Annotated in this window: 57 protein-coding genes and 1 other annotated feature (2 of these 58 cut by a window edge); of the genes, 10 read left to right on the forward strand and 47 right to left on the reverse strand. The window is 51.3% G+C overall.

Annotated features, from left to right (window positions below):
* The 38 genes from KJB30_RS09060 to dapF form a co-directional block, all read right to left on the reverse strand.
* On the reverse strand, positions 1–531 hold the 5' portion of the coding sequence (locus tag KJB30_RS09060) for a FliA/WhiG family RNA polymerase sigma factor (protein WP_214298265.1). 210 nt of this gene lie to the left of the window's left edge; only the first 531 of its 741 coding nucleotides appear in the window; it begins with the start codon at positions 529–531; the stop codon falls past the left edge of the window.
* 2 nt (positions 532–533) lie between these two features.
* Entirely contained in the window at positions 534–1,451 is a 918-nt protein-coding gene (locus tag KJB30_RS09065; protein ID WP_214298267.1) for a MinD/ParA family protein, read from the reverse strand.
* A complete protein-coding gene (gene flhF, locus KJB30_RS09070) occupies positions 1,444–2,793 on the reverse strand; it encodes a flagellar biosynthesis GTPase FlhF (protein WP_214298276.1) in 1,350 nt (449 codons plus the stop codon). The genes KJB30_RS09065 and flhF overlap by 8 nt, the downstream gene beginning before the upstream one ends.
* Positions 2,783–4,867 carry a flagellar biosynthesis protein FlhA gene (gene flhA, locus KJB30_RS09075; protein ID WP_214298278.1) on the reverse strand — a complete coding sequence of 695 codons (2,085 nt, stop codon included), beginning with the start codon at positions 4,865–4,867 and terminating at the stop codon, positions 2,783–2,785. The genes flhF and flhA overlap by 11 nt, the downstream gene beginning before the upstream one ends.
* A gap of 262 nt (positions 4,868–5,129) precedes the next feature.
* Positions 5,130–6,200, reverse strand: a complete 1,071-nt coding sequence (flhB, locus tag KJB30_RS09080; RefSeq protein WP_214298280.1) for a flagellar biosynthesis protein FlhB — start codon at positions 6,198–6,200, stop codon at positions 5,130–5,132.
* Between the two features lie 4 nt (positions 6,201–6,204).
* Positions 6,205–6,999 carry a flagellar biosynthetic protein FliR gene (gene fliR / locus KJB30_RS09085; protein ID WP_214298282.1) on the reverse strand — a complete coding sequence of 265 codons (795 nt, stop codon included), beginning with the start codon at positions 6,997–6,999 and terminating at the stop codon, positions 6,205–6,207.
* Between the two features lie 4 nt (positions 7,000–7,003).
* The gene (gene fliQ, locus KJB30_RS09090; RefSeq protein ID WP_214298285.1) at positions 7,004–7,273 is read right to left on the reverse strand and encodes a flagellar biosynthesis protein FliQ; all 270 of its coding nucleotides are present in this window, start codon (positions 7,271–7,273) and stop codon (positions 7,004–7,006) included.
* Between the two features lie 14 nt (positions 7,274–7,287).
* A complete protein-coding gene (fliP, locus tag KJB30_RS09095; RefSeq protein WP_214298287.1) occupies positions 7,288–8,052 on the reverse strand; it encodes a flagellar type III secretion system pore protein FliP in 765 nt (254 codons plus the stop codon).
* A gap of 1 nt (position 8,053) precedes the next feature.
* Positions 8,054–8,479 carry a FliO/MopB family protein gene (locus tag KJB30_RS18015; protein WP_214298289.1) on the reverse strand — a complete coding sequence of 142 codons (426 nt, stop codon included), beginning with the start codon at positions 8,477–8,479 and terminating at the stop codon, positions 8,054–8,056.
* Complete coding sequence (fliN, locus tag KJB30_RS09105; RefSeq protein ID WP_214298472.1) at positions 8,476–8,748, reverse strand: flagellar motor switch protein FliN; 273 nt, start codon at positions 8,746–8,748, stop codon at positions 8,476–8,478. The genes KJB30_RS18015 and fliN overlap by 4 nt, the downstream gene beginning before the upstream one ends.
* A 23-nt stretch (positions 8,749–8,771) precedes the next feature.
* Positions 8,772–9,758, reverse strand: a complete 987-nt coding sequence (gene fliM / locus KJB30_RS09110; RefSeq protein ID WP_214298291.1) for a flagellar motor switch protein FliM — start codon at positions 9,756–9,758, stop codon at positions 8,772–8,774.
* A 15-nt stretch (positions 9,759–9,773) separates the two neighbouring features.
* The gene (locus KJB30_RS09115; protein ID WP_214298293.1) at positions 9,774–10,328 is read right to left on the reverse strand and encodes a flagellar basal body-associated FliL family protein; all 555 of its coding nucleotides are present in this window, start codon (positions 10,326–10,328) and stop codon (positions 9,774–9,776) included.
* A gap of 149 nt (positions 10,329–10,477) precedes the next feature.
* Entirely contained in the window at positions 10,478–11,365 is an 888-nt protein-coding gene (locus tag KJB30_RS09120; RefSeq protein WP_214298295.1) for a flagellar hook-basal body protein, read from the reverse strand.
* Between the two features lie 100 nt (positions 11,366–11,465).
* A complete protein-coding gene (locus KJB30_RS09125; RefSeq protein WP_214298297.1) occupies positions 11,466–11,855 on the reverse strand; it encodes a TIGR02530 family flagellar biosynthesis protein in 390 nt (129 codons plus the stop codon).
* A 1-nt stretch (position 11,856) separates the two neighbouring features.
* Complete coding sequence (locus tag KJB30_RS09130; RefSeq protein WP_246545600.1) at positions 11,857–12,525, reverse strand: flagellar hook assembly protein FlgD; 669 nt, start codon at positions 12,523–12,525, stop codon at positions 11,857–11,859.
* 7 nt (positions 12,526–12,532) lie between these two features.
* Positions 12,533–14,392: a flagellar hook-length control protein FliK gene (locus tag KJB30_RS09135; protein ID WP_214298300.1), complete on the reverse strand. Its 1,860-nt coding sequence runs from the start codon at positions 14,390–14,392 to the stop codon at positions 12,533–12,535.
* A 72-nt stretch (positions 14,393–14,464) separates the two neighbouring features.
* On the reverse strand, positions 14,465–15,007 hold the full coding sequence (locus tag KJB30_RS09140; RefSeq protein WP_214298301.1) for a MotE family protein: 543 nt from the start codon (positions 15,005–15,007) through the stop codon (positions 14,465–14,467).
* The gene (fliJ, locus tag KJB30_RS09145; RefSeq protein WP_367618959.1) at positions 15,007–15,444 is read right to left on the reverse strand and encodes a flagellar export protein FliJ; all 438 of its coding nucleotides are present in this window, start codon (positions 15,442–15,444) and stop codon (positions 15,007–15,009) included. The genes KJB30_RS09140 and fliJ overlap by 1 nt, the downstream gene beginning before the upstream one ends.
* 33 nt (positions 15,445–15,477) lie before the next feature.
* A complete protein-coding gene (gene fliI / locus KJB30_RS09150) occupies positions 15,478–16,800 on the reverse strand; it encodes a flagellar protein export ATPase FliI (protein ID WP_214298303.1) in 1,323 nt (440 codons plus the stop codon).
* 12 nt (positions 16,801–16,812) lie between these two features.
* Positions 16,813–17,556, reverse strand: coding sequence for a FliH/SctL family protein (locus KJB30_RS09155; RefSeq protein ID WP_214298305.1), 744 nt, complete (start codon positions 17,554–17,556; stop codon positions 16,813–16,815).
* Entirely contained in the window at positions 17,549–18,541 is a 993-nt protein-coding gene (gene fliG, locus KJB30_RS09160; protein WP_214298307.1) for a flagellar motor switch protein FliG, read from the reverse strand. The genes KJB30_RS09155 and fliG overlap by 8 nt, the downstream gene beginning before the upstream one ends.
* Before the next feature lie 51 nt (positions 18,542–18,592).
* Positions 18,593–20,179, reverse strand: a complete 1,587-nt coding sequence (gene fliF / locus KJB30_RS09165; protein WP_214298309.1) for a flagellar basal-body MS-ring/collar protein FliF — start codon at positions 20,177–20,179, stop codon at positions 18,593–18,595.
* A gap of 82 nt (positions 20,180–20,261) precedes the next feature.
* Positions 20,262–20,564: a flagellar hook-basal body complex protein FliE gene (fliE, locus tag KJB30_RS09170; protein ID WP_214298311.1), complete on the reverse strand. Its 303-nt coding sequence runs from the start codon at positions 20,562–20,564 to the stop codon at positions 20,262–20,264.
* A 48-nt stretch (positions 20,565–20,612) separates the two neighbouring features.
* The gene (gene flgC / locus KJB30_RS09175) at positions 20,613–21,050 is read right to left on the reverse strand and encodes a flagellar basal body rod protein FlgC (RefSeq protein ID WP_214298314.1); all 438 of its coding nucleotides are present in this window, start codon (positions 21,048–21,050) and stop codon (positions 20,613–20,615) included.
* Positions 21,050–21,472: a flagellar basal body rod protein FlgB gene (gene flgB / locus KJB30_RS09180; protein ID WP_214298316.1), complete on the reverse strand. Its 423-nt coding sequence runs from the start codon at positions 21,470–21,472 to the stop codon at positions 21,050–21,052. Before flgB ends, flgC begins: the two co-directional genes overlap by 1 nt.
* A gap of 169 nt (positions 21,473–21,641) precedes the next feature.
* Positions 21,642–23,840 carry a tol-pal system YbgF family protein gene (locus KJB30_RS09185; protein ID WP_214298318.1) on the reverse strand — a complete coding sequence of 733 codons (2,199 nt, stop codon included), beginning with the start codon at positions 23,838–23,840 and terminating at the stop codon, positions 21,642–21,644.
* Complete coding sequence (locus KJB30_RS09190; protein ID WP_214298320.1) at positions 23,780–24,853, reverse strand: response regulator; 1,074 nt, start codon at positions 24,851–24,853, stop codon at positions 23,780–23,782. The genes KJB30_RS09185 and KJB30_RS09190 overlap by 61 nt, the downstream gene beginning before the upstream one ends.
* A 63-nt stretch (positions 24,854–24,916) precedes the next feature.
* Positions 24,917–25,423, reverse strand: coding sequence for a chemotaxis protein CheX (locus tag KJB30_RS09195; protein WP_214298322.1), 507 nt, complete (start codon positions 25,421–25,423; stop codon positions 24,917–24,919).
* The gene (locus tag KJB30_RS09200; RefSeq protein ID WP_214298323.1) at positions 25,420–25,785 is read right to left on the reverse strand and encodes a response regulator; all 366 of its coding nucleotides are present in this window, start codon (positions 25,783–25,785) and stop codon (positions 25,420–25,422) included. The genes KJB30_RS09195 and KJB30_RS09200 overlap by 4 nt, the downstream gene beginning before the upstream one ends.
* Before the next feature lie 95 nt (positions 25,786–25,880).
* Positions 25,881–27,290 carry a phosphoglucomutase/phosphomannomutase family protein gene (locus tag KJB30_RS09205; protein ID WP_214298325.1) on the reverse strand — a complete coding sequence of 470 codons (1,410 nt, stop codon included), beginning with the start codon at positions 27,288–27,290 and terminating at the stop codon, positions 25,881–25,883.
* A gap of 26 nt (positions 27,291–27,316) precedes the next feature.
* Complete coding sequence (locus tag KJB30_RS09210; RefSeq protein ID WP_214298334.1) at positions 27,317–27,607, reverse strand: EscU/YscU/HrcU family type III secretion system export apparatus switch protein; 291 nt, start codon at positions 27,605–27,607, stop codon at positions 27,317–27,319.
* A complete protein-coding gene (gene fliK / locus KJB30_RS09215; RefSeq protein ID WP_214298337.1) occupies positions 27,594–29,807 on the reverse strand; it encodes a flagellar hook-length control protein FliK in 2,214 nt (737 codons plus the stop codon). Before fliK ends, KJB30_RS09210 begins: the two co-directional genes overlap by 14 nt.
* Positions 29,808–29,924: 117 nt before the next feature.
* A complete protein-coding gene (locus tag KJB30_RS09220) occupies positions 29,925–32,489 on the reverse strand; it encodes a glycosyltransferase family 1 protein (RefSeq protein ID WP_214298339.1) in 2,565 nt (854 codons plus the stop codon).
* 81 nt (positions 32,490–32,570) lie between these two features.
* Positions 32,571–33,782, reverse strand: a complete 1,212-nt coding sequence (gspF, locus tag KJB30_RS09225; protein WP_214298341.1) for a type II secretion system inner membrane protein GspF — start codon at positions 33,780–33,782, stop codon at positions 32,571–32,573.
* Positions 33,763–35,331, reverse strand: coding sequence for a type II secretion system ATPase GspE (gene gspE, locus KJB30_RS09230; RefSeq protein ID WP_214298343.1), 1,569 nt, complete (start codon positions 35,329–35,331; stop codon positions 33,763–33,765). Before gspE ends, gspF begins: the two co-directional genes overlap by 20 nt.
* Positions 35,328–37,229: a type II secretion system secretin GspD gene (gene gspD, locus KJB30_RS09235; protein WP_214298345.1), complete on the reverse strand. Its 1,902-nt coding sequence runs from the start codon at positions 37,227–37,229 to the stop codon at positions 35,328–35,330. The genes gspE and gspD overlap by 4 nt, the downstream gene beginning before the upstream one ends.
* A gap of 70 nt (positions 37,230–37,299) precedes the next feature.
* A complete protein-coding gene (gspC, locus tag KJB30_RS09240) occupies positions 37,300–38,187 on the reverse strand; it encodes a type II secretion system protein GspC (RefSeq protein ID WP_214298347.1) in 888 nt (295 codons plus the stop codon).
* Positions 38,188–38,284: 97 nt separating this feature from the next.
* On the reverse strand, positions 38,285–39,121 hold the full coding sequence (dapF, locus tag KJB30_RS09245) for a diaminopimelate epimerase (protein WP_214298349.1): 837 nt from the start codon (positions 39,119–39,121) through the stop codon (positions 38,285–38,287).
* A 197-nt stretch (positions 39,122–39,318) separates the two neighbouring features.
* Here dapF and KJB30_RS09250 point away from each other — a divergent pair, with 197 nt between their 5' ends.
* The 8 genes from KJB30_RS09250 (at position 39,319) to KJB30_RS09285 (ending at position 47,171) form a co-directional block, all read left to right on the forward strand.
* Entirely contained in the window at positions 39,319–39,852 is a 534-nt protein-coding gene (locus KJB30_RS09250) for a gamma carbonic anhydrase family protein (RefSeq protein ID WP_214298351.1), read from the forward strand.
* Positions 39,852–40,739, forward strand: a complete 888-nt coding sequence (locus KJB30_RS09255) for a DMT family transporter (protein WP_214298352.1) — start codon at positions 39,852–39,854, stop codon at positions 40,737–40,739. The genes KJB30_RS09250 and KJB30_RS09255 overlap by 1 nt, the downstream gene beginning before the upstream one ends.
* Positions 40,740–40,760: 21 nt before the next feature.
* Entirely contained in the window at positions 40,761–41,240 is a 480-nt protein-coding gene (locus tag KJB30_RS09260; protein ID WP_214298354.1) for a YbaK/EbsC family protein, read from the forward strand.
* A gap of 11 nt (positions 41,241–41,251) precedes the next feature.
* Positions 41,252–42,157, forward strand: a complete 906-nt coding sequence (gene rarD / locus KJB30_RS09265) for an EamA family transporter RarD (RefSeq protein ID WP_214298356.1) — start codon at positions 41,252–41,254, stop codon at positions 42,155–42,157.
* Between the two features lie 125 nt (positions 42,158–42,282).
* Entirely contained in the window at positions 42,283–43,539 is a 1,257-nt protein-coding gene (locus KJB30_RS09270) for an Nramp family divalent metal transporter (protein WP_214298358.1), read from the forward strand.
* Positions 43,540–43,613: 74 nt separating this feature from the next.
* Complete coding sequence (locus tag KJB30_RS09275) at positions 43,614–44,369, forward strand: GPMC system MBL fold metallohydrolase (protein ID WP_214298360.1); 756 nt, start codon at positions 43,614–43,616, stop codon at positions 44,367–44,369.
* A 1-nt stretch (position 44,370) separates the two neighbouring features.
* Positions 44,371–46,299 carry a TIGR04442 family protein gene (locus KJB30_RS09280; RefSeq protein WP_214298362.1) on the forward strand — a complete coding sequence of 643 codons (1,929 nt, stop codon included), beginning with the start codon at positions 44,371–44,373 and terminating at the stop codon, positions 46,297–46,299.
* Between the two features lie 5 nt (positions 46,300–46,304).
* Positions 46,305–47,171, forward strand: a complete 867-nt coding sequence (locus KJB30_RS09285) for a carotenoid biosynthesis protein (RefSeq protein WP_214298364.1) — start codon at positions 46,305–46,307, stop codon at positions 47,169–47,171.
* A 120-nt stretch (positions 47,172–47,291) separates the two neighbouring features.
* Here the strand turns inward: KJB30_RS09285 and KJB30_RS09290 are convergent, their stop codons facing one another.
* The 6 genes from KJB30_RS09290 to KJB30_RS09315 form a co-directional block, all read right to left on the reverse strand.
* Positions 47,292–48,626 carry an amidohydrolase family protein gene (locus KJB30_RS09290; RefSeq protein ID WP_214298366.1) on the reverse strand — a complete coding sequence of 445 codons (1,335 nt, stop codon included), beginning with the start codon at positions 48,624–48,626 and terminating at the stop codon, positions 47,292–47,294.
* Between the two features lie 106 nt (positions 48,627–48,732).
* Entirely contained in the window at positions 48,733–50,289 is a 1,557-nt protein-coding gene (locus tag KJB30_RS09295) for a 2-isopropylmalate synthase (RefSeq protein ID WP_214298368.1), read from the reverse strand.
* Positions 50,290–50,355: 66 nt separating this feature from the next.
* Positions 50,356–50,585 (reverse strand) — a binding site (T-box leader).
* Positions 50,586–50,674: 89 nt separating this feature from the next.
* Positions 50,675–51,379 (reverse strand): ABC transporter ATP-binding protein, encoded by a 705-nt coding sequence (locus KJB30_RS09300; RefSeq protein ID WP_214298370.1) that lies wholly within the window; start codon positions 51,377–51,379, stop codon positions 50,675–50,677.
* Positions 51,379–52,146 (reverse strand): ABC transporter ATP-binding protein, encoded by a 768-nt coding sequence (locus tag KJB30_RS09305; protein ID WP_214298372.1) that lies wholly within the window; start codon positions 52,144–52,146, stop codon positions 51,379–51,381. The genes KJB30_RS09300 and KJB30_RS09305 overlap by 1 nt, the downstream gene beginning before the upstream one ends.
* A complete protein-coding gene (locus KJB30_RS09310; protein WP_214298374.1) occupies positions 52,146–53,057 on the reverse strand; it encodes a branched-chain amino acid ABC transporter permease in 912 nt (303 codons plus the stop codon). Before KJB30_RS09310 ends, KJB30_RS09305 begins: the two co-directional genes overlap by 1 nt.
* 15 nt (positions 53,058–53,072) lie before the next feature.
* Positions 53,073–53,948 carry a branched-chain amino acid ABC transporter permease gene (locus KJB30_RS09315; protein WP_214298376.1) on the reverse strand — a complete coding sequence of 292 codons (876 nt, stop codon included), beginning with the start codon at positions 53,946–53,948 and terminating at the stop codon, positions 53,073–53,075.
* A 297-nt stretch (positions 53,949–54,245) separates the two neighbouring features.
* On the opposite strand from KJB30_RS09315, the gene KJB30_RS09320 reads away from it, so the two are divergent.
* Complete coding sequence (locus tag KJB30_RS09320; RefSeq protein WP_214298378.1) at positions 54,246–54,860, forward strand: OmpH/Skp family outer membrane protein; 615 nt, start codon at positions 54,246–54,248, stop codon at positions 54,858–54,860.
* A gap of 45 nt (positions 54,861–54,905) precedes the next feature.
* A complete protein-coding gene (locus tag KJB30_RS09325) occupies positions 54,906–55,343 on the forward strand; it encodes an FKBP-type peptidyl-prolyl cis-trans isomerase (protein WP_214298380.1) in 438 nt (145 codons plus the stop codon).
* 48 nt (positions 55,344–55,391) lie between these two features.
* On the opposite strand, the gene KJB30_RS09330 is transcribed toward KJB30_RS09325, so the two are convergent.
* The 3 genes from KJB30_RS09330 to KJB30_RS09340 form a co-directional block, all read right to left on the reverse strand.
* Entirely contained in the window at positions 55,392–57,281 is a 1,890-nt protein-coding gene (locus KJB30_RS09330; protein ID WP_214298382.1) for an ATP-binding cassette domain-containing protein, read from the reverse strand.
* Positions 57,282–57,346: 65 nt separating this feature from the next.
* Positions 57,347–57,505, reverse strand: a complete 159-nt coding sequence (locus KJB30_RS09335) for a hypothetical protein (RefSeq protein ID WP_214298480.1) — start codon at positions 57,503–57,505, stop codon at positions 57,347–57,349.
* Between the two features lie 21 nt (positions 57,506–57,526).
* Positions 57,527–57,671, reverse strand: the 3' portion of a protein-coding gene (locus KJB30_RS09340; RefSeq protein ID WP_214298384.1) for a threonine aldolase family protein. It continues 932 nt past the right edge of the window; 145 of the gene's 1,077 nt are visible here — the last part of the coding sequence; the start codon falls outside the window, past its right edge — the gene reads right to left on this strand; it ends in the stop codon at positions 57,527–57,529.

The raw sequence follows: 57,671 nt of genomic DNA on the forward strand, positions 1-57,671 counted from the left end.
CTGCTGCTGGGGACTTTTTGCCTCGCTTTCACTCAGCACGTCAGCCAGACTGAGAGCATTGCCTTCTTCGTCATCCCAGCTGTCGTCCAGGCTGATGAATGAAATTACATGCACGTCATCCAGTAGACCATAATATTCCTGCAACCCGAGGCCCAAGGCTTGGGCCACTTCTTCGCTGGTTGGATTACGCCCCAGCTGATGTTCGAGCACAGTCACCTGCCGCTCCAGCCGCTTGTATTTATCGCGAGTGGAACGACTTAAAACGTCATAGGACCGTAACTCATCCAGTATGGTCCCTCTGATATGCTGCTCTGCGAACGTTTTAAAAAGAACTCCGCGCAAAGGGTCAAACCTGTCCGCAGCATTAATCAGGCCAATCATGGCAGCACTCATCAAATCCTGCTGATCCAGATGCGACGGCAGTTGCGGGACGATTCTGGCGACGAGGTATCGTACCAGGGGCATGTGCTGAAGGATCAGAGTGTCTCTGTCTTCTTCACACGCAACAGCCATGGCCTTTGAAGTGTTCATACTCAGGCACCGGTACCATTTTCAAGCATTCTGCGGAAAAAGAACTGGACGTTACCTTTGACGCGTGTCTGTCGGTTGTTTTCTATAACCCGCTTGGCCAAAGTTGTAAAACAGCCGGCCGCTTCGGAATCCGGAAACAGATCGGAAACCGCCCGTTGCCGCTTGACCGCCTCGATCACTTTTTCATCCTTGACCACGCATCCCAGGTAGTCGAGGGATATGTCCAGGAAACGACCGGCAACATTGGCCAGTTTACGGAAGACTTCAAGAGCATCTTCACTATCTTTGGCCATATTGACCAGCACCTTGAAATGATGTTCTGAATAACGGGTGGCAAGCAGTTTGATCAGGGCATATACGTCGGTAATCGAAGTTGGTTCGGGTGTGACGACTACGATTATCTCCTGAGCAGCCACCGTAAAATAGGTCACATTTTCTGAAATGCCCGCTTCCGTGTCGACTATCATGAAATCGAAATGTTCATCCAGCATATCGAGTTCGTCGAGCAGTTTGAGTTTTTCATGCTGTCCCAGGCTGGTCAGTTCCTGAATACCTGAACCCGCTGGAATAATTTTAATGCCGGCAGGCCCGTCGATCAAAATATCGACAAGCCCTTTTTCGCCATTAAGTACATGATTCAGGTTGTAAATTGGCGAAAGTCCCAACAGGACATCCAGGTTGCCCAGTCCCAGGTCGGCATCCAGAATCAGCACCTTCTTGCCTTGCATTGCAAGTGCTATGGCAAGATTGGAAACAACGTTGCTCTTGCCGACTCCCCCTTTGCCGCTGGAGACCGACAAAACCCGAACGCCCTTCTGTCCGGCTTCCCCTGAAAAAGGTTCCTGCTGATTTTTACGGGCAGTGCGTGCCATTTCCCGAAGAGTATCGGCCTGATCTCCTGTCCCGGTTATCTCATTCATTTGATTCACTCCGTAAAATAAGCTCTGCAAGCTTAGCCGAGGTTGCCACTTCGATATCCTCGGGCACCCTTTGTCCAGTGGTAAAATAAGCGACCTGCAGATTGTCTTTCATCAACAGATTAATCATGTTGCCCAGGCTTTCGCTTTCGTCAATTTTTGTAAAAACCACTTTGCTAAGCTGAAAGATACTGAACCTCTTAAGGATTTCTTCCAGCTCACGATCTTTAGTCGTAGCCGACAGACAAAGATACACCTCGATGGGAATCTTGTTCTCGAGAAAATTCTTCATCTCATCCAACTTTTCTTTATCTTTGTGGCTACGACCGGCAGTGTCGATAAAAATAAGATCACAGGCAGCATGCTTCTCGACAGCCTTCTCCAGCTCTTTTGGAGTAGAGGCAACTTCAAGTGGAATTCCCATGATGCGCGAGTAGGTTTTAAGCTGCTCAACGGCCCCGACCCTGAAGATGTCCATGGTAATCAAGGCAACTTTGTTTCCGCGGTTGAGAGCGTACATTGCCGCCAATTTTGCAGTGGTGGTTGTCTTGCCGACACCGGTAGGTCCGACCAGCGCTACTATGCGGGGAGAATTCTTACGCAGCTTGAGTGTTCCGGCAAACTTGATCAGACGACCAAACGTGTCTCCCAAACGTCCCTTGACAGTCTGATTGCCCCCCTCCACCGGCAGGGCTGCGAGCGTATCAAGAATTTTTCTGATCAGGTCGGTGGAAATGCCGCTGCGTCCCAGTTCCTGCACCAACGGAGAATCTTCGGGCAAAATATCCTTACCGGTCTGCCCCTCCCCGGCAGGTTGCGAAGCTTGCGGCCACTGCACATTTTTGACATTACCTTCCTGGCTTTTAGCCAGGGTGGTGAGCAGGAGCTTTTTAATATCTTCCAGATCGCCACGCGGAATATTCTTGAGGTTCAAACTTGAATCCTGGGATTCCGGCTGCCGTTCCGCTTTCTCTCGTTGCACCTCTGTCTGACTTTCCTCCTTGCGCGATTCCTCCCGCCGCGCAAGTGCATCAACCTTGTCTCGCAATTCCCTGAGCTCGCGAGCCAAAGGAGCCATCATCGAGTTTTCGAGATCCTCCTTGGCAGTTCTCTCCCGCTCCGGCTTTTCACGATACTGGGTTGGTGGTGCCGCTACCGGTGGTGCCGCTTTACGGCCCGGGTCAATGGCTGCTGTTACACGGTAGACAGGTTTGCCGAAAAAACCGAAAAGACCTCCAGCTTTTTCTTTTTTTGTCGAAAGGATCATCGCATCAGGCCCGAGCTCGGCCTTGACCATGCGCAATGCTTCAGCCATGCTTGGCGATTGAAAGGTTTTAACCAACATTTAGGCTTACCACCCCGAGTGACTGTATTTTTACATTTTGCGGAATTTCATTGTGCGACAGCACGGCCATGTGCGGCACAAACCGTTCTATCAATTTCCTGACATGTCTCCGGATAGAAGGGGAAGCCAGCAGTACCGGCTGAGCACCAGACATGCCGAAACGATCGGACATGGTACGTATCGCGGTTATTATCACCTGAGCCGTATTGGGCTCAATTGCAAGATAGCTGCCCTGATCGGAAGGCTGGATTGCTTCTGCAATAATATCCTCCACATCGCGATTCAGGGTAATCAGAAAAAGAGTCTCATCCTCAAGCTTGTATTGATCCACAATAAAACGGCCCAGCCCCTGACGAACAAATTCGGTCAACACATCCGGATCCTTGGTAAGAGAAGCGTAATCGGCCAGAGTTTCCAGAATAGTGCGCATATCCCGTATGGAAACCCCTTCCTTGAGTAATCCTTTAACCACTCGCAGCACGGTTCCCAGATTAAGCTGGTTGGGGACAAGCTCTTCAACAACCTTGGGAGCCGTCAGGGCAACGTTATCCAGTAACTGTTGCATCTCCTGCCGGCCAACCAGTTCATGGGCATGTCGTTTGATGATTTCACTGATATGAGTTGCCACCACGGTGGTGCTGTCAACGACGGTGTATCCCTTGACCTGGGCGTCATCACGCCTGTCAGCACTTATCCAGACCGATGGCAGACCAAAAACAGGCTCTTTGGTGGTGACACCTTCAACCCCGCCCGTGACCGCTCCGGAGTCCATCGCCAGGTACTGGCCGGTTAACTCGCTTCCCCCAACCCTGGCACCGCGGATAAGCAAATTGTATTCATAAGGCTTGAGCTGAAGATTGTCATGAATATGAATAGGGGGAACGACAAATCCCAGCTTCTGGGCATACTGACGGCGGATGGAGCGGATACGCTCCAGCAGTTCTCCATCCTGGGAGGCATCGACCATCGGTACAAGACCGTAACCAACTTCGAGTTCAAGAACATCCAGAGGCCGGATATCGGAGGCTTGGTCAATAGAGTCGCTGGCAGCGGCCTCTTCCGGAAGTGCCATTTCCTCAACTACCTGGGCTTTTTCACGTGCCATCTTGCCAGCCATGAAAGATGTTCCGGCCAGTAGTAGAAAAGCGAAATGTGGCAAACCGGGAATCAGGGCAAAAAGGAACATGACTCCGGAAGTCACGTAAAACGCCTTGGGGTAGTTCAGGAACTGTCCCGTGATTTCATTGCCAAAGTTGTCTTCATCAGCCGAACGGGTAACGATCACGCCGGCAGCAGTTGAGATGATCAGGGCAGGAATCTGTGCAACCAGCCCTTCCCCGATTGTAAGCAGGGTGTAATTGGTAAGGGCGGTTTGTATCGGCATCCCCTGCTGAAAAACACCGATGATCAGGCCACCGAAAATATTGATCAGCACGATCATGATGCCGGCAACGGCATCCCCTCGAACGAATTTGCTGGCACCGTCCATGGAACCGTAAAAATCTGCCTCCCGCGCGATCTTCAAACGACGGGCGCGGGCATCTTTTTCCGTAATCAACCCGGAGGACAAATCGGCATCTATGGCCATCTGCTTGCCAGGCATGGCATCCAGGGTAAAACGTGCCGTCACCTCGGCAACCCTTCCGGCACCTTTGGTAATAACTACAAAATTGATCACAACAAGAATCAAAAAGATAACAGCGCCGACGACGTAGTTTCCACCAACCACGAATTGCCCAAAAGCTTTTATGACAGCGCCGGCTGCCTCAACACCTTCACTGCCATGCATCAGGATCAAGCGAGTGGAGGCGATGTTGAGTGCCAACCGGAACAGGGTGGTTACCAGCAAAACAGAGGGAAATATTGAAAAATCAAGAGGATGCTGGGTATAGAGACACACCAGCAGGATCAGAAGTGCAGTGGTTATATTTGCAGCCAGGAAAACATCCAGCAGAAATGCAGGCAGCGGAATAATCATGAGCGACAGCACTCCGATCAGAGCGATCGCAACGTAGATATCGGAGTTCTTGCGAAGTCCTTTTAATTCAATTGCCTGAACAGTTCCGTTTGCCATTATTTTCCTGAAGAAGTGATCGACATTAAAATCCAAGCGTTACATGCACATTTGATGCCCTTGCTTTGCCAAACAACAACGCTAACAGCAATATGGGATCTTGGGCCGAAAGTACTTTCGCTGATGCCAACCAAGCGGCGTCATCAAACAGAATATGAAGCTGCAGACAAAGTTTTGATTCTTATAATTTCCAAAGTCTCAAGCAGTTTAAGCTCACGCTGCACGTCAAACAGTTGAACGAGTCACCATTTTGACTTTAACTTCATACCTTGCCTTTGAGGCGATACACATAGGCCAGGATTTCTGCGACAGCTGAATAGAGTGATTCCGGAATAGCCTCATTCTCCTCAACCTGCTCATACAATTCGCGGGCAAGGAAACGGTTTTCAACCAGAGTGACCTGGTGTTCCTTCGCAATTTTTTTAATGGCCTGGGCCATGACATCCATGCCTTTTGCAATTACGACTGGCGCAACCATCCGCTCCCGATCGTATTTAAGGGCAATCGCAAAATGGGTCGGGTTAGTAATAACCACATCAGCAGTAGGGATAATCTTGGTCATGCGCCTACGAGCCATCTGAAACTGCATCTTCTTGATCTGACCTTTTATTTCCGGATTCTCCTGTTCCTTGTTTTCATCCTTTACCTCCTGCTTGGTCATCTTCAATTTCTCGATGTAGCTCCACTTGACATACATCAGGTCCAAGACTGCAATGATCAACATTACACCACAAGTGTGCATCACGATCTTAAAAGCAACATGTCCCATGTAATCGACAATGGCAACAATGCTGGCTTCCGCAATAAAAGTTATGTTCTGAACTTCATCACGCAACACCCGGTAAGAAATAAAACCGATCACCAGCAGTTTGAGACAAGATTTGAACATCTCAACAAGTGAATCCTTGTTGAACATGCGCCTAAACCCGTTGAGCGGGTTCAGTTTGCTGAACTTGAAAGAAAGTCGCTGCCAGCGAAAATCGAAGCGCCCCCCATCCTGAACCGCGTTGGAAGTGATTGAAGTGGCAATGATGGTAACAACCAGGGGTGCCAGCACCATTACGATGACCTGAAATGTTTTTAGCAGCAGGTTGTAGACCTTCTGCTCGGTCAAATCAGGACTGCCGGCAGAAGAGAGAATCTCTGTGCTGTGCCTGGAGATGGTGGTCACCATGTAGCTGCCGAACAGATACAGACATATCATGCCGCTCAGCAGAGTAACGGTGGAAGTCATCAGCATGCTGGTGGGGGGGGCTCCGTCTTCACGAGCCTTTTCCAGACGTTTTCCGGTGGGCTGTTCGGTCTTGGAATGTTTATCTTCATCTCCTGCCAAAGGTCTATCCCCCCTTTGCCATCAGATGGAACATGGTCTCAATCTGCCCTTTCACTGATCCGAATGAGACCTCCAGAACGTGAAAGAACATTGTCAGTGTCAGCCCGAGCACAATAAAGCCGATGCCAATGTTTAGCGGCATGCTCACCATGAAGATGTTCATTTGCGGAAAGGCGCGGGCCATGATTCCAAGAGTAATGCTGGTCAGAAGCAGGGCGACCATGACCGGAGCGGCCAACCTGACGCCAAGAATCATGATGTCGGCGGTTTTCATAGTGAGGAAGTTTATGATCTCCCCATTGAGATGCCATGCCCCCAGTGGAATGATACGAAAGCTGTCCACAATAGTGCGGATGAAGAGATGATGGATGTTCATGGAGAGGAAAAGCAGGGTGGCCAGCAGAGTCTGCATGACGGACATGATCTGGGTCTGGCTGCCCAGAGAGGGATCAATGATCGATGACATGGTAAAACCCATCTGCACACCGATGATCTGACCACTGAATTCAACTGCCGAAAAGATAATTTTAGTGATAAATGAAAGCGTCAGGCCGATCATGATTTCTCGTCCCGCCAGCAGGCCGAGAGTAAAACCATCAGTCGGCATTTCTGGCGGAGTAATATTCAGGGCCGGATAGCAGGTGAGAGTGATCATGACCGTTACGACCACTTTGATGCGCATGGGAAGGGTTCGGCCGCCGAAAACCGGCAAAGCGGCGAAGATGCCGGCAACTCTACTAAGAACAAGGGCAAAAAGAATAACTTCCCGCGGGGTGGGGAAAGGGAGCAGCGGGAACATTGCTTCAGCGTCTCATGGTTTCAATGAAGGAATAAATTTCACGCGTGAAGTCGCTCATATAGGTCATCATCCACGGGAAAAAAATAATCATTGCCACCATAACGGCAATGATTTTGGGGGCAAAAGCCAGGGTTGCTTCATTAATTGAGGTAACCGCCTGAAAGATGCTGATCAGCAATCCAATAACCAGACTGAAAATCAACAATGGTGCAGACAACAGCAGAGTTGCTTCAAAACTGCGACGTGCCAATTGTACAACGAGTTCGGGAGTCATTTTTTCTCCGTGCCTTATCCAAAGCTCTTGACGAGCGATGAAATTATCAGTCCCCACCCATCGACCAGAACAAACAACAAAATTTTAAATGGCAATGAAATCATTACTGGTGGAAGCATCATCATGCCCATGGACATGAGTACCGATGCCACCACCATATCAACTACGATAAAGGGAATATAGACAAGAAAACCGATCTGAAAAGCGGTGCGCAGTTCCGATATCATAAAGGCCGGAATGACCGTGAGTGTTGGAATATCATTGGCATTTTTAGGGCGTGGCAACTTGGATAATGTGACAAACAGCGCCAGATCTTTTTCCCGCGTCTGGGAAAGCATGAATTTTCTGACCGGTTGAACAGCGCGATCCATTGCCTGCTGCTGAGATATCTGCTGCGCCTTCCAAGGTTGATAGGCTTCGCGGTCGATCTGCTGCCATACCGGACTCATGATGAAAAAGGTCAGAAACATTGACAAGGCCAGAATGACCTGATTGGAAGGGGCCTGCTGTGTGCCCATGGCGGTGCGCAAAAACGAGAGCACCACCACAATTCGAGTAAAGGAAGTGGTCATGATCAGCAGGCCGGGCGCCAGAGTCAGGATGGTGAGCAGGAAAAATATCTGAATGGTTGTGGCGACCTCGCCCGGCTTTGTGGCGGTACCAACTCCGATATTTACTGAAGGTAGCGGCAGCGGCTCGGCCAAAACTCCCGTCGCGGTCAAAACAACCAGGGTCAGTGCACTGAAAAATAACCACTTGTATTGAGATACCAGCCGCATATCAGCTTCTCCACTTCTTACCAGCTCCGCGCAACAGGCCGGAGAGGCCAAACCGCGCGTTACCGGGTTCTTCGATAACTTCAATGTCTTCAATGACATTTACTTGTTTTAACAGAGAAATCCCCTCCTCCGAACTTGCCAGCAGGAGGTACTCGCCTCCAACCTCTACCAATAACAATGCCTTTTTGGGAGCAATATGTCGGGTTTCGACCAGACGAATGTGACGCGAGGTCATCCCCGTCACTGCACCTCCACTTACCAGCTTGCCGGAGAAATATTTGGCAAGCAAAATAAGCCCGATAACTATTGAAAGTGCGGCGACCATCTGTATGAAGCTGGATATAAAACTGAATTCCTGTCGGGGAGGTACTTCGGCACAGGCTAATGTTGGCAGGATAAGTAGTAGTGCGAGGACCGCACCTTTCACAAAATCTTCTCCACCCGCTCATTTGGTGTGACGATATCGACAAGGCGAACCCCGAACTTCTCGTTCACCACCACCGCTTCACCCCGGGCAACCAGTTTTGAATTCACAAAAATATCAAGTGGTTCGCCAGCCAGCTTTGTTAGCTCCACCACCGCACCCTGATTTAACTGCAGTACATCCTTGACCAGCATCTTTGTTCTTCCCAGTTCCACGGTAACCTGGAGTGGGATATCAAGGATGAAGTCGAGGTTCTTCTTATCAAGGTCCATATCCTTTGTTTCGGGTTTGTCGCTCAATTCTGCCCCCTGTTACCGGTGTTTATTGCGCTGATTTGTACAGCTTTGTTTCCATGTCGTATCCCGGGAACCCCTGAATATTTCAGCACCCCTCCAACCTTGACCTGCAGTTCGCTGCTGCATGGTTTGTCGAGCATGACCGTATCTCCAGGGGATAAATCAAGCAGTTCCTTCAGGGTGATACTCGCGTTACCCATTTCGACCGACAGTTCCATCGGCGTTTCCAATAAACCGGAGGATAGCCGCGAGGACCACTGGGGATCTATCGCCATCAGATCAAACTGCATTCCTGCCTTCAGTTTTTCCCTGATGGGATCGATAGTCATATAAGGAACGGCAAAGACAATGTTGCCGGTGATGTCCTCTATCTGAATTTTCAGCGACATGGTCACGATCTGATATTCAGGAGGAACAATGTTGACCAGACGGGGGTTCATCTCCATACGCAACAGATTCATATGCGTCGAGTATAGAGGCGCCCACGCCTTCTCAAGGTCAAGCAGTATGTCCCTGGCTATCCGCTCAACAAGCCGCAGCTCAATTGATGTAAACATCCGGTTGGCCATGGAGACCTTGCTGGTTCCGGTGCCCCCCAGGAGAGTGTCAACAAGACAGAGAACCAGGGAACTGTCAAAAGAGAGCAGCGCAGCTCCTTTTAGCGGCTCGATCTTGAAAATTGCCATACACACTGGCGATGGAAGCGTCTGGAGAAAATCGTCAAACTTGTAGGACCGTGCCCCCACTTTTTTAATGTCAACCACCTTGCGCAGGCGGTTGGAGAGGTTGACCCGGCTGTAGCGTATAAAGCTGTCATAGATAATGTCGAGGTTGGGGACAAAACCTTTGTGAGACTCGGTGTTGAAGAGGTCGTATGTAACGGCGCTTCCCTCGGTCTTGGCAAGTTCCTTTTCAGGTTCTATACGACCATCGAAAACGGCATTGAGTAGCGCCTCAATCTCAGCTTTTGAAAGAATTTTTTCCATGGTACCCCGGATTTATTACTGGACCACGAAATCGGTAAAATATACCTTGGCTATTTTGCCAGGGGGGATGATCTTATTGATTGATGCCAGGATCTCATCCTTAAGTTGATTCTTGCCCTGAACATCCTGGATGTCCTGCAAGGTCTTGGTGCTCAGCAGAACAAGAATGGTGTCCCTGATGGGCGCCAGACGTGCATCAAGATCGGCCTTCACCGCCGGTGAAGCCATTTCAATTTCAACCTTTACCTTCAGGTATCGAAGTTCCTGTCCATCATAAATATTGACAATGAATGGTTCAAGCGCGAACATGTTTGCTGCAGCGTTAGCCGCACCCTCTTTACCACCACCATGGCCACCATCTTTAGGAGCTTCGGCTGCCCCATGCCCCTCAGCCTTGGCCTCGGTTTTGGTACCCTCACCTTCCTTCTCTTTTTTGTCACCTTTTCCCATCATCATGAATACCACGAGTCCAAGAATGACAGCCACGGCCACACCAGCACCGATGATAATGAACATCTTCTTTTTGCCGCCTTCTCCTTCAACTTCAGGAGCCTGATCTTCCTTGGCCATAGTGTCCTCCGTACAATGAAATGAAGAGATGATATTTAAAAAGGTACTCGAAAAATGTAAAACTAAAGCGAGGTATTTGCAACTAATTAAAAAACTGCGGAGGCCGCCACGCTGGTAACAGACCTCCGCCGACTACCTGCTATAAGCTGTTACCGCTTGAGGTTCAAAACTTCCTGGGTCATTTCATCCGCTGTGGTAATGGTCTTGGAGTTGGCGGAATAAGCCCGCTGGGTCAGGATCATCTTGACGAATTGAGCCGCCATGTCCACATTGCTCTGCTCAAGGGAGTTGGTGTAAATCTTTTCGCTGCTGCCATTGGCCGAATTGCCCGCCAAAGTGAATGCCGCTGCCGGAATGCCGGAGGCAGTCGTAGGCCTGAAGAGCGTTCCACCAGCCTTGTCCAATCCACCGGGATTGGTAACCGTAACCACTGCCAGACGTTGTACTGTTGCAGCATTGGCGGCGTTAGCAGCAACTCCAACAGCTCCTGTAGTATTATAATAATTGGTGGTAATACCATCTTTGGCCAGATAGGTAATCAACCCGCTGGAATCTATGTTGGTGATTTTGGAAAAGTTGGTAGCATTATTCGCGGGATTCCCATCGTCAAGAAACTTGATTGGATTTCCAGCGGTATCCAGGACTTGGAAACCATCAGGATTGACAAGATTCAAATTGCTGTCCAGACGAAAGGCACCGGCCCTGGTCAACATCGCGCCATTCTGATTGACCGGCGCTGCGGCATTGGGATCCTTGACGGCAAAAAAACTATTGCCCTGAATAGCCAAGTCCGTCACGATTTCAGTTGTTTCAAACGAACTTTGGCTGAAAAGGTTGTCCACCTTCTGAATCTGAGTGCCGCGGCCAATCTGCGAACCATTGCCAATATTGGCAGAAAGCATATCGGAAAAAAGCATACGGCCTGATTTGAAGCCGATTGTATTGACGTTGGAAAGGTTGTTACCGATCACGTTAATGCCTTCAGCATTGGCCAAAAGGCCTGATACGCCGGTGAACATTGCAGATGTAATACTCATTGTGTTGCCTCCTTATTAAGTGTGAGAGTTTAATGTGAAACGCGTCAGTCGGTCGGCGTTTCGTGGGCTTCCTCTCGGAGGACCAGCCCCTGCTTGGTTGTTAAATGACTACAGCTGAATCAATGTTGGTAAAGATATTGCCCTTCATCTGGGACTTGTCCATGGCAGTCACCACTGTACGATTCTTGATGCTGACCACCAACGCCGCATCCCCCATCATCACAAGCGACTCTTTGCCACCCTTCTGGGCCACACTGTTGACAGCCCCTTCCAGATTGGCAATATCGCTGGCGGAAAGGCTGATATTGCGTGCCTTAAGCCGATCCTGAGCATGCTGTGAAAATTTGATACCCTGGGAAGGCAGTTTTTGATCCAGAACTGTAGCGAATGACGGCCCGGAGACATTGCCCGCCTTTGCCGGCTGCTGTGGCTGAGGGGGGTTGGTTCCGACCGGTTTTACCGGGTTTGGAAAAAAGATCTGATCAACCATATTAAGCCCCCATGACGCTGATCACGTCAGCAAACGATATGGTTGTGGCCCCGACTGTCAGCACCGGAGTGCCACCGGCTAGATTAACCCCATCAATACGACCTGTTGTAAAAGTTGTTGCTGCAACACTAGCTCCGCTGGCTGAGGTTGCATTCACGGAAAAAGTGTAGGCTCCTGCCGGAAGCAGAACACCATCCTTGTCTCGGCCATCCCATGCGATCAGAGTATCACCCGCTGAGAGCGCTCCCAGTGTGGAGCTTTTGACGACCTGGCCGGCGTTGTTTGAAATTGTTACCGTTGCCGACGACACTGGGACAGACAGATTGAACTGCATTGACGCTGGATTGGTACCATCAAAAGTAATGGCGTTGCCATTCGCTTTGACATCCTTGCCAATGAAACCAACTGATGTCATGGCCATGGAGTTGTTTTGGGCAGTCAGAAGATTCTTCAGTGCTGTGTTGTTATTGTAAGCCTGTTCTACCAGGGACAGCTGGGAAAGCTGGTCCAGCATAGCTGACGGATCCTGGGGTTTCAGTGGATCCTGATATTGCAGCTGGGCAATAAAAAGTTTCATGAAATCATCCTTGTCCATACCCAAAGACTTTTTCATGGCGGCTGATGCCGCGGTTGTATCGGTTGTTGAAGTTACGCTGTTTACCACGTTCATCACCTCCTTAGAAATGTACGTCCAGCATGGCGTGCTCTGTTCGGCCCTGATAAACCTGGCGCGTCGGAAGCACTTCTTCTGACGGCAGGCGATACCCGCCAGAATTGAGCCATTGCTGGGACTGCCTGTTTTTGACCAGCTCACGCCATTCACCCTGGGCATTGTTGCCACCCTGGCTGTTGGCCTGGCTTTCGCCGGATGTAACTGAAAACTTGTCCATGCTGATATTCTGGCGCGACAACGACTCTTTCAGCGAATCTACATGCTGAAGCAGCCCTTCACGTGCCATCCGGTTTTCCGCAACGATTTCAACCCTCAGACGCTGATCTTCAAGCCTGAGATGCACTTTGATCTCTCCCATATTTTCAGGAGAAAGCCGAAAAACGATCTGATCGTTGCCTGCTTTGAGAGCATGAGCACCAAGTCGTTCGCGCACCTGGTTTGCAATATTCTCATGAGCCTCCAGACGGCTTGTTTCAGTTGGAACCGACTGAAGCATTGTCGGATTTACCGTTTCAACAACAAACGGCTGATGAACGGCCGCGATGTGCTGCGCCACAGGACGTGGCACTGCCGGCATTTCCTGTGTATAACCGTTCAGGTGTTGTTCACTGGAGGTGAAGTTTGATTCGGTTGAAGCTGAAGAATCAATCTCCAGTTGGCTGGAAGCAGCAGCCATCAACTTTTCGATGGAGACGCTTTCAGATTTCTTCAGATTTCGGTCACTTACCTGCTGGGCATTGCCAAGCTCCACATCAACTGCCACTGAGCCGGCAAATCGGAATTCTCCCATACCGGCAGGTATATTCTTATCTGCTGATACTGCCGAGACTTCAGGTACTTTGCTGCCATACATCTCGATTCCCTGAGAAACATATTGGACAGCACCATGTACAGCGTTGCTCTTTGATGCCGGTTTTTGTGGCATCACGTTTTCCTGCCCGACTGGGGCGGTCTTCAACCCGGGCACTTCCGCCAAGGCATCCATCTTCGGTGCTCCTTCTTGAGCACCATCTTGCGCTTTAACGGCTGGAACAGGCTGTCCTTGAGGTTTAACCATAAACGAAGCGATCTGCTCGTTGTCCGGCATTAAGCTCTTTTCCATTTGTTTTTTGCCTGAAATTGCAGACGATTCCACATTCTGTGCCATCTTGATTTCCGGCGACTGAGATGCTGTTGCTTCTTTTGATATCTCTTCTTTAAGACCCATTTGCGAAGCCGAAACATCCTGTTCATTAACCACAATTGGTTCTACATTCTGCAAAATTTCCGCTTCGGGCGACTGTACTGATGCCTGGACAAAAGCGGTTTCTAACTGCTGGCCCTGATACATCCGCTGCGTTTGCTGCGGGACAATAACCGGAGCATCTTGCACCTGATCACTTGCCTGTGGATCCACCGTGTATTCCGATGCCGGCATTCTGCCGTTACCCTGCAACGCCTGAATTATCTGCATTCCAGCCGTATTCAGTTCCACGTTCTGTGGCATCTTCTCTTCAACAGACTGCTGTTCATCGGTCAAAACATCCGATGTGCCGATACCCGCATTGGTTGTCACAGGCTGTGCCGCTGCCGTATCAACGACAGCAAACAGTGAAGCCATCATTACTGGTATTTTTTGCTCTTCCTGGTCCGCATCTTTACCTGCGACAGCCTTTTTCAGCTCCGATACTGCCGAGAACTCCGGTTTCTTTGATTCAGCCGCAAGTTGCGCCACGGCTTGGCCTTCTTGAGCAAAGGTCCGGCTAAGGACCCCTGCAAAAAAGCCGTCCTGTTCACTCACCGGCACTGAAGCCGTTGGGGAAATCATCGACATGACACCGTTGGTGCCAGACGATCTCTGTACTATTATCTGTCCTGCATTCATTGTTTTTTCACCTCCTTTCTCCTGTATTTCCATGGGTATGGACAGAACAGCTCCCATGGATGGAACTACACTTTATACACCCTTAAGATTATCGGTCATCCACTTGAAAACGCGTGGCTGATTGAGATATGGCATAAGCTTCAGGACTGTCTTTGGGTCCATCTGGTCTAACATGGAAATGACCATCGTCTCATCCATTTTGTCCATATATTTGCCTGCCTGTTCCGGCCGCATTTTCTTAATCAACGTCATCATTTTCTTGCGCTTGTCATCTTGTACTTTTTTCTGGGACTTAAGCGATTCATCAAGCCGTTTCTTGGAATCCTCCAGAGCCTTTACTTGAGCTTCCAACTTGGCTGCCAGCTTTTTAAGCTCCTGTTCTTTTGCAGCCAGGGCGGCCTCTTTCTCTGCGAGTTGTTGCCTGCGTGCATCCTGGATTGCTTTTTCTTCGCGAGCAGCTCGTGAAGCACTCAACGGCTGGTGATCAGGAGATGCGCTCTCTTTTGCCTGCTCAACTGAAGGTTTTGGCGATTGAACCCCTTCTGCAGGTACGGTTTCATGTGGACCAAGGCAGACACATATCAAGACTATGACAACAAACATTCTACGACGCATCAGATGCCCTGTTCATTTTTCTGAATGGAAATTTCATCAAGGAAATCCTGCTCTTTAAGCCTCATGGCCAGCTTGAATTCTTCGGCCTTTCTATCTTTGAGGGATTCCAGAACTTTCTTGTCCTTAGTTGCATCAAGCAGAACATCCCGGCGTTGATTCATGATGCTGCCGAGCATATCCACCCGTTCTTTCTGATTCCTTATATCCTCACGCTTGCGGGCGAAGAAATTAATGTAATGACACAGTTCATCAATACTTTGCAGTTCTCCCTGGCGGTGACTGAACTCGTGTGAGAGATCTCGCACCTGAGCCTCTTCCTGCATCAACTGGTCATGGGCATGCTCCAGATTTTGTTTTGCCGAGGCAAACTCGTGCTTGCACATGCGTTCCATTTCCTGTCGATATTTGAGGACCTGTTCCAAATGAAATTTTTTCACTGCCAAGCGATTACCTCCTCTCTGAACTCATGATCAGGCGTCAAAGATTTGCTTCAGGTCCTGATTTGCTTCCTGGATAGTAACTGGGTCATGAACGGCTTGCTTAAGGTAAGAGGTCATTCCGTCTATGCGTGCCACAGCATAATCTATACCGGGATTGCTGCCAGCCTTGTAAGCGCCAATATTTATCAGGTCTTCAGATTGGTTGAAAGTGGCCATTGTTTCCTTGAATTTACCGGCCAATTGCTGCTGTTCTTTTGAGGTGACATCATTCATGACCCTGCTTGCGCTGGCGAGGACGTCGATTGGGGGGTATATATTCCGGCTGGCCAAGCTTCGAGACAAGACAATATGGCCGTCCAGGATGCTGCGCATGGCATCGGAAATCGGCTCATTAAAATCGTCACCTTCCACCAACACCGTGTACAGGCCAGTGATGCTCCCGTCGGCAAAATTTCCAGCACGTTCAAGTAGTTTGGGCAGAGCGGCAAAAACTGACGGGGTGTAACCTTTGGTGGTAGGAGGTTCACCGATTGCTAGACCCACTTCACGCATGGCCATTGCAAAACGAGTTGCTGAATCCATCATCAGCAGGACTTTTTTACCTTTTTTCTGGAAATATTCGGCTATTGTAGTGGCGATATACGCGCCACGCATACGGACAAGCGGCGGTTGATCGGAAGTAGCGACTACTACTACCGATTTTTTCAGCCCCTCATCCTGCAAATCCTTTTCGATAAATTCACGCAGCTCACGGCCCCGCTCCCCTATCAATGCAATCACGTTAACATCGGCTTCCGTATAGCGGGCAATCATACCAAGCAGTGTCGACTTTCCGACACCTGAACCTGCCATAATTCCGACACGCTGCCCCTGACCACAGGTCAAAAGTCCATTAATACTTCGGATACCGAGATCCAGTGGTTTGCGAATGGGGGGACGCGTCATGGGATTAACAGGCGCGGCATATATCGGGTATTCCTCCTCAACGATAAGAGGCCCTTTGCCATCGATTGGGTTGCCCAATCCATCGATCACCCTACCCAACATACCGGGCCCAATTCCCATAGAGGCCTTGTCCCGACGGACGGTGATCAGACTGTCCAGCCCAACGCCCCTAATCTCACCAAGCGGCATCAGCAGCGTCTTGTTGTTGCGGAAACCAACAACTTCTGCAGGAATGGATTCCCCCCCCTGCTGCCTGATTTCACACATGGCACCGACAGAAGTGTCCGGGCAATATCCTTCTATAACCAGGCCCACCACTTGGGTAACTTTACCCTGCATTCTGACGGGTTTTGCCGACTCCACGGCGGCACGATATTTAGCAAAATTGAGTGCAGATTCTGCAGCCATGTTATGTGCCTATCATGAATCGGTCGAAAGCGATGAGGCCCGCTCTTCCAGCAGACGGCGGTAAATCTCATCCAGCTGGGCATCAATGCTCGCGTCCAAAGTTCCCATTTCCGAATCAATCAGACAGAATCCCGGCTGTATTGTCGGATCCGACTTAAGCTGCATCCTGTCCGAAAGGAGATCTTTGCGCAGATGTTGTTCGTGACCTGTTGTAACAAGGATATAATCGTCGGGATTGAGTCGGATGGTGATTTCGTCGCGTTCGGGAATTGCAGAAATACCTGCTTCAACGACATTAGAAAGGATACTGCGATCTTGAACCACTTCCCGCAAAATAACTTTTCGAGCCACCAGCATCACCAGGCGAAGAAGTTCATCCTCGGATTCCCGCATAACCTTTAACCGCAGGCTTCTTACTTCTTCTGCTGCTATTCTCAGCGAGCGGAAAACATTCAGAAGTCCTCGTTCGGCAAGATTTTTACCTTCGACAAGCCCCTTTTCAAAAGATTCATTCAACTGCTGATTCATCTCTTCTTCGGTCAAACTTAATCGTGGTGTTTCGAGCAGTTCCGACTCCTCAATCTGCGGAACCGCTTCCTGATGGCGTAGTTCTGAGCCATCGAAAAGCGTCATGGGAATGAAACTGGTCTCCAGTTGACCACTGCCACCCTGAGGAGCGACATGCGAAATGGGTTTGAACAGAAATTCGCTGACACTGGATTCGTCCATATGCGGAGATTTAATAATCCTAGACAAGGACGTCATCTCCACCACGACCAGCAAGTACAACTTTACCTTCTTCTTCCATTTTGCGGACGATCTTGATGATTTCCCCCTGAGCTTTCTCGACGTCAGAAAGTCGCACCGGGCCCATAACCTCCAAATCTTCTTTGATCATTTCTGCAGCACGACTCGAAATGTTTCTGAAAATTTTGTCTTTCACATCATCTGTGGAAGTTTTCATGGCCAAGGTGAGGGTGTCATTACTTACTTCACGCATGATGGACTGAATACTGCGATCATCCAGTTGGAATACATCGTCAAAGGTGAAGAGATGTTTGCGGATAATTTCCGAAAGTGGAGGACTCAGAACATCAAGCTTATCCAGAATCTGTTTTTCTTTACTGCGATCAAAGTGATTAAACATGTCCACGACTTTTTCGATACCACCAACTTTATAGCGCTGGGTTCCGCCCATGGACTTGAGTTCCTTCTTCATTACCTCATCAATTTCTTGAAGAATTTCGGGGGATACCTGTTCTACATCGGCGATACGCAGCACGACTTCGGCCTGGAGTTCGTGGGGAAGCAGACTGATAATTTCGCTGGTCTGTTTTGACTTTAGTTTTGCCAGAATGACGGCAATGGTCTGAGGGTGCTCCTGAGAGAGGAAATTGGCGATACTTTTGGAGTCCATATTCGAGAGGATGTCAACCAGATCCCCGTAGCTGGAGGCAGCCAATTCTTCCATGAGCATTTCAGCTTTGACCGGACCAAGAGCCTTCTCAAGAATTTTGCGAACAAATTCGTCACCCTGGGAAAAAATACCAGACTCAGGATTTGTTATGGCTGAGAAACTTTCTACAACCTCCATTATGGTGGTACGCGTAACATGTCCAAGCTTGGCCATGCTTTTGCTGATTTTCTTTATTTCGTCGTCATCCATATGCTCAAACACCTTGGCAGTAACTTCATTGCCAAGGTAGAGCAGCAGGATGGCAGCTTTATCGGCGCCTGTCATAAAATTCCTGTCATGTATATATTTGGACATTCACGAAAAACGCGAATGTTTTTATTTGTCTTCTTCCATCCAGTTTTGCAAAACTTGTGCAACTTGATAAGGATCTTTCTTGGCTGTTTCAATCAGGTCCTGCTGCTCTGCCATCTGCATGGCAATCTGAGCCTTTTCCGCTGAGGTGAGTTTGTCAGTGACTTCATGTATTGATTCAAAGGACTCAAATACAGCGGGCTTTATAATCCGCAATGAAGCAAGTAAGGGGCGGATTACAAACAGAATGAGTGCGAGGAATCCCAAGGCTATTACCAGATTTTTAACCAAGGACATGAAAAATGGTGAGTTCCACCATTTCTGAGTTTCAGTAACGCCGGAATCTCCGGTATCCTGGAAAGGAATATTCTGAACAGTGAGTTGGTCACCACGCTCTGCATTATAACCAACAGCGCTCTTTACCAATGCCTCGATCTTCTGCAGTTCATCCGGAGAGCGTGGAATGTATTTGGGAGTAGCGGTTTGACCTTCCTTAACCGCAGCAGGTAATTCATACTTGCCGTCAACCAGGACAGCTACAGATATTTTACTGAGTGCTCCAACTGGTTCTATGATTTTGGCTGTTGAACGACTGACTTCATAATTGAGGGTCTCATCGTTTTTGGAACCACCGCCGACAGGTGTTGCTGCCCCCCCCTGCCCAGCTTTGCCCAGATTCGTCTGCACACCGGGCACTCCTGCACTGCTTGTGCCTGAGGCACCTTTCTCTTCAGTACGCTGTTCACTTCTGACAGCAATTGTTTCAGGATCAAACTTTTCTTCCACTCGCTCGACCTGTTTGAAATCAAAAGCAGCTGATACCCTTGCTACGGATTTGCCGGAACCGACGATGCGATCGAGCAGCGACTGAAGACGCTCCTCCACATTCTTTTCGTAACCCCGCTGGGTCTCCTGCATTGCCGATGTCACCTTGGCAGCAGGATCGGAGGAACCATTACCTTTGCTAAGGATTTTGCCGCGGCTGTCAAGAATGGTGACGTGATCCGGATCCATTCCCTCAATGGACGAGGAAACAAGGTGAACAACCCCCTGCACCTCATTTTCCCGGAGAGATCGATTCGACTTCATCTTCAGAACGACTGAGGCTGTTGCAGGTTTTTCGCTTTCTTTGAAGAGCGATTTTTCAGGAATGACCAGATGAATACGAGCTTGTTCAACTCCGTTTATCTGAGAAATAGTTCGAGATAGTTCACCTTGGAGGGCACGTTGATAATTCAACTTTTGAACGAACTCCGTCATACCGAAATTCTTGCGGTCAAAAATCTCGAAACCGACACCACCTCCCTGCGGGAGACCTTCGGAAGCGAGCGAAAGGCGTAATTCGTGGACTTTGTCAGCCGGGACAAGAATACCCTTGCCGTCAGCAGTTACCTGATAGGGAGTTTTAGCCTCTTTCAACTTTTTGACAATCTCACCGGCATCTTCTGCCGCAAGATTTGTAAAAAGAGGACGGTAATCGGTCCGGTTGGCAATGAGGATAAGTGCCGCAAAAGCGGCTATCGACAGGAAAGCCACACCTGCTATAAGCATGCGTTTTCCAGATGAAAGTGCCGAAAACGGCTCTATGAGTCTTTGTAATACTTCGGGCATGCTGGCGAATTCAAACCTTTCTACGGTGGAGTTGGAGTTGCCGTTTCTGTTAAACGGCCATCATACATCCTGCCGCGCAGAATCAAACCTGCATGCGCATTACTTCTTGATAAGCTTCTATAGCCTTATTGCGGACCTGAGACATAAAAAGGAATGAAATGCTGGCTTTTTCCATTGAGATCATCACTTCATGCAGGTTCTTATTCTCACCGCTGGCCAGTCCCTGGATAGCACTGTCAGATTTTGACTGAAGATCATTGACCTTGTCGACCAACTCGCTGAAAAATTTGCCCGCCCCTTCGGCAGGAGATGCTGACTTCACACCGCCTGTGGCTGGAAATGCCTTGCCAATACCAAACCCGCTTTCAATGCCTTGTATATCCATTTATGGATCCTCCAGAATTACTTGTTAGCCCTACTTCATTCTGCAAAATTACTTACTGATTTCGAGAGTCTTCATTGCCATACTTTTAGCAGCTTGGACCGCAGCCACATTTGCTTCGTACGAACGAGTTGCGTTAATCATATCAGCCATCTCCTCAACTACATTCACGTTGGGCATGGCCACATAACCTTGGGGATCTGCATCGGGATGGCTGGGGTCATACTGTAGGCGTGGAGGGTTCTGGTCCTCAATGATCTGCGTGACTTCAACCTTGCGAACCTCTCTACCAGTTGCGCCGTCCAAAGCCCTGCTGAAGCTGTTTTCAGCCGGAGTCGCAGAAAAAACAGCATCTTTTCTTTTGTAAGGGCCCCCTTCCGGTGTCCTGGTAGCACTTGCGTTGGCAAGGTTTCCGGAAATGAGGTTCATACGTGTGCGCTCTGCTGATAATGCAGAAGAACTGACGTTCATTGAACTGAAAAAATCCATTATTTACCCTCTCTGAGTGCCATGCGTAGACCTTCAAATTTCTTTGCGAGAATCTGCACGGAGGCATTATACATGATCTGATTTTCCGTCATTCTGCTCATTTCAGCCTCTATTTCCACGGAATTACCATCTTTTCCAGGGGTCTTTGCAGGCGTTTCAATAACTTTGCCGGCTACACTCTGAATGCGGCTGGAGGCACCTTTCAAAGGGAAATGACGTGCATTGACAGGAGCTTGGACATTTTTGCCGTCCCCCTTCAAGGCACCCTGAAGTTCATGCTCAAAAGAAAGAGCTTTGGGAGTGTAATTGGGAGTTTCTGCATTAGCTACGTTGGATGCGATCAAAGCCTGATTCCTGGCACGCAGGTCGATGCTTTTTCCAAGCACTGCTACTGTTGTACTGAAAAGTCCTTCTACAGGCATGTTCTTTCCTCCTATACGATCGCCTTGCAAAACTTGTACCTTTTTCAGCATGCCCACAATTAGCCAGGTAAAGCTCGCAGAAGCGATCTATATAAACTTTTATATGGACTAAAGGGATCAAGGTTTGTCATTTTTATGACAGGGTCATATTTATGACTGGAATAAACCTTTATTTGGGCTTTTCGTATCTGGCATCCAAAGACACCAGAGCCTTCCGGGCAAGATTTTGCCAGTCCAGATCTTTACCACCTTTAGCGAGCTGTTCGAAATACGTACGAGCGACCTTCTGCCTACCTTCATTCAGATTCAATTCGCCGGCACGATATAAAAGCTCTTCACTACGAGGATTTGGCGGCAACTTCAGACCTTTTTCCAGTAGGTGCAGAGCCCCTTTGCGGTCACCTGAAGCCTCGCGGGCAGAGATCGCTGCAAGATAGGCGTCCGGCAGCAATTGATCATCCGTTTTTGCCTGGTTAATAAAAGATTCCATGGCTTTTGCAGCTTGAGAGGGCAGCTTCAACTGGAACAATGCCTTCCCAAGATAATAGTAACTTTCCGGCCGATGGGCGCGCTCGCCTTTATTGAGCAGCCAGAACATACTGTCTTTGGACGCCTGATATTTTTGTTGATCAAAATAAAGTCGGCCCAAATGCTCCAACGCCTGCCTTGAATGTGGGTGTGCTGGATATTTTTTTAAAAACAGCTTCAATGTCTTTTCCGTCATGACCATATCGCCTAAAAGCTCGGCATTTGTGGCGATAGTTTCATACATGAAAGGGCCGCCAGCCGAAGCCCACTGACGCTCAAGCAGACTATTGAACAGTTTGACCAGCTCAATCGGACGACCGGCTTCCTCGTAGGCTTGTGCAACCTTTACCAGAAAATCCTCATGACTAACGCAGACAACGAGATAATCTTGATGTTCCTCAACAAAGCGGATGAGGCCGGAAGAATCTTTGCTCCAGTCGCTTTGCAGATACACTTGCTCTACAAGCACCTCGCGAATTGTCCTGCAAACAGCCGCGTATATGCCGCGCGGAAATTTTTTCTGAAAATATACCACCTGCCGCAGTGCTTCTGGCGCCTCACCGTGAATGGCTTCCAGCAGCACATACTTAAAAAATGATTCCTCTCGAAGATCCATATCTCCACTTTTTCGGGAGATATCCAGGTAAGCCTCCCCGAGCCGGCGATAATCCAAGGGAGTTGCTTTCAGGAAATCACGATCATAAAGCCTCATCTGCGCAATCAGATTAGCTTTATTGTCGGTGAAATTATTGGCCAATGTCTGGTACAGAGCAAGTGCTTCAGGTTCATGTCCCTGTCGAACAAGAATATCCGCAAGGCGTACAAGCAGGACTGGGGCGAATTTTTTATCGGCGAGACGTGCTATCAGGCTGGCAAGCATTGCTCGGGCAGCGGCAAGGTCACCGGCCCTGGCGATGCTGTCGCCATAGTAGAAAGTTACTCCAGGATTGAGGTTAAGAAATGCCGGCCACAGTGCTTCTCCTTCACGGAAAGCTTTTAGTGCTTGGGGATATTTCTGCAGCTTGTAATAGGTCTCACCAAGCCTGTACAAAGAGATTGCTTTTATGGCTCCTTGATGCCCCACAAAAGCAGTAAAACCCTCTTCCGCCTCCGAAAGCCTTCCCTTGTACAAAGCTCCCTCTGCAGCTAAAAATGCCTGAATGTCCTGTTCAGCCAACAGACTTTTAAGCACCTGACGGTCCGTTGGAAGAAAGGGGATTTCCGGCTTGAGTGGAGGATCGAAATCACGCACCAGCTTCTCTACTCCGTTCCAGATTCTTTCTCTTCCAGCCATTGATGGACGTGATGGGGGGACTTTAAACCGGGTTCCTATATCAAGGGTAATGGCGCTGACTCCATTAACGGTCAGATCCCGCCATCCCCTGCCAGCTCCAACCTGAAATGTTATCATCAGATTCTTGCCGCGTTCCCGGAAAGAGAGTCCACCGATATTGGTGTCAGCATATCTGCGATACTTTTTAAAGAGTGTTCCACGGGTATCCGGCAGAATCAGCCGCAATCGGTTACCAGGCAGATGTGAAAGAGTATAGGCAGGGGGATTTGCCAGCTTGAGGATAATACGAGTGTATTCTTTTTGTGGACGGATATCGAGCCGGTAAAGTTGATTGATACTGGAGGCAGACGCCAGCGTGGGCATCAAAAGAAAGGAGCCGATCAGGACCAGGTACAGCGCAACCTGCGTTAGAAGATCAAGCCGCAGGAATTTTCCTCTAGCTGGTGTAGCGCGCATTTGATAACTACCCGATGGAACCAAAGGCACTATTGCTCCGCTTGTTTGCAATACCGTTTCACCTTGGCCGCCACTTCCTCCGGCGCGCATGGTGTCATCATTATGTCTCGGGCACCATACTTAAGTGCTTTTAATACAGCGGTCCTTGTCCAGCGCTGCGCGCTCATAATGACAGGAGGAGGCGAATCCTGCCGCATTGCATTGACTTTGATACAGACTGCCAACTCACGATCGTCGGCATCTAACGATCCTATAATTACCAGTTTTACCTTCCAGTCTGCAAAAAGAGCCTTGATGTCGTCATCAAGCGTGCCCTCAACAACATGGTACCCGGTGAAGGTCAGAGACTCAACCAATTGTCGTCGTTCATCAGGATTATCTTCCAAAACGATAATACTTTCGATCCCGTTTGCATCAGAAAAAGTGGAGGTACCAAGTGTCTCTTTTACACCGGCCGTGTCCTGCGATTCAGCTGTAGTCGATGATTCATCTGTTTCATCCACATCGGACAGTACTGGTGAAACTGCAGGGGGATCAAAGAGGTTACCGAGAGCCACAGGTATGAGCACATCGAGATGATTTAGTTCCTGCCCCGCCATTTCAAGCTTGGAGCGAAACATGAGGTACTCTCCCTCAGCAAGAGGCTCATCTTCTGTCAGTGGATCGATATCAGGAACGAACTTTTTGGGAGGAAGCAGTTTCAGATGAACTTTGTTCGGCAGGGTGCCCTGAAAAACGGTATTGAAAGAGCCGTTAATCATGTTTGCTATTTCGGAAAAGGCGTCTATGTCATCATTTTCGATGATCGCCAGACGCTTTTTTTCCTGAATACGTGCTGGTGGTATGCCCAAGAGGATACTGCTCAGAACGATCGCATCACGAAGGGAGAAAAGCAGGTAGAATTGGCCACTGTAGGCTTCACGGGAATCGACTCCCATGACAAAGCAGGAATCGTCGAGGTCACCAAAATAAGAGGTTTTGGTAGTTGTAATTGTGTCGGAAAGAGAGATGGAAAGATCCTGGCCAAGAAGCATGCCGCTCTCTTCACCTGCCTGTTTCAGCGCAGATTCCAACATGTTATGTAAGGTATTATAACCATCCATCGGAATTGTCGTCTCGAAGCTTCTATGCCGTCAGAGACGGAAGAACGGTATGCAGCGCCAGCATCACTCTTCTTTTTTAAGAGTAAGCCCGACCAGGAATTTTTCGTTTTCAAGAGAAAAAGGAATGACGACACAATCCATTTCGGAAAGTGAATTTACAGTGTAGTCTTCTCCGGATATTACCGTTGGAATGGAAAGTTTAATATCCATTCCTCCTTTTGACAGCACCTGTTTAACGCCGCCTCCCAACATGTTGGCAATTTCTCCGATTGCATCATTCAGGTCATCATCAACCTTGTCACATTCCATTCCAAGCATGCTCGAAGTGATTTTAAGCGCCAGCACCACCGGGCAATGAATTGAGATAACACCTGAATAAATACCGGCAAAACCGACCATGCCAGTTATGCTGCACTTGAAGCGGTTTACAGGTTCGGCCAGAGGATACTCATCCAGAGGATCCATCATAACCATGGTAGCGAACACTTCCTGGGTAGCATCTATGACATATTTGGCCAACTGATCTTCAGTAAACTTCGTCGATTCACTGATAACCGGGTTCAGACTCATATGATTTTTCCCAGCTTCTCCTGCAGTTGATCGGGTGTAAATGGCTTTTTAATACTGTCACTGGCACCGCTTGCCAAGGCTTCCTTGATTATTTCCTCACCACCTTCAGTGGTAATCATCACAACCGGAACAGTATTGCCATTTCCTCTCAAAGCTTTGACGAACTCCAGACCATCCATATTAGGCATATTGATATCGGAAAGCACAAGATCAACAGCTTTCCCGGAAGCGAGCACGCTGAGCCCTTCAATTCCGTCTCCGGCTTCATAAATTTCGTCTACCGGCAATCCGGCCTGCCTTAGCGAGCGGGAAATGATTTTCCGCATTGTTGATGAATCATCTACGATAAGGATGTTTGCCATTTAAAAACACCTCCCTTTCAAATGAACACGTATTTTCAGAAATCGACGATAATTAATATCATAAAAAAAGTAAATTTCATCTTTTTTTTATTAAATTAGGACTTTGCAAGAATTGCAGCTGCCTGCAGCAGGCGGTCCACTTCGTCCGATGAGCCGGCCTCACTGTAAAGGCGCAGAACAGGCTCGGTTCCCGAAGGACGAATGAGCAACCAGTCGCCGTTCTCAAAAGTGAACTTGAATCCGTCACTGGAGTTAAGTGTCGCTACCTGACGGTTGTTTATCATGCGAGGAGGTTGCGAACGCAGTCGTGCTATCAACTGCTCTTTGGCATTATCTTCTATACGTTGATCAACCCGCCTGTAATGGAAACGACCTATCTCGTCCATAGTCTCTTCCAATAGTCTCCGGAGCCCCTTACCACTGACCGCCATCGCTTCCAGCAGAAGCAGGCCGAGCAGGATACCGTCACGCTCCGGAATATGCCCTTTGACGCCAAGACCTCCAGACTCCTCCCCTCCCATAAGGATATCCTCTGACAGCATCAACTCGCAAATGTGTTTGAATCCGATCGGCGTCTCAAATAAAGAAAGTCCATACTTTTCAGTCAATAAGTCGATCATTCGCGTTGTTGAAACCGTCTTGACTACACCCCCTTGCAGGCGCTTGTGCTCAATCAAATGTTTCAGAATGACGGTAAAAATACAGTGAGAAGAGAAAAAAACACCGTTTTCGTCTACAGCGCCAATGCGATCAGCGTCGCCATCCAGAGCAAGACCTACTTGATACTTCCCGCCAGCCACCAGCGCAGACAGCTCTTTGAGATGTTCCGCAATCGGCTCGGGAGGCTGCCCTCCAAATAGAGGATTCTCCACATTGTGTATTTCATCAACGCCCGTCAGCAAGCGCGGGATAAAGCCGGATCCAGCTCCAAACATAGGATCAACCACTGCTTTGATACCTGACTTTGCAATCAGCTCCAGGTCGACATATCTACCTATTTGACGGAAATATCCAACACAGGGGTCGAACAGCTCAATCAGCCCGTTGGCTCTGGCCTCTTCGTACGGACATTCAATCACCCGGCGGCCATTGGCTAAATTATACGCTACAATCTCTTCCAGTAGCTTTGTCGTTACCGGACGGGCAGACCCGCCAAAAGCTTCCTTTATTTTGAAACCGTTATACTCAGGAGGATTATGACTCGCTGTAATCATGACCCCGGCCCCGGCCCCTCTTTCCCGCACAGCCCAAGATATTGCCGGTGTAGGAGCATAGTCATCAGTTAAAAGGACCCGTATGCCATTACCAACAGCAATTTCCGCCACTCTCCGGGCAAAATCCCGGGAAAGAAATCTACGGTCGTAACCTATGATCAGTCCCTTCTCTCCCAGACCATCCCTATTGAGATAGTCCATCGTAGCCTGTGCCACTACTGAAAGATTTTCAAAGGTAAATTCACGGGCGATCACACCTCGCCAACCATCAGTACCGAATTTTATCTGCATGCTACCCCCAGAGATGAATTCTATCATTAAGCTGATTGGGAATGCTGTACACCTTCATGATCCATCCTATAAAGCCACACCAACAGCTCCGCCACCGCTCGATACAGCTCTGGCGGAATATATTGATCGGTATCGACTTGCATCAGCAGCTTTACCAGATCAGGCGAATGATGGATGAATACACCAGATTCACGAGCACAGGCAATGATTGCTTCAGCAATTACACCGGTGCCGCGTGCCACTACAACAGGCGCATAATAGCCCTGTTTATAGGAAAGAGCCGCTGCCCTTCGCTCTTCGCTGTCAGCATGCCTCATGACGGACTCCGATTTTTCCAGGGATCAAACCTGCTGCCTGGAACTGTTCCACCAATCCTGACCGACCCGTCGAGAGAATTTCTGCGCCGGCCGCATCCCCAACCTGTAAATCGATGGCAATTTTGCCTCCATCCAGTGTCAGCTTGGCCACAATGGCGCCCAGATGCGGGAGATCCAGACTGATCGTGGTATCCCAGCTCCTTTCTTGATCCCCCTGGGAAGTGCGCCGGGCCTCACGTTCCCTGACAGACCATTCCAGCGGCTGTCCCGGAAACAGTTCCCCACGAAAGAGTATCTGGCCCGACTGCAATGCCTCCAGCTGCTCTCGCACGATCGGCAGAGCGCGCTGATCTGCTATTCCTTCAGGACCGGGATTGGAACCCGCCTTTTTAAAGGCAGCCTCCATAATTTCAAACGAGCCTGGCTTTTGAACAGTAGAAACATGATCTTGTTCCGGAAGGGAAACTGAGGCCAATTGCTTGTGATCAGAGAGACGCCCCTGAGGCTCCCGCAAAACGTCTGATAATTTATAATCGCCACCGAACCAGCGTGCCAGATGTGATTCATAGAACAAACCGCTTTCCCCCAATCCTTGCCGAAGCATGTTGCTCACTTTACCGGCATCAACAGGAGGCTCTTGAAGCAGCGTTTGCAAGAGAGTACCTGTTCGGGGCGCAATCACCTGTTCTGCCGCTGCTCCCGTATAATTACTCAACCATCGGCCGGTATCGCTGACACGCGAATCGCCCGGGCGACCAAACCGTGTGGCCAGAAAAGTAGGGCTCGGATCAGCGGTTATGAAAAAAAGGCTGACGATGTCTCCCCGCTGAGTCGCTTTGGGCATATTAAACTCAAGCATCTGACCGGCCACCAGCACCATGAAACGCCCCCCTCCAAGCACTGACAACACCTCTGCTTTCAGTTGCTGCCCGGGAAAAATTCCAGGCGGCACGGCCTGTTGATTCAGTGATTCCAGAAGTGCAAGACGATCACCCTTGATCAGTGCCTGAAGCAACTTTTCCATATCATTACTGAGAATGATGCCGCTTCCCGGCTGTAGTGTCGCCTGCTGCGAAGCAACAAGCGTTGGACCAATCTGGGCGCCATGCTTTTCACCGGCAGGCTCACTGCTCTGCACAAGTGACTGGTACGTGATGGCTTCATCCATAATGGCCGTAAAAGCGGGTGAATCGGGAGGAAGATTTTTCAGGATTGTGTTGAGTCGCTCCAGCACATACATCTGTTGGCTGGAAGCCCCCCCGGCACTATGTTCGAGTACGCTCAACCATCGCCCCGCTTCACTGAGAGCACCTGTTTCCATACCCTGTGAACTTTTGGCAAGCGCAAAAAGAAGTTTAGGCTGGGATGAAATATATGTCAGACGGAGGATATCTCCTTCGGAAACAGATCTTGAAAGCTGTAGCTCAAGCGTGGCCCCTGCCAGTCGGACAAATGTCTTTCCCCCGGGAAGAGTGCCAAGAACTGCTGCATCAACCTCATCGCCCGGCAGAAGTGGGAGGGGCGTCAACGGCTGATTTACAGCCTCTGTCAAAATAAATCGCGAGCTACGGGCGATATGTTGCAAAATCTGGGAAGCACTGGTCTCAAAGGAGGCCAGTCGAGTCCGCTCCGGCGTTGCGCCACCTGACTGCGCAATCTGCTCATCCGATAAATCAGCCTCAGTTCCTGCAATCAGAGGAAGGACCGTTTTGGGTTCCCGCCCTCCACCGTACGTCAGAGCCTCATCCATCAAGTTGGCCAAAACTCCAGCCTCACCAGAAGTACGCCTCAACAGATCCCCAATGCCGTGCAATGACGAACGGATCTGCGGATCATCCAACTGCTCATTGCCGATCAACAGGCCAAGTAGACGCGAAGCATCGGACAGGGAAACAGGCGGTGCAGATCCCCCCGGACGGGCGATGGCAAAGGTTACTCGCGGAGACTCCGAGACAAAGGTCAACTCCAGAGATTGCCCACCGCGCGCTGCCATCGGTAGCTTCAGGTTGAACTGTTCATTACCCACACGAACCTGGGTAAGCTGATTTGGAAGCAGACTCAAGACCTCTGCCGTCACCCGCTGCCCCGGTGTAAAGCCAAGTTGGCCGGTGGCTTCCCCATCAGCGCTGACAAAAGAAAGCGTGGAGGTCCGCGAAAGCAGGTCAAAGACCTGCTGCTGGATATCAGTATTTACAGGCATGGATTATAGTCATTGGGCTTTGCAGCGGTCTCATATGAGGTTCGAAGAAGATTGTTATGGATGAACTTGCCGGCGTGGAATCTTTCCTTAGAAGTAGTGTTTATCTCACTTGTATTCTCATCCCCAGATCAGATACCCCGGTTCATATATGTTTCCCAAAACCGGATGGCGCGGCATGAGCCGCAACATGAATCCATGCCGACCGCAGAAGCGGCATTCAATTTCTGATCCAAATCTATGGACACTGTTTCCAAGATCTTCCTGGTGATCCAGAGTGACAATCTCTCCCCCCTGAATATTTCCGGTCGAATCAAGTACCCCGAAATACCCTTCGACAGCAATATCACCTTTCGGAATATCACCAAGCATGATGTGTGCCGAAACAGGGATAGAGCTACCTACAGCCACCGCATCAGAAGCCTCGGCATCAACCTGCTCAATTCGCACCATTGGCCAAGCCTTGAAAATCCGCTCTTTCCAGCCGGCAACCTCAATTGCCAGGGCGCAATCATCCGCTACAAATTTTCCCCATTGCGCAAAAGCCGGCTGATAAGAACGCTCAGTATATTCCTGCACCATGCGGTCTGTTGAAAAAACCGGGCAAAGACTCAACAGAGAGGCTTTCATTGTGGCTACCCACGCACGAGGAACACCATCGCTGCCACGATCATAATAGTGAGGTACAACCTCTTTTTCCAACAGGTCATAGGTTGCGCGGCTTTCAACCTGATTCTGGTATTCCGTATCTTCGTAAACTTCGCCTTTGCCGATGGCCCAACCGTTATTGGCCTGATATCCTTCACACCACCATCCATCCAGCACACTCATGTTAAGGCCACCGTTAAAAGCCACCTTCATGCCGCTGGTACCACTGGCCTCCATGGGGCGCAACGGGGTGTTCAACCATACGTCGACACCCTGCACCAGATGCCGGGCCACTTCGATGTCATAATCCTCTATGAACACTATACGGTGACGGAAACGTTCCTGGTGTGACACCTGTACAATCTGACGGATCAGCTCCTTTCCCTCGTGATCCTGGGGGTGGGCTTTACCGGCAAAAATAATCTGCACCGGCATCTCCGTATTGTTGAGGATGCGGGCAAGGCGATCCAAGTCGCGCATCAACAATGTCCCGCGTTTGTATGTGGCGAAGCGCCGGGCAAAACCGATCGTCAAAACTTCGGGATCGAGTACCTCTTCGGCAGTGGAAATCTCCTTGATGGTGGCGCCGACCTTGATTAGTTGTTCCTTCAGCCTGCGCCGGGCAAAATCGACCAGTTTCTCACGACAGCTCTGTTGGGTGCGCCACAGTTCTGCATCAGGAATCCGTGCGATACGGCGCCAGACGCTATGGTCTGTAGGGTCATCGAGCCAACGGGTTCCCAGGTAGCGCACCAGCAGGCTGGCCATGTGATTGGACATCCAGGTGCGTGTATGAACACCATTGGTGATTGAAGTGAGTGGAAGCTGCTCTTCCGGCAGTTCCGGCCAGGTATTTTTCCACATCTTGCGGGAGACTTCGCCATGCAGCTGACTTACACCATTGGTGTGACCCGCCAGTTTCAAAGCCAGAACTGCCATGCAGAAGCTTTCCTGGACATTACGCGGATTCTGGCGCCCCAAGCCGATGAACTCTTCACTGGACAGTCCCAGGCCGCGATAATATCGACCGAAATACTTTTCCAGCAACTCTGCCGGGAAATGATCGATACCGGCTTCCACTGGAGTATGGGTAGTGAAGACATTGCCGGCACGGACAATTTCGCTGGCTTCTTTATAGTCAAGCCCGCGTGCCTCCATCAACAGACGAATGCGTTCCAATGCCAGAAAAGCGGCATGTCCCTCATTCATGTGACAAACATTGGGCACGATTCCCAAGGCGCGAAGCGCACGGATACCGCCAATCCCCAGAACAATTTCCTGCAGGATGCGCATCTCCTGGTCCCCGCCGTAGAGCTGAGCCGTTATCAACCGATCCTCGCGACTATTCTCTTCGAGATTGGTATCCAGCAGATAGAATGGCACGCGGCCAACCTGAACTCGCCAAATTCGTACATGAAATTTTCTGGATCCGAATTCAAGCAAGAAACTGAGCGGGGCTCCCGAATCATCGCGCTCCATGACCAATGGAAGATTGTAAAAATCATTTTCCGGATAAATTTCCTGCTGCCATCCCTCGTTATTGAGATACTGACGGAAATAGCCCTGTCGGTAGAGCAGCCCCACACCCACAAGAGGGATTCCCAGATCGCTTGCAGATTTAAGATGATCCCCTGCCAGAATACCCAACCCGCCGGAATAGATCGGCAGCGATTCATGCAACCCGAACTCCATTGAGAAGTAGGCAACCTTCATCTTGGAGCCACCATTGCAATTTCTATCAAACCAGGTCCTTGATTGAAGGTACTCGGTCAACTTTTCGTTCACCATTCGCAGGTGAGCCATAAAACCTTCATCACTCTTAAGCACCTCAAGAGTTGTCTGTTGAAGGATTCCCAGCATCTCAACCGGATTATGACGTGTTGCCTGCCACAGTTCCGCATCAATACGGCGGAAAAGGTTAATGGCATCCGGCTCCCAGCACCACCACATGTTGTAGGCAATCCTCTGGAGTGCAGCCAATTCGCCGGTCAGGGAAGGAACAACGGTAAATTTATGCAGCATTTTTGAAAAGTCCATAGGCATAGGCCTCATCACAGACAGGGTTTTGGAATAACGGGGAAATCCATTTCACCAATTATCTTGCATTGGGGATCGTTTTTATCTGATCAACTGGTTCATCTCGAATATTGGCAGCAAAACCGCCAGCACAACAATGCCCACCGCCAACCCCATGCCCAATACCAGCAACGGTTCCATCAGTCCCATCAAACGGGTAAGGCGGGTATTGAACTCCCGCTCATAAGCAGTTCCGGCCTTGAGCAGCATCTCCTCAAGCGTACCGCTTTTCTCTCCAACCCCTGCCAGATGCACAAGCAACGATGGAAACAGCGGGCTTTTGCGCAGACTTCCCGACAGGCTCCCCCCTTGTGCAACCTCCTCCATGACTTCTCGTAAAAAGCGCTGATATACCCGATTAACAAGGACTTCTGAGGTTATTTCCAAAGCACGTATGATCGGGACACCGCTGGAAAGGAGAAGGCTGAGAACACGGGCAAACCTGGACAAGATGAGACGTTGCTGCATGCCCCCTGCCAGCGGCAGTCTCAGCAGCAGGGCATCGCGGCGCAGGCGGAGATCATTTCGTTGCATTGCTTTGCGGTAGATCAGTACTGCAGCGATAATCAATCCGACGGGAATCCACCACCAACCGCGCAGGAAGTGGCTGATTTTGATCAACATGACCGTAATCAGTGGCAAAGCCGCCTTGCTGTCCTCGAATATCACCACGATCTTCGGGATCACCACTGTCAGCAGGAACAGCATCACCCCTCCACCCACAAACAGCATCAGGATCGGATAGGCCAAGGCCGAAGTGACGCGACTTGTCACCTGGTCCTGTTCCTCCAGAAAGTCGGCCAGCCGCTCCAGCACCGTTTCCAGGGCACCGCCTGCCTCACCGGCTGCAACCATGCTCACATAACTTTCGCCGAAAACTTTTGGCTCAGCGGCAAAAGCCCGCGACAGTGCAGCACCTTCTGCAATTCTGGAGCTGACACGGGACAAAACCCGTTTTAGATGACCATTTTCCTCCTGCTCGTAAAGCGATCTCATCGCCTCAAACAGCGGCACCGAGGAAGCAACCAGGGTTGCCAGACGTCGCGTGAAAAGAGACAGATCAGCAGATGAAATACCCCTTTGAAACGAAAAGGAAGTTGCGACATCTTCTGCCGCACCTTCCTCACGTATTTCCCGAGGCAGCAGCCCCTTGCCCTTCAGCTGGGTGAGAGCCTGGCGCTCTGAATCAGCCTCTATGGTTCCGGAGACCGCTGTCCCGACAGCGCTGTATGCCTTATACCGGAACGTCGACATAATCATCCTGTGTTACACGCAAAACCTCGTCAATAGTAGTGATACCGGCAGCAGCTCTTGCCATGCCATCATCCCTGAGTGTTCGCATTCCTCGGGACACTGCATAATCCTTGATTTGCCCGGCATGAGCACGGCGAATGATCATGGAGCAGATTTCCTGGTCCACCGGCATGATTTCGTAAATGGCGGTTCGCCCCATGGTACCCAGGCCGAAACATTTATCACAGCCGCGCCCACGATACAGGGTTTCAGGCAGGCTGATGCCCGGATACTGTTCCACCGGCCGATACGCTTCACGGCAATGAGGACAGATGACCCGCACCAGGCGCTGGGCCAGCACTGCAGTCAGGGATGAAGCGATCATAAAGGGCTCGATGCCCATATCAACCAGACGGGTAACTGCCGTAGCAGCGTCATTGGTATGCAGGGTTGAGAGCACGAGGTGTCCGGTCATACTGGCCTGGATGGCTATTTCGGCTGTTTCCGCATCACGAATCTCCCCCACCATGATGATATCCGGGTCCTGGCGTAGAATCGAACGCAAGCCCCCTGCAAAGGTCAGTTCAATTTTCGGATTGACCTGGATCTGGCCGATACCCTTGATCTGGTACTCGATCGGATCCTCAATGGTGATAATGTTTTTCTCGCTGGAATTGAGCCGGTTCAATGCGGCATAGAGGGTGGTGGATTTGCCGCTGCCAGTGGGCCCGGTTACAAGGATGATCCCGTTGCTCCGGGCCAGCATCCGCTCCATGACATGCACGCCATCAGCCTCAAGCCCGATGTCAGCAAGAGAGAGGATGCCTTTCTTCTTGTCCAGAAGACGTAGCACAGCACGCTCGCCGTAGAAGGTCGGAATGATGGAAACACGGATATCGACATCACGTCCGGCAACGATGATGCGAATGCGGCCGTCCTGGGGCAGGCGTTTTTCTGCGATATTGAGTCCAGCCATGATTTTGATACGGGAGATCAGGGCATCCTGAATTATCTTGGGAGGAGCGAGTTTTTCGTAAAGAATGCCGTCGATGCGGAAGCGAACGATCAAATCGCGCTCATAGGGTTCTACGTGAACATCGCTGACCCGCTCTTTGACCGCCTCGGAAAGGATCGAGTTCAGGAGGCGGATAACCGGTGCTTCATCAGCCAGGTCCAACAGGTCCTGAGGATTATTGAACTCCGTGGCAACTGTCGAGAGGTCTTCCCCCTCCAATTCCAGCAGTACCTCGCGTGCTGTACCGGAAACGCCGGCATAGGCATGGTTGATGGTATCGGTCAGAACGGCTGACGGCACAAGGACGGCCTCAAGCGGCTTCCCGAATATAAGACGAAGCTCATCCAGAACCAGAAGAGAGGCAGGGCTGCCAACCGCCACCCTGATGCGCCCCTCTTCTTCCTGCAGCGGCAGAATGGAGTTGGTGCGGGCAAAAGCCAGCGGCACCCTGGCCAGCAGTCCCGTGTCCACATCCCCCATGCTGATCTCTGCCTGGCTGGGGATGCCCAGACGTCCGGCAAGCACTGTCAGTTCTTCCGGAGAGATTTCAATCATTGCTTCCTGATCTCCTTGGGAACATCGATCGGCTTGGTGCTTCGGGCTGCCTCACCGAATATGGCACGCTGTTCTGCAGACACTGCGGCCATATCAACGGCATCTTTGACAATATGCGGAGTAAGCAGAATCATCAGGTTGGTTTTTGACCGAACTTTTGTCTTGGTTTTGAACAGCCATCCCAATCCCGGAATATCGCCCAGAAAAGGAACCTTCTGAACGGTCTCGTTCTCGCTATCCTGGATCAAGCCGCCGATCACGACCGTTTCCTGGTCTTTGACCACAATACTGGTTTTGGCTGCACGCTTGGTGGTAACCAGGTCTATGGCCTGGCCCCGATCATTTTTAACCGCAGAAATCTCCTGGCTGATGTCCATGCGGATGTAGTTACCTTCGCTGATCTGCGGCTTGATCTTGAGGTTGATACCCACATCCTTGCGCTCAACAGAGGTCGTGGTGCTGATGGTGCTTTGGGTGGTTGCTCCCTGGAAGGGAACGTTTTCACCAACGTTTATCTCAGCTTCCTTATTATCGGTTGTCAGAATATTGGGGGTAGAGAGGATATTCAAGAGCCCTTCTTTGTCCAGTGCCTTCAGCACCGCTGCAACGTTTGCGGGCCGACCTTCAAATTGACTTAAAAGTGATGAAGTACTTGATCCGCTCAAAGTTCCGAGCACTGAACCGAAAGTTCCGAGCGGATCGTATAAACCAGCCACGGCAAGATATTGATTCAGGGCTGCACCGCCGATCACACCACTTTGCAAACCCAGTTCCCTTGACTTGTCCAACGAGACCTCGGCAATCAGCACCCGCACAAAAACCTGCTTGCTGCGACGATCCAGCTTCTGGATTACCTGTGACAGGTTGTTGTAGTCAGTGGGAGAAGCCATTACCACCAACGAATTGGTACCTTTGTCAGGTGTAATGGTAATCTTGCCGCTCTCGAACGGGGAGGCCGAAGCAGCGGCGCCACCCTGTCCCGGCTGGCCCGGCTGCCCCTGCACAGAAAGCCCCTTAACCACACCATCCAGCACTTTGGCCATATCCGTGGCATCTGTGTGCTCAAGATAATAGACATTTACCTTGCTGCTTGCTTCAGGCGGGGCCACATCAAGCTTGGCGATCATTTCGCGTACCGCCTGCTTGATACTCTCATTGCCAAACACCAGCAAGGCATTCAAGCGCGGGTCAGCCATAACACTGCCTGCACCGATTCCACCGGCTGGACCAGGCTGCCCTGCCGGCCTGGTATCGGAGCCGGTCAGCCACTGGCGGATAGTGGTGGCAGCGTTTTCTGCCGAGGCATGCTTCAGATAGATAATTTCAAGACCTTCCCGGGTCCGTTCGCTGTCGATGCTTTGCAGAATGCTCTGCAACTTGCGGATGTTGAGTGCAGAATCGACCATCAGAACGAGATTGCCGGGACCAAAAGCTGAAATGTGGCCGTCTTTGGATACCAGCGGCTGGAGGAAGGCTAACGCTTCCATGGCCGTGATATTTTCCAGCTTTACCACCTGGGCAACATAGCCTTCATTGACCGGAACCTTGGCGCCTGGGGCAAGCACCGTAAAACCTGATTGCTTGGCACTGGCTGAAGGGACGATCTTTGCCACTTTGCCGCTCTGCACCACGGTAAATCCTTTCAGTTCAAGAACTGAAATAAAGACGTTGTAGGCTTCGTCAGTGGAAAGCTTGGAGGGAGAAAAAACTGATATCTTCCCCTTTACGCGATCATCCAGGATGAAGTTTTTGCCAGTCAGATCACTGATGAACTTCACCATTGTGGATATATCCACCTCGTTAAAGTTGAGCACCACCCCTTTGGTGGCAGCGGCAACAGGCGAAGCAAGAAAAGCCGCAAGCAGCAGAGTGCAGAATATTCGAGTAAGGGTATGCATCAAAGGAACCTCCAGAGTACTACTTCAGTTCAACACATCCGAAAAATGGAGAGGGTATTCCAGTCCACTTTCACCTGATTTCATAATTGAATGTCGCGGGCTGTCCATCCCGGATCAGATCGAGCTTGAGACGGTTCTGACCTTTGAGGGCCATGAAAGATTGAAGCGCCTTGTCCGGGGAGTCTATGGGAAAATCGTTCAGCCGCACAAGCACATCGCCATTACGGATACCGATCATGGCAAAAACCCCATTGGGTTTGACTTCGGAAGCCCGAAACCCTTCGATCTTGCCATCCTTCTGGCTGGGAAGCAGCCGGGCATCGGTCATGGCCTGACCTATATTATCCAGGGAAGCATTCAAAGCCCGCTGATCTATGACGAAATTTCCTGCTCCCGCGCTGGTCACGCCAGACCCGGGAGAAGCGGACGGCAGGGGGTGGCCCACAGGAGTTGCAGCGGCAGGGGGTGTCAGGGGTGTCAGCAGTTCTACTTTTTTGCCGTTTATAACAATAAACGCCTGCTCCTTCCTCACTTCCACCAGACGACCGGCATCGAAGACCACATCCCCCAGACGGAAGACCCGCTCTTCCTGTTTGGCATTGTTGCGCACCAAAGCAAAAGTTTCCCGGAATGATCCAACCGCAGTACCGAGCAACATGAGTTCGGCCGGTGCGGTGACCGGTGCTGCCGCAGAACCAGGTGCTGCCGTCGCATTGGTTATCGGTGTCAGCTGACCCTGGGTGGCTTTCCCGAAAAGAGAGTTGGAGAGGATTGGGGAATAGAATGCCAGATTTTCGATTCTCGCTGACGGCACAGCACTCGCTGGCCCGGCAGGCCCTTTACCCGGCAAAGCGGTTTTTTCGATCCGGCGGGAAAGAGTGTCGGCAGCAATCGCAGCCAAAATGGCAACAATGGCAATCCCCAGCAGGAGATTTATGATTGTGAGGGCACGGGGCATGGGACCTGCTCATCAAATTGAATTAGAATTATTTTACCATACACAGCGTCAAGGGCACGCCAAGCAGGAGAAAAATCTCTGCAAGTGCTGTCCAGACTTACAAAATTATCTCTCCGGTGAATACTTCAACTGCCGGACCGGTCATATAGATACTGCCGTCTTCGGCCCATTCCATCTCCAGGTCGCCCCCCAAAAGGTGGTTGAGAATCTTCTTTCCCGTCAGACCGTTAAGAACACAGGCAGCGGTAACCGCACTGGACCCGGTGCCGCAGGCAAGAGTTTCTCCGGCACCACGTTCCCAAGTGCGCTGACGAATCTCGGTGCGTGAAAATATCTGCACGAACTCCACATTGGTGCGGCGTGGAAACAGCTCGTGATTCTCAATTAACGGCCCGTAGGTGGCCACCGGAAAATTTTCAACATCATCTACAAAAATAACGCAGTGAGGATTACCCATGGAAGCACAGGTAATCTGGAACGTACGATCGAGTATGGTCAACGGTTCAGCAATTACCTTTGCCGAAGCATCACCGGTCATGGGGATCTCACCCCGTGTAAGGCGTGGCGCGCCCATGTTGACCCGCACCTTTTCTATTTTTCCGTCACTGCCTGGAACAAGCTGCAAGGTAAGAATACCGGCACCGGTTTCGGCAGTGATCTCCGTTTTGGATACAATGCCATGGTCATGGGCATATTTGGCAACGCAGCGGATGCCGTTACCGCACATTTCCGATTCGGAGCCGTCGGAGTTGAACATGCGCATGCGCACATCGGCTACCTCGGAAGGCATTATCAGGATCAATCCATCCGAGCCAACGCCGAAATTTCTGTTTGAAACCTGTATGGCGACCTGTTGTGGATTTGTTATCGTTTCTTCAAAACAGTTCACATAGACGTAGTCGTTGCCGGCACCCTGCATCTTGGTGAATTTCATCGTGTTCCATCCTCTTATGCACTTGGAATTCCAGAGTGCGCAATATATAACAAAAAGCACTTGGTCAACAAGCAAATAAATACCGCCCAAAAGGCTTAAACACTCAGTTTGCCGGGCCTTCTTCCCAGGCAGATTGCCAACAGAGGTTTAAGCAGGTATACTTCACCGCCCAGAAATTAATGAGGAGAACCGGACAGATGATCAGACCATTCCAGGGCATGCAGCCCTCAATTGACCCAAGCGCCTTTGTGGCCGAGACTGCGGTTATCATCGGCGACGTCATAATGGGTCCCCAGAGCAGTGTCTGGTATAACTGCGTAGTGCGCGGCGATGTAAACTCGATCCGCATCGGGGCGCGCAGCAATGTGCAGGATCTGAGCATGCTGCATGTAACCCACAAAAAGCATGCTGAAGATCCGGGGGCACCGCTGATCATCGGCGATGACGTCACCATCGGCCACAGTGTTACCCTGCACGGCTGCACACTGGAAAACGGTTGTTTCATCGGCATGCAGGCAATGGTAATGGATAAGGCCGTGGTTGGCGAAGGAGCTTTGGTCGGTGCGCGGGCGCTGGTTACCGAAGGTACTGTGATCCCGCCCCACACCCTGTGGGTAGGGGCACCGGCCCGGTACAAACGGGATCTGACCGCTGATGAAATCGCCTGGCTGGCAAAATCTGCCGGAAACTATGTGAAGTATTCACTTCAGTACATCAATGACACTCCCTGATGCCTAAACCAGCAGTAAATCCTCTTGTAGCGGTGTTTGTCGGAGTGATTGCCGTCTCGTTCTCGGCTCTTTTCGTACGGCTCTGTACCGCACCGGCCCTGATCATTGCAACCTATCGGCTGTTATTCACCTTTCTGGCGCTGGCCCCTTTCACGTTGATGCAGCCGCGGATTCTGCTGGCTCTTGATCGCCGTCAGATACTGCTTTCAGCCGCCAGCGGACTGTTTCTGGCCCTGCATCTAGTGACCTGGTTTACCTCGCTCAGGTACACCAGTGTGGCCAGCTCCACAGTGCTGGTTACCACCCAGCCAGTGTTCGTCGTCATTGGCTCATTGCTTTTTTTCAAGGAGCACATTTCCCGCCGCGCCATCTTCGGGGGCTGCCTGGCTCTGCTGGGAAGTGTCATCATCGGGGCTTCCGACTTTAAAGCCGGAGGGACCGCCTTGTACGGTGATCTCCTCGCCTTGCTCGCAGCTGTCCTGGTATCGGGATATCTGCTGATCGGTCGGCAACTGCGCAAGGACATCCCTCTCCAGGGGTACACCTTTGTGACCTACGGCGTCAGCTCTTTGACACTGACCCTTGCCGCCCTGGTCAGCAAAACCCCTTTTACCGGATATCCGGCCCGGGATTGGCTGCTATTCATTGCCTTGGCGTTAGTTTGCACCGTCATGGGCCATACCGTATTCAATTGGGTGCTCAAATATGTCTCTGCTTCAGTGGTCTCAGTCAGCATCCTGGGAGAGCCGCTGGGAGCCATCCTGTGGGCCGGCATCTTTCTGGGGGAACCGCCGGAGCTGCGTCAGATTATCGGCGGCTCAATTATTTTCTGCGGTCTTTATCTTTTTACTCAGGTAACAGCCAAAGCGCCCCAGCCTGCACAATAAAAACAAGGACGGTAAAATTCAATGAACGAAAAACTCAGCCCCAGTGCACGTAAGGTTCAAGACGCTCTGGACGCATGCGGAGTCGCCTGCCTCGTGCAGGAACTGGCCATCAGCGCACGCACCGCTGCCGAAGCTGCCGAGGCGGTCAACTGCCATGTCGGTCAGATCGTCAAGTCACTGATCTTCAAGGGCAGCCGATCCGGCGCTCCGGTTCTGGCACTGGTAAGTGGCAAGAATCGAGTCAATGAAGCACTCTTGGAAACAGCTTGCGGAGAACCGGTAGGCAAGGCCGATGCAGCTTTCGTTCGTGAACGTACCGGTTTCGCCATCGGCGGGATACCTCCTCTGGGACACCTGGAACCGCTCAGTCCGATCATTGACCAGGACCTGCTGCAATATCCGGAAGTCTGGGCAGCGGGCGGCACGCCCCATGCCCTTTTCCGCATTACCCCTGCCGAGTTGGTAGCCATCACCGGCGGCCAGACTGCCCCTCTCAGCTGAACACAATCCTGATGACAATTACTACAGAGCATAACCAGACTCGCCAGGGGCTTATCTACGGCCTGCTGGCATATCTTATCTGGGGTTTTTTCCCGGTTTATTTCAAGATGCTGCACGGCATTCCTCCCTTGGAAGTGGTAGCCCACCGCATTGTCTGGTCAGTGCTCTTTCTGCTGATACTGACAGCCTGTTCCCGGCGCTGGAGCGAGGTTCGGGCTGCATTCCGCTCCCGTCAGGTTTTGGCGACACTGATCGGTTCAACCTTGCTGATCTCAATCAACTGGCTGGTCTTCATCTATGCAGTGGCAAAAGGGCAGGTACTCCAGTCAAGCCTGGGCTACTTCATGACCCCGCTGATCAATGTGCTTCTGGGTGTCATTTTTCTGCGGGAGCGCCTGCGGCCGCTCCAGATCGCCAGCCTGCTGATGGCAATGGCCGGTGTGGCAATATTGACATCCCGGGTAGGCGCCATACCCTGGATTGCCCTGGCGCTGGCGTTTTCCTTCGGCCTCTATGGACTGCTGCGTAAAACGGTACGGGTTGAGTCCATGGCCGGCCTGCTGGTGGAGACCTTGCTGACCGGCCCCCTGGCACTCGGGTATCTGCTCTGGCTAGCCATTGATCAATCCGGCTCATTCCCTAACGCCACCGATCGTGGGGCCCTGTTGCTGCCCCTGGCCGGCATCCTGACCGCCACGCCGCTGGTATTGTTTGCATCCGCCGCACGCCGTCTGAAACTGGCCACGATCGGCTTTCTGCAATACATCACTCCCAGTTTGCATTTTGCCTTGGCCGTAACGGTCTATGGTGAAACCTTTACTCGGACCCACCTGCTGACATTCCTGCTGATCTGGAGCGGACTGGCTTTGTACAGTGCCGATGCAGTACTCTCTTTTCGTACAAAGAGCTTCAGGTAAGCACCTTAGCCGAGGCTCGACAACCACCGGTCCTACGGGTATTATTCTTTCAATTTCACGATGGTTCTCTGAATGCATGCGGATTTTCTGTCTCACCATTTTGATTGCCAAGGATACTTGCTCCCATGAAATGGCTCTCGCACATCGGCAGACAGGCCTCCCGTCTGGCAGCCTTCGAACTGTTCCGCTACATCGGTCCCGGTTTTTTCGTTACCGTCGGTTTTATCGATCCGGGTAATTGGGTGACAAACGTTGCAGCAGGATCGAATCACGGGTACCAATTACTCTGGGTGGTAACTCTGTCCACAGTCATGCTGATTATTGTGCAGCATAATGCCGCCCATCTCGGCATCGTCACTGGCCTGTGCCTCTCCGAAGCTGCCTCCACCCATTTCCACCCCTGGCTGCGCAACCTGATCCTTGGCAGCGCCATGGCGGCCTGCATCTCAACCGCATTGGCAGAGCTGCTGGGTGCGGCCATTGGTCTGCAGATGCTGACCGGTCTGCCATTACCAGCAGGAGCCCTGCTCTCATCCGGTTTCGCGATCTACATGCTCTATTCCAAAAACTACAAGCTGCTGGAAAAATGGATCATGGGCTTTGTCTCCCTGATCGGATTGGCATTTCTGTTCGAACTGGCTCTGGCACAAGTCTCCTGGACATCTTCCCTGAAAGGTTGGGTTACCCCGGTCATACCGCTCGGAGCAATGCCGGTCATCATGGGAGTGCTGGGGGCAGTTGTCATGCCTCACAACATCTTCCTGCATTCCGAGGTAATCCAGAGCCGACAGCTGAACCTGCAGGGAGAGGCAGCAATCCGTAAACAGCTCAAATATGAGTTTCTTGACACCCTGACCGGAATGGGGGCTGGCTGGGCCATTAACAGCGCTATGATCATCATGGCTGCCGCTGTCTTTTATTCACGGGGGATACCGGTAACCGAACTCTCCCAGGTCACCCTGACCTTACAGCCGATCTTTGGCAGCCTTTCTGCCGATGTTTTCGCGATTGGTCTGATATTCGCCGGACTTGCCTCTTCTGTAACAGCGGCCATGGCTGGCGGCAGTGTTTTTGCCGGAATTTTTCTGGAACCTTTCGACATGACCGACAACCATTCCAAACTGGGTGTCTATATCACCATTTTTGGCGGGCTGGCAGTGCTTCTGCTGCTGAAAAACCCCTTCACCGGCATCCTCTGGAGCCAGGTGGCTCTCAGCTTGCAGCTACCTTTTACCATTTTTCCGCTGATCTGGCTGACATCATCTCGCAAGGTGATGGGTACCTATGCCAACACCCCTTACGGCAAAAGCGTTCTCTGGCTGGTGGGATTAATTGTCATCGGCCTTAATGCGGCGCTGCTGATTGACATGTTCAAGAGCTGACAAGGGGGAAATCCGTCTTGCCTGGGGCTGTCAATTCTGTTATTTTCAGGCAAATTAATCCTAGGAAAACAGCGATGAAGGTAACCATACTGGGGAGTGGAACATCTACCGGCGTGCCGATGGTCGGGTGTAACTGCCGTGTCTGCTCCTCGCAAGATCCGCGGGATGCCAGGACACGGTCATCTCTGCTCATCCGCCATGGTGACCATACTATTCTTGTGGACACCTCTCCTGATCTGCGCTACCAAGCTCTGCGAGAACATATCAATCATATCGATGCTGTTCTTTTCACCCACTCCCATGCCGATCATGTCAATGGCATCGACGATTTACGCGGCTTTCATTTCATCAACAGAACAGTCGTTCCCTGCTTCGCATCCCGTGCAACAACTGAAATCCTGTTAAATCACTTTCCCTATATCTTCAAGGAACAGGAAGGCTCAGGCTATAAACCGCTGCTAGATCCTCACATAGTCACAGACGCCTTTGAACTTTTCGGCTTGTCCATAACACCGATACCACTGGAACATGGTCACACCGCCACATTCGGCTATCGCATCGGCACCTTCGCCTACCTGACCGACTGCAACGCTATCCCCGACTCCTCTGAAGCCCTTCTGAATGGACTGGACCTGCTGATTATTGATGGGCTGCGCTGGAAACCGCATCCCTTCCACTTCAATATCGAAACTGCCATGGCTGCAACAGCCCGCCTGCAACCACGCCGAACCATCCTGACCCACCTTTCCCACGATGTGCTTTACAGCGAAGGCGCTGCCCTGCCGGCAGGCTTCGAATTCGCCTATGACGGCCTGGAGTATGAGCTCTGAAATGACTGAGACAGTTTTTTCCCTCCCCACCCCCATTGAAGGTCAGCATCAGACAGATGCCTGCGACTCCCAGCCGACGACGCAAGAGAAGCACAAACATATCCGGCTGCACGGACACACTGGCGACCAGATCGAGTATTCAGTGATGGTGGCAGGCACTGACCCTTTCCAACATTATTTTTTCAGCGTTGTCCAGGAAGGTAATCATCTGCGTACGTTCTCTCCCGGAAACGAGTTTGTCGTTGCAACCCGAGGAATTACCTATCAGGGCAACGGCGGTTTTTTTTGTGAATATATGTTTGGTGTGGCCCAGCCATCCTCGGATCTATCCAAGCCCGAGATCATCAATCGGCTGATCATGTATGGAGCCCGTACAGATGATGCAACCGGCACTATTGTATTCAGTGATCACGCCACTGGCAGCGAAGGGTATGAAAAACTCTTTTTTGACGGCAATGCCGTGTGCAATTATTTTTTCTTTGTGCACACCCCAAGGCTCCCGCGACAGCTTAAATCCCAGCAGGAAGAACTGGTCAAACGCATTGGCAAGTCGATCAAACGCTCAACTGCTATCGGCAATGAGCGGGACGATGACTTGATTGCGGAACTGTTTCCCCTGCTTCAGGATGATACGGCCCACCTTTACATCATCAAACTGATCAACCGGCCGCACCGCGAATATCGCGACCTGTTTCGCCAGCTTTACTTCCGCTGCAAAAAAATAGCTGATCACGATTTCAACCGTCTGGTCAATCTGGCGGCACATTACAATATTGACCCATACCAGCAGGAGCGCATGCGCATCGATGTCATGTACCGCCATCCTGACAATAAGCGCATCGTGGATGAGTATCGCAACATCCTTCTGGCCTGCAGCGACAAAGGTGAAATCAGCAACCTTGACAATGCCAGACTGACCCGCCTGAAAACGTTGTCCGTCCGTACAAAAATACCCGGAGCGCTTTTTCAGACACTCGATAAGATGCTGCAGAAAGAGTACAACCTGATCGACCGCGAGGAAACCGACTATCTCGCCTCTACACGACAGATTCTGGAGGGTCTTTTCCTCAGGGAAAAGAACATTGTAAGTCACATCGATCATGAGGATATGTACAGGTTGATCAGTGCAAAAAAAATCGCGGTGGAGAACCGCGACCGCTCTTTCGATCAGCTCATTTTGGATGTGAGCAGGGAATGTGATGAAAAGATACGTGATGGGGCCGACAGCTCATTGTTGAAAGATTTGTCCAGGGTGGTTGCTTTCCTTGACCGCTTTGACAGTGTTGCTAACCTGATAAGCCAATTGGCTTTCATGGAGAATGTCCGCATCAGCAAGCAGTTGCTGCGTGAAATGCTGGAGCACAAGGCGTCCTTTGACAGCCTGCAGAAGGATTGTTTCCATGAGCTTTTCATCAAGGATCTTTTTAGCAACATCTACCTGGGGCGGTTCGGCAGACGCAAGGTTGCTACTCTCATGGACGGCCTTGCCCGCATCGAAGCCCGCGCATCAACGATCGAAGAGCTGAATCAGAAACTGCATGAGATCGACCAGGAGGAACGGGCATCCCTGATTCTGGTCGAGCACGTGCGTGACCGCATCCGCAATTTCTACTCAACGTTCAATACCGAGGCGGATCAGGAGAAACTGCGCCGTGAAGTACTGGAGGAGTTACGCATCAAGGGAAGCATTCAGGCAGATGATATGGATCGTCTTTTCAATGAGGCTGTTATCACCATAAAGAAGGAAGCAATGTACCTTCACACCCTGCTTCCTACGATCGTGGCAGAAAAGAATCTGGTCTTGAGAGAAGATTTCCTGGAGAACTCCGGTCTCGATCGGTTCTACGTTGAAGAATTGGAACGGGAATATTATGAGAGGAACGAACTGGACATGGAGGAGCTGTACCAGATTCGTAAAGGACTGAATTAAATAACATGGATCATTTTCTGGAAATCCTTATCGGCACGTTTACCATGCGCCCCTATGTTTTCGCTTTTTTCGGCGCCTTTCTGCTGGCTTGCGTCCCCCACGTCGGCTGGCGCAGGACCCTCACCTTTACCGTGGTCGGCTACCTGATCGCCTTTTCATCCGAATGGCTTTCCATCAACACCGGCTTTCCCTACGGCTGGTATTATTACATCGACACGACCAAAACACGGGAATTGTGGATTGCCGGCGTTCCCTTCTTTGATTCCCTTTCCTACGTTTTCCTCACCTACTGCAGTTATGCCACTGCGCTGTTCATCCTCTCCCCGCTTAAAAGCTGGCGATGGAATCTGGTTACTCTCGAAACCCGCAGTATCAGGCGCTCCATACCGGCGCTGGTCCTGGGAGCTTTTTTGCAAACCTTCCTGGACATAGTTATTGATCCTGTGGCGCTGCAGGGACATCGCTGGTTCCTGGGGCAGATTTATGGGTACCGCGAGCAGGGCATCCACTTTGGCGTACCGCTTTCCAACTATGGAGGCTGGTTGCTGACAAGCCTGGTGCTGGTAGCGGCTTTCCAGCTGATCGATGCCAGACGTCTGAGTGAGGCGCCAAAAGGAATCTTCAACCTTCCCTTCCGCTCACTGCTCGGGCCGGTGCTCTACCTCTCTGTGCTGCTGTTCAACCTGGGTGTAACTCTTTGGATCGGGGAGACATTCATGGCCCTGGCCGGTATCCTCATGTACACCCTGCCAGTGGTGCTGGTAGTCGTTCTAGCGCTGCAGCGGGTGAATCGTTATACCAAGGCCGACCTTGGTGAACATGTACGGGATTACCCCTGGACATCTGCAGGACGTGCAGGAACAAATCTCTGACTTCTGTCCCTGACTTCCTGCATCACCCGGCCGCCTTCAGCAGGTACAGGCTCCTAGGAAATTTGTCAGCGTTGAGAATTTAATTTTTTTGCTACAAAAAAGAATATGAGGGATAAGGGTTTACTGGAGGTTAGGGGAAGGAACAACCGATGCGTCGATTTGGCGCCTGCGAAAAAATGAATCCTGAAAAGTTGCTGCTGCATAACGATCACCAGCCAGATAGACATCTTCCAGCATACCGTGAAACAGAACCCGTTCAAGCACATCCCGGGTGCCCTCTCCACCAATTTTGACCACCTGAAAATCAGCCCGCTTACCCGGTTCCAGCGAGCCGTGAGTTGCACCGATACCAAGTGCTTCGGCGCCACCGATGGTTGCCATATGAAGGACATCAGCCGGAGAGAGTTCACGGGAAAAGGTATTAAGGGCAAAGCGCATTTCATCCCACAGCGAAAGTGTATCGTTGCTGGCCAGGGAGTCGGTGCCCAGGGCAAGCGGAATCCCCAGCTTGCGCAGCAGGGCCACCGGTGCACGCCCCACGTCAAGCCGTTCATTGCTGCGGGGGCAAAGGACGACACTCACACCACGCTGCTTCAATATCTCCGCATCACCCAGGGTAAGATGAACACAGTGCACAGCCAGGGTGGATGGTTTCAGAAGACCGGCCCGGTCAAGCAGCTCTGTAGAGCTGCAGCGACGTGGCGGAGTCAGATGGCGCTTCCAGTCAAGGAAAGGAAAGAGCTCTTCCGCAAGCGGTCCGTTGCTGTTGAAGATAAAATCTGTTTCAGCAGCTGATTCGGAAATATGGATGGCAAGGGGCAGGTTATCGGAGACGGCGGAGATCCGCGGGAGAAACGTCTCTGCAATGGTATAGGGAGTATGGGGCGAAAGTCCTGAGTGTAATTGCCTGTCACTTGCCGTTGAGCATGCTTCCAGCGCAGCAGCAAGCATGCGGTTGAAGTGGTGTTGGTCCTGTCCGATTATCTCGAAAAACAATCGTCCCGAAAGGAGCGAAGACCGGTAAAGTTGTGCGTGTGCTGGATTGTTGACAATCTCGCCGATTGCCGTGGTACCTGATTCCAGGCACAAACGGATTCCTTCCGTTATTGATGAAGGGATTTCCTCCGCTCCAATACCACGCCTGATCTTGATCAGCTGAATCATCCAATCCACAAACCGCCGGGGATTGTAGTTCACATTGGTCCGCAGGCGCCAGGCCGGGAAATGAGTCAGCTCCAGATGAGTATGGGCATTGACAAAACCGGGGAGAATGGCACAGTCCGGATATTCAATTACCGGCACCTGATGATCCCTCTTTAGTTCTTCAAGCAGACCACTCGCCTTGATCACACCATCCTGTACCAGAATTGCTCCGCCTGATAGTGGAGAAACATGAGGCGAAACAAGCCAGGAGGCGGCTGCGATGAAGCTGCTATATCGGGAAAGTGGTGTCATGTGTTGAAGCTTTCCATGTTTCCTGAATGTTGTCTACCTAAAATTATTATCCACTAAAACGTAAAGGGCGACCAATGGCCGCCCTTTTTACATCAGCTGCTTCGAATCAGACCCCTTCGGTGAGCCTTCTTTGCTTATAGCTTAAACGATTGAGAGCGTGAATGTAGGCTTTGGCCGACGCTTCGATAATATCGGTGGAAGAGCCCTTTCCAACTACCGTATGAGTCGCATCTGCCACGCGCACAGTGACTTCTCCCTGGGCATCAGTGCCGCCGGTGATGGAGCCGACGTTGTACTGCATCAGCTTTGCTTTGGTTTTGGTCAGCTTTTTGATGGCCTTGAGAGTGGCATCAACCGGTCCGTCTCCAAGCTCGGCCGTACGCACAGCAAGACCATCGATTTCCATCTGCACAGTAGCTGTGGCTACGGCGAACGAGCCGCAGGTCACAGTGATATGTCCCAGCTTGTATTTTTCCTCTTCGCGCGCCTCATCAGCCACGATAGCATCAAGGTCTTCGTCGAAAACCTCTTTCTTCAGATCAGCCAAGGTCTTGAACCGCTCAAAGGCCCGGTTGAGCTTTTCATCATCCAGCTCGTGCCCTAACGCTTCGAGACGCTGCTTGAAGGCATGGCGTCCCGAGTGTTTGCCCAGCACCAGGGCACCCGCGGAAAGGCCAACGGACTCCGGCGTCATGATCTCATAAGTGGATTTTTCCATCAGCATGCCGTGCTGATGAATGCCTGCCTCATGGGCAAAGGCATTGGCCCCGACCACGGACTTGTTAGGCTGAACAGCTATACCGGTAACGGTAGTCAGCAGGCGGCTGGCGGGGGTGAGCTGCTCCGTAACCACATTGGTCCTGAAAGGAAGGATATCCTGACGGGTACGCAGGATCATGACAAATTCCTCCAGGGAGCAGTTTCCGGCCCGCTCACCGATTCCATTTATCGTGCATTCGACCTGGCGTGCACCGGCCTGAATGGCAGCCAGGGAGTTAGCCACCGACAAGCCCAGGTCGTTGTGACAGTGGACCGAGATAACTGCCTTGTCGATGTTGGGAACATTGTCTTTCAGGTATTTGATGATGTTGAAGTACTCCACCGGAATAGTGTAGCCAACCGTATCAGGGATGTTGACGGTAGTTGCACCGGCATCGATGACCGCCTCGACAACTTCGGCAAGGAATGGCAGGCGGGTGCGCACCGCATCCTCGCAGGAAAATTCCACATTGGCGGTATAGGATGCTGCGCGCTTGACTGCCTTGACTGCGGAGGCCAAAACTTTGTTCGGCTCCATCTGAAGTTTATATTTCATGTGAATATCGGAAGTGGCGATGAACGTGTGGATTCGTCCCCGCTCACCGGCATATTTCAACGCTTCCCAGGCACGATCAATGTCTTTTTCACTGGAACGGCAGAGTCCTGCGATCTGTGGCCCCTTGATACTCTGGGCTACCAGCTTGACCGCTTCAAAATCGCCTTCCGAAGCGATGGGAAACCCGGCCTCGATTACATCCACGTTCAGCTTCTGCAGCTGTTTGGCCAGACGCAGCTTTTCATCGATGTTCATGCTGTTGCCCGGTGCCTGCTCGCCATCCCGCAATGTGGTATCGAAGATCCTGATTATCTGGCGATCATCTTCCTGCTTCTTTGCCTTTGCCATTCCGTACGCTCCTTTCGCTGGTTCCTGCTCTGCTGTTGGTGAAAATAAAAATGCCTTCGCCCCTGTGCAAGGGGCGAAGGCATCATGTGCGTTCGCGGTACCACCCTAGTTCATCTGTCGATAGTTGCATGACAGACCTCTGTCACCCTTAACGCGGGAGAACGGCTCCAGCTAGCTGCTTCAAGTTCACTGGAACGGCTCCAAGGCGAGTTCATCGTCTGCGCTTGCCGGTTCGCACCAACCACCGGCTCTCTGGGAAGCTCACAACGACTACTACTCCTCTTCACTGCCTTTCGAATATTGGGAGATCATAAAAAAAACAGCCTGACAAAGTCAAGCTGTTTTATTTTTCAACAAAAATTTCACATTGATCAAACAAGTAGTGTCACTCACCCAGGTAAGCTTTTCTGACTTCCGGATTACTGGCCAGATCGGAAGCGGAGCCGGAGAGAACTACCTCTCCAGTTTCAAGCACATAAGCACGGTGTGCAATGGAAAGTGCCATGGATGCGTTCTGTTCTACCAGCATGATGGTCGTTCCAGTTTTGTTGATTTCCACGATGATTTCGAAGATCTTCTCGACCAGCATGGGGGCCAGTCCCATGGAAGGTTCGTCCAGCAGCAACAGACGGGGGTTCGACATCAGCGCACGCCCCATGGCCAGCATCTGTTGCTCACCACCCGAAAGTGTCCGGGCAGCCTGCTTGCGGCGCTCGGCCAGGCGGGGGAACAGGGTGAAAGCGCGTTCGATTCCCTGCTTTATCTCCTGCTTGTTGGAAAGGATGAACCCGCCCATTTCAAGATTTTCCTGCACGCTCATGCGGGCAAATACACGACGACCTTCCGGCACCTGAGAAATCCCCTTGGTGACGATCTGGTGAGCAGGCATGCGGGTGATGTCTTCACCTTCAAAAGCTATGCTGCCGGTGCTGGAAGAAACAATACCGGAAATGGTAGTAAGGATGGTGGTCTTACCGGCGCCATTGGCACCGATCAAAGCGACGATTTCACCCTGGTCAACCCGGCAGGAGACCTGATGCAACGCACGGATGGCTCCGTAATAGACGGAAAGATTATCAACTGTCAGCATCAGTGAGCCCCCTTGCCAAGATAGGCTTCAATGACCGCAGGATTCGAACGAACCTCTTCAGGACGTCCATCGGCAATCTTTACGCCGTAATCAAGTACCGCAATGCGGTCCGAAAGACCCATCACAAATTTCATGTCGTGCTCTACCAGAAAAACCGTTACTCCGGCTTCCCGGATATTCTTCACCATAGTCAACAGGGTCTGCTTCTCCTGGGGATTCATGCCGGCTGCCGGCTCATCCAGCAGGAGCAGGGCAGGTTCGATTGCCAAGGCGCGGGCGATTTCCAGGCGGCGCTGTTCACCATACGAAAGGTTGCAAGCCAGATCAAATGCCCTGTGAGCCAGATCCACCTTTGAGAGACAGTGAATTGCCAACTCCAGCAGACGCCCTTCCTCCCTGCGTACTGCAGGCAGAAACTTCAGCAGCGCGCCACTCAGGTTCCAGTTTCCACGAGTATGGGCACCGATCAATACATTATCCAGCACGGTCTGCTGGCTGAAAAGACGGATGTTCTGGAAGGTGCGGCCAATGCCCGAACCTGCGATAACATACGGCGGCCGTCCCGAGATGTTGGTACCCTTGAAGCTAATTTTTCCCTCAGTGGGGGCATAGATACCGGTAATCAGGTTAAAAATGGTGCTCTTGCCGGCTCCGTTCGGCCCGATCAGAGCCAGAATCTCTCCCTCTTCGACCTCCAGATTGACACCATTTACTGCCACCAGACCGCCGAAGCGAATAGTAGCCTTATCAAGTTTGAGTAGTGCCATTACTGCCCCTCCTGCTTATGGGTCGCAAGATGAGGCTTGACCCCCAGCTTGCGCAGCACCAGATCGGTGAAATTGACACCACCAAGCAGACCGTTGGGGCGGAAGACCATCAGAAAAACAAGCAGAGCTCCGTAGACCAGCATGCGGTACTGGGACATGAAACGCAGGAATTCCGGAGCAGCCGAGAGGATGGATGCGCCGAACACCGCACCGGGCACGCTGCCCAGGCCGCCCAGTACAATCATGCTGAGCATGTCGATCGATTTAAGGAAACCGAAATCGGAAGGATTGATGTAACCGAGAAAATGGCCATAGAGACAGCCGCCGATGCCAGCCAGAAAAGCGCTAACAGCAAAGGACTGCACCTTGTAGCGGGCAATGTTGATGCCCATGGATTCAGCTGCGATCTCATCGTCGCGTATCGCCATGAGCGCCCTGCCGAAGCGCGAGTTCTGGATGAAGGCCGATGCGATGATGGCCAGCACGACCACGATCAGCACAATGATCGGCATGGGCAAAAACGAAGGGGGGAGCGGAACCGTCAGACCGAGAGCCTTGTTGGTAATGTCCAGGTTGAGAAACACTACCTTGACGATTTCGGCAAAGCCCAGGGTGCAGATGGCCAGATAGTCGCCGGAGAGGCGAAGAATAGGCCAACCGATCAGCGCAGCAACAACAGCCGTTATCGAACCGCTTAACAGAATCGTCAGATAAAAAGGAAGGCCAAGCTTGATGGTCAGCAACGCTCCGGTAAAGGCGCCGACACTCATGAATGCAGCGTGTCCAAGGGAGAGCTGGCCGGTCAGCCCGGTGATGATGTTCAACCCCAATGCCAGGATGATGCCGATTCCAATGTTGACCAGAATCTGCAGAAGGTAAGGGTCGATTGAATTGACAAGATTATTGAGCATTTTTATAAAACCTTCTCAAACTTTTTTCAGAATTTTCCGCCCAAGCAGACCTGTAGGGCGTACGAGCAGTACCAGGACAAGGATTGCAAAGGCAATGGCATCGCGGTAGGACGAATAACCGATGGCAACCCCGAAGACTTCGGCCACTCCCAGCAGCAGGCCGCCCAGCATGGCGCCGGGGATCGACCCTATCCCTCCCAGTACTGCAGCAGCAAAGGCTTTCAAACCCGCCATCAGCCCCATGTTGAAGGAGACTGAGTTAAACAGAAGCCCAACCAGTACCCCACCGGCTGCTGCCAAAGCGGAACCGAGGGCAAAGGTGAAAGAAATAACAAAATTTACATTGATGCCCATCAGGGCGGCAGTGTTGTAATCTTCAGACGTAGCGCGCATCGCCTTGCCGATTTTTGTTTTCTGGACGATGAACTCCAGGGCAAGCATCAAAAGGGCTGACACGCCGATAATCAGGAGCTGCAAGGTCGATATGTCCGCGTTTCCGATGTGCAACTGTCGGGCAGGAAACGCTTCACTGGGAAAGCCCTTGGCATTGGCGCCAAAAACCATCATGGCCAGGGAAGAAAGAAATATGGAGACCCCGATGGCTGAGATTAGGGCCGAGAGACGTGACGACTTGCGCAGGGGACGGTAGGCGATGAATTCTATCACCACGCCCATTATCATGCAGAACGCCATGGAGCCGGCCATGGCAAGGAAGATGTTGAGCTTGAGAACGCTCACCAGCAGCAGGCCGACAAAGGCACCTACCATGAAGATTTCACCGTGGGCGAAATTTATCAGAGTAATGATGCCGTACACCATGGTATAACCGAGTGCTATCAGGGCGTAGGTGCTGCCCAGTGCAATGCCGTTGATAAGTTGCTGTAGAAACATTGTGCCCACCATGTACCGGAAGTTGCCGATTATGTGAAGAATTGATCGTCAGAAAATGAAACGCGTTTTTTTAACATAGTGAACAATGGCTCTGCAAGCTAATTGTCTGACCAATTTGATAAAGTATGGCAACAATTAAAAGACGTAATACCATTTTAATTATAGAAAACTTTTCATCAAACCGAAGGCTTCAGGTTTGTCGCCTGCAGGTTCTTTCGGAAAAGGAGGTTGTCACCAGGCCCAAAAGGCATTACTCTTTACAACTGCTTTATTCATTTCCAATTGAAGAGGTACAAGATGATTAAATTTAAAAAACTGGCGCCGGCCCTGCTGATCTGCGCCCTGCCGATGATGAGCGCAGCCGCGGAGACTGTTCCGGCTGTAGAGGGGCAAAAACCTGCGCCACTACAGTCCGTTCCACCCACCAAACCACAGACTCCGGAAAAGGCAGAACAGCAGCTGCGGGTCGGCTATGTGGATCTGTCAAAACTCAATCAGGAATCGGATCTAGGAAAATCAGCCCAAGCACAGGCCAAAGAGATGCAGAAGAAGCTGCAGACACAGATCGAAACCCGCAGAAAACAGCTCGACAAACAGAAAGCTGCCCTGGAAAAGAAATTCGACACCCTTTCACCAGCCCAGAAGGAGGCCAAAGCCAAGGAATTCCAGAAGAAGGTGGAGGAGTTTCAAACTTTCGGCATGGGGAAGGAAAAGGAGTTGCAGACCTTGCAGGACAAGCTGCTGACTGATCTTTCCAAGTCCTTTGAGGAGGCCGCTGTGGAATACGGCAAGGCCAACAAGCTGGCGCTGGTGATCGTAAAAAGGGAACTACTCTATGTCTCAAGCGCTGTTGATGCCCAGGACGTAACCGATGGCGTGCTGGCACTGCTTAATTCGAAATCAAAAAAATGATCAGTTGAAGCTCGGGTTCGGGATAAATAACAAAGGGGGTAGAAAATGAAAAGAGCAATCAAAATAGTGGCAGGATCTCTCATGATGGCAATGCTTGCGGTACCTGCATTTGCCGCAAAGGATGCACCCAAGGCGGGCAAAACGGTGACAACTGCTTCAGGACTCAAATATGTGGATGTGGTGGTGGGAAAAGGGGCTTCACCGGTAGCCGGAAAGCAAGTCACAGTGCATTACACCGGCACTTTGGAAAATGGCAAGAAGTTTGACAGCTCTGTTGACCGCAAAGAGCCCTTCAAGTTCACCATCGGTGTGGGGCAGGTGATCCCTGGCTGGGATGAAGGTGTCATGACCATGAAAGTCGGCGGCAAGCGCAAGCTCATCATTCCCTCCAAGCTGGGCTACGGCCCGTCCGGGGCAGGCGGCGTAATTCCACCGAACGCGACCTTGCTGTTTGATGTGGAATTGCTGGACGTGCAGAAATAGCCTTACAATCAAAACGTAGGGCGGGTTTTGAAACCCGCCCCTACATAATCATCCTTTCAACGAGTCCAGCTCTTCCCACCTTCGGTAAGCCTCTGCCAGTTCCAGTTCCAATGATTCAAGACGCGCGTTGATTGCCGCAATCTCTGCACCGGCAGATTTATAAAAATCAGGATCACCCAGGGTAGTGTGCAGTTTTTCCTGTTCCTGCTCCAATCGTGCGATTGTATCGGGCAAAGATTCCAACTCACGCTCTTCTTTAAAGCTCAGTTTGCGGGCTCGTTCCTTCTGAGGCCTGATCTTCTCCTGGGCCGGCTGGGATTGCACCTTGACTGCTGCCTCCTCGTCGCCAGTCTGACGCAGCCAATCGTCGTAGCCTCCAACGAACTCGCGCACCTGGCCGTTTTTTCCCACTGCCAAAGTGCTGGTAACGACGTTGTTCAGAAAGTCACGGTCATGGCTCACCAACAGGAGTGTTCCGCTATAGTCCAGCAGCAGCTCTTCCAACAGGTCCAGAGTCTCCACATCCAGGTCATTGGTTGGCTCGTCCATAACCAGTACATTGGACGGCTTGGTAAACAGCTTGGCCAGCAGCAGCCGGTTCCGCTCACCACCGGAGAGGATGCTGACCGGGCTGCGGGCTCGTTCCGGGGAGAAGAGAAAATCCTGCAGATAGCCGATGATGTGGCGGCTGACTCCATTGATGATCAGGGTGTCATTGCCTTCTCCCACATTGTCCTGCACCGATTTATTCAGATCCAGTTGTTCACGCATCTGGTCGAAATAGAGAACCTCGCGGCGGCTGCCGAGCTTGATCTGGCCGGCCTGGGGCTCAAGCTCCCCCAGCAGCAGGCGCAGCAGGGTTGTCTTGCCCGATCCGTTGGGGCCGATGATGCCGATGCGATCACCGCGCATTATGGTGGTGGAAAAGTCTTTGATAATCGGCCGCCCCTCATAGCTGAAGGAGATGCCTTGGGCTTCTGCCACCAGTCCTCCCGAGCGCTCGGCCTCCTGCAGCTGGATCCGTGCCGTTCCCAGCCGCTCACGCCGCTGGCGGTGTTCTTCACGCATTTTTTTCAATGCACGAACCCGTCCCTCATTCCTGGTGCGGCGGGCCTTGATGCCCTGGCGCACCCAGGCTTCTTCCTGGGCCAGTTTCTTGTCAAACAGGGCCTGCCGCGTGACTTCTGCAGCCAGAAGTTCTTCACGACGCTCTACGAAAGCGTCATATCCGCAGGAGAATGCATACAACCGCCCCCTGTCCAGCTCTGCTACCCGGTTGGCAAGCTTTCTGGCAAAGGCGCGGTCATGGGTGACAAAGAGCAGGGTCTTGACCTGCCGCAGCAGGAATTCCTCCAGCCAGAGGATCGTTTCGATGTCCAGATGATTGGTAGGTTCATCCAGTACCAGGATGTCCGGCTCTGCCACCAGGGCGCGGGCCAGCAGGGCCCGACGTTTGGTCCCTCCTGAAAGACTGAAAAAATCTGCGTCAGCATCCAGCTGCAATCGGTCCAGCACCTGGTTAACCGCCTGATGCAAATGCCATCCTCCAGTAGCTTCCAGCTCATGCTGCAGGTTCTCCAACCGCTGGAGAAGTTCACTGCCGCCCTCCAGGGCCAACTTATGTGCCACATGATGATATTCAGCCAGAAGCTCGGCCGCATTGCCCATACCGGAAGCAACCACATCAAAAACAGAACCCCCTACCCCTGGCGGTACCTCTTGCGATACCAGGGCCACCCGCAGCCCCTGCTGGCGGACTACCTCCCCCTGTTCGGGCCCTAGCTCACCGCTGACCAGCTTGAGCAGCGTAGATTTTCCGGTGCCGTTACGCCCAAGAAGACAGAGCCGGTCGCCAGGCTCGATTTGCAGATCAATGCCATTGAAAAGCGGCGGCCCCCCAAAAGCCAGGCCTATGTTGCGAAGTGTAAGCAGTGCCACGAAAACTCCTTGAAATAAATCCCTCAACCGCAGTGCATTGGGTTCTGCGGTAGCTCCGCCTCGATTTAATAAATTACGATGTAACCATGATCCTGGGCGATCTTGGAAATCTCCAGAGTATCCTTGATCTGATAGGTCTTACCTTCAAGGCGGAAGATGTAACCACCTTGACCATCAGGTTGAGCATCAGCCAAAAGCGCCTCAAATGTAGCAGTTTTTATCATGATGTCCTCCATACCGGGTAATCAGCTGATCAAAAGACTCGCTTGACGAACAGCTGCGGCCAATTGTTGTATATCTTCGCGAGAGGTCTGCCATGAGCACATGAAACGAGCTCCCCCCGCTCCGATGAAGGAATAGAAATGCCATCCGGCATCATGCAACGCCTGG

The organism is Pelotalea chapellei, from assembly GCF_018531195.1.
GTDB classification, from domain to species: Bacteria; Desulfobacterota; Desulfuromonadia; order Geobacterales; family Pseudopelobacteraceae; genus Pelotalea; species Pelotalea chapellei.

What these genes read in the sequence shown, in the direction of transcription:
- KJB30_RS09190 (WP_214298320.1), bottom strand. Translation starts at nt 24,853, where the DNA reads ATGGATGGTTATAATACCTTACATAACATGTTGGAATCTGCGCTGAAA.
- KJB30_RS09200 (WP_214298323.1), bottom strand. Translation starts at nt 25,785, where the DNA reads ATGGCAAACATCCTTATCGTAGATGATTCATCAACAATGCGGAAAATC.
- dapF (WP_214298349.1), bottom strand. Translation starts at nt 39,121, where the DNA reads ATGAAATTCACCAAGATGCAGGGTGCCGGCAACGACTACGTCTATGTG.
- KJB30_RS09205 (WP_214298325.1), bottom strand. Translation starts at nt 27,290, where the DNA reads ATGCAGATAAAATTCGGTACTGATGGTTGGCGAGGTGTGATCGCCCGT.
- KJB30_RS09255 (WP_214298352.1), top strand. Translation starts at nt 39,852, where the DNA reads ATGCCTAAACCAGCAGTAAATCCTCTTGTAGCGGTGTTTGTCGGAGTG.
- KJB30_RS09290 (WP_214298366.1), bottom strand. Translation starts at nt 48,626, where the DNA reads ATGACACCACTTTCCCGATATAGCAGCTTCATCGCAGCCGCCTCCTGG.
- KJB30_RS09335 (WP_214298480.1), bottom strand. Translation starts at nt 57,505, where the DNA reads ATGATAAAAACTGCTACATTTGAGGCGCTTTTGGCTGATGCTCAACCT.
- KJB30_RS09210 (WP_214298334.1), bottom strand. Translation starts at nt 27,607, where the DNA reads ATGAGGCATGCTGACAGCGAAGAGCGAAGGGCAGCGGCTCTTTCCTAT.
- rarD (WP_214298356.1), top strand. Translation starts at nt 41,252, where the DNA reads ATGACAATTACTACAGAGCATAACCAGACTCGCCAGGGGCTTATCTAC.
- KJB30_RS09195 (WP_214298322.1), bottom strand. Translation starts at nt 25,423, where the DNA reads ATGAGTCTGAACCCGGTTATCAGTGAATCGACGAAGTTTACTGAAGAT.
- flhF (WP_214298276.1), bottom strand. Translation starts at nt 2,793, where the DNA reads ATGTTGGTTAAAACCTTTCAATCGCCAAGCATGGCTGAAGCATTGCGC.
- KJB30_RS09280 (WP_214298362.1), top strand. Translation starts at nt 44,371, where the DNA reads ATGACTGAGACAGTTTTTTCCCTCCCCACCCCCATTGAAGGTCAGCAT.
- KJB30_RS09220 (WP_214298339.1), bottom strand. Translation starts at nt 32,489, where the DNA reads ATGGACTTTTCAAAAATGCTGCATAAATTTACCGTTGTTCCTTCCCTG.
- fliR (WP_214298282.1), bottom strand. Translation starts at nt 6,999, where the DNA reads ATGTTCCCGCTGCTCCCTTTCCCCACCCCGCGGGAAGTTATTCTTTTT.
- flhA (WP_214298278.1), bottom strand. Translation starts at nt 4,867, where the DNA reads ATGGCAAACGGAACTGTTCAGGCAATTGAATTAAAAGGACTTCGCAAG.
- KJB30_RS09300 (WP_214298370.1), bottom strand. Translation starts at nt 51,379, where the DNA reads ATGCTGACAGTTGATAATCTTTCCGTCTATTACGGAGCCATCCGTGCG.
- fliN (WP_214298472.1), bottom strand. Translation starts at nt 8,748, where the DNA reads ATGGACCTTGATAAGAAGAACCTCGACTTCATCCTTGATATCCCACTC.
- fliF (WP_214298309.1), bottom strand. Translation starts at nt 20,179, where the DNA reads ATGCCCGAAGTATTACAAAGACTCATAGAGCCGTTTTCGGCACTTTCA.
- KJB30_RS09120 (WP_214298295.1), bottom strand. Translation starts at nt 11,365, where the DNA reads ATGAGTATTACATCTGCAATGTTCACCGGCGTATCAGGCCTTTTGGCC.
- fliQ (WP_214298285.1), bottom strand. Translation starts at nt 7,273, where the DNA reads ATGACTCCCGAACTCGTTGTACAATTGGCACGTCGCAGTTTTGAAGCA.
- KJB30_RS09305 (WP_214298372.1), bottom strand. Translation starts at nt 52,146, where the DNA reads ATGGCACTACTCAAACTTGATAAGGCTACTATTCGCTTCGGCGGTCTG.
- KJB30_RS09065 (WP_214298267.1), bottom strand. Translation starts at nt 1,451, where the DNA reads ATGAATGAGATAACCGGGACAGGAGATCAGGCCGATACTCTTCGGGAA.
- KJB30_RS09285 (WP_214298364.1), top strand. Translation starts at nt 46,305, where the DNA reads ATGGATCATTTTCTGGAAATCCTTATCGGCACGTTTACCATGCGCCCC.
- gspD (WP_214298345.1), bottom strand. Translation starts at nt 37,229, where the DNA reads ATGCATACCCTTACTCGAATATTCTGCACTCTGCTGCTTGCGGCTTTT.
- KJB30_RS09130 (WP_246545600.1), bottom strand. Translation starts at nt 12,525, where the DNA reads ATGAACGTGGTAAACAGCGTAACTTCAACAACCGATACAACCGCGGCA.
- gspF (WP_214298341.1), bottom strand. Translation starts at nt 33,782, where the DNA reads ATGTCGACGTTCCGGTATAAGGCATACAGCGCTGTCGGGACAGCGGTC.
- KJB30_RS09315 (WP_214298376.1), bottom strand. Translation starts at nt 53,948, where the DNA reads ATGTTTCTACAGCAACTTATCAACGGCATTGCACTGGGCAGCACCTAC.
- KJB30_RS09135 (WP_214298300.1), bottom strand. Translation starts at nt 14,392, where the DNA reads ATGAATGCAGGACAGATAATAGTACAGAGATCGTCTGGCACCAACGGT.
- KJB30_RS09125 (WP_214298297.1), bottom strand. Translation starts at nt 11,855, where the DNA reads ATGGTTGATCAGATCTTTTTTCCAAACCCGGTAAAACCGGTCGGAACC.
- KJB30_RS09295 (WP_214298368.1), bottom strand. Translation starts at nt 50,289, where the DNA reads ATGGCAAAGGCAAAGAAGCAGGAAGATGATCGCCAGATAATCAGGATC.
- fliM (WP_214298291.1), bottom strand. Translation starts at nt 9,758, where the DNA reads ATGGAAAAAATTCTTTCAAAAGCTGAGATTGAGGCGCTACTCAATGCC.
- fliE (WP_214298311.1), bottom strand. Translation starts at nt 20,564, where the DNA reads ATGGATATACAAGGCATTGAAAGCGGGTTTGGTATTGGCAAGGCATTT.
- KJB30_RS09250 (WP_214298351.1), top strand. Translation starts at nt 39,319, where the DNA reads ATGATCAGACCATTCCAGGGCATGCAGCCCTCAATTGACCCAAGCGCC.
- fliG (WP_214298307.1), bottom strand. Translation starts at nt 18,541, where the DNA reads ATGACAGGCGCCGATAAAGCTGCCATCCTGCTGCTCTACCTTGGCAAT.
- KJB30_RS09310 (WP_214298374.1), bottom strand. Translation starts at nt 53,057, where the DNA reads ATGCTCAATAATCTTGTCAATTCAATCGACCCTTACCTTCTGCAGATT.
- KJB30_RS09325 (WP_214298380.1), top strand. Translation starts at nt 54,906, where the DNA reads ATGAAAAGAGCAATCAAAATAGTGGCAGGATCTCTCATGATGGCAATG.
- KJB30_RS09185 (WP_214298318.1), bottom strand. Translation starts at nt 23,840, where the DNA reads ATGCGCGCCGGAGGAAGTGGCGGCCAAGGTGAAACGGTATTGCAAACA.
- KJB30_RS09260 (WP_214298354.1), top strand. Translation starts at nt 40,761, where the DNA reads ATGAACGAAAAACTCAGCCCCAGTGCACGTAAGGTTCAAGACGCTCTG.
- KJB30_RS09115 (WP_214298293.1), bottom strand. Translation starts at nt 10,328, where the DNA reads ATGGCCAAGGAAGATCAGGCTCCTGAAGTTGAAGGAGAAGGCGGCAAA.
- fliP (WP_214298287.1), bottom strand. Translation starts at nt 8,052, where the DNA reads ATGCGGCTGGTATCTCAATACAAGTGGTTATTTTTCAGTGCACTGACC.
- KJB30_RS09140 (WP_214298301.1), bottom strand. Translation starts at nt 15,007, where the DNA reads ATGCGTCGTAGAATGTTTGTTGTCATAGTCTTGATATGTGTCTGCCTT.
- gspC (WP_214298347.1), bottom strand. Translation starts at nt 38,187, where the DNA reads ATGCCCCGTGCCCTCACAATCATAAATCTCCTGCTGGGGATTGCCATT.
- KJB30_RS09275 (WP_214298360.1), top strand. Translation starts at nt 43,614, where the DNA reads ATGAAGGTAACCATACTGGGGAGTGGAACATCTACCGGCGTGCCGATG.
- flgB (WP_214298316.1), bottom strand. Translation starts at nt 21,472, where the DNA reads ATGCCTGTAGAAGGACTTTTCAGTACAACAGTAGCAGTGCTTGGAAAA.
- gspE (WP_214298343.1), bottom strand. Translation starts at nt 35,331, where the DNA reads ATGATTGAAATCTCTCCGGAAGAACTGACAGTGCTTGCCGGACGTCTG.
- KJB30_RS09270 (WP_214298358.1), top strand. Translation starts at nt 42,283, where the DNA reads ATGAAATGGCTCTCGCACATCGGCAGACAGGCCTCCCGTCTGGCAGCC.
- KJB30_RS09320 (WP_214298378.1), top strand. Translation starts at nt 54,246, where the DNA reads ATGATTAAATTTAAAAAACTGGCGCCGGCCCTGCTGATCTGCGCCCTG.
- flgC (WP_214298314.1), bottom strand. Translation starts at nt 21,050, where the DNA reads ATGGATTTTTTCAGTTCAATGAACGTCAGTTCTTCTGCATTATCAGCA.
- fliI (WP_214298303.1), bottom strand. Translation starts at nt 16,800, where the DNA reads ATGGCTGCAGAATCTGCACTCAATTTTGCTAAATATCGTGCCGCCGTG.
- fliK (WP_214298337.1), bottom strand. Translation starts at nt 29,807, where the DNA reads ATGCCTGTAAATACTGATATCCAGCAGCAGGTCTTTGACCTGCTTTCG.